Raw genomic sequence first — 57,671 nt, 5'->3', positions numbered from 1 at the left:
CCCTGCTCTTTAGTCTGAAGAAGAATAATCCCATCAATAAATATGGCGCAATCGCCGGCATCATCACCGGATTATTCATCGTAATCTGCATTACACTCAGTTCTTCAACTATAGGAACCTTGTTTCCGTCCTTGCCGCAAGCCGCGAAAGATTTGAATGTGGGAATCATCGCCTTGGCGGTCAATTTCATTGTGATGATCACGGTAAGTCTTGCTTTCAAAAAGCACGCGGTTCAGTTGGAACCTAAATCCGTTAACGATATTTGAAACACTTTCTGATTTTTGGATAAAGAAACATTAAAAGAACATCGAAAGGGCTCAGTCAAAAGACTGAGCCTTTCTTATAATCGACATCCAAAGTCATAATGTCCTTTTTCTTAAGAGTAATTATACAAAGTTAATAGCGGACAAAAAACAATGTCTCATATGAAACTACTAATCTTTTTTGTTTATAATCAAAACCCCTATTTTAACTAATAAATACAACGAGAAAATACTCTTTTCAGGAGGTTCGGGCTTTTACTTGGGATTTGGAGTAAATACTCGTGAATTCTACGCTTTTACTAGTGAATTTGGAGTAAATACTCGTGAATTCCACGCTTTTACTCGTGAATTCCACGCTTTTACTCGTGGATTTGGAGTAAATACTCGTGAATTTCATGCCCGTTAAAATTCATTTCCTTTTTTCACGCACCTTCAGTAATCCACTAAAACCTTCCTGTCATCATTCATTGCTTTAACGATTCCCTTATATTCGTGCAACTGTTGCTCCAGTTTTTGTTTTCTATTTACGATCATCCTCGTAACCTCTTTCGGGCTGGGCCCGCCTTGAATGCTTCTAATTTCCACAAAGTATTCGGGAGAGATGATCTTTTTCCATTCGTCTTCAGTTAAATTCACTGCAACGAATTCATTGATGATCTTGTTGATGTCTTGCGTGTCCCAATCATAAAGCTCCTTCCCTTCACCAATCGACCGTTTTGCAATATGACTCGCTATGGAATGAGCTTTTCTAAATGATATCTCGTAATCTCTTGATAGGGTATCCGCTAATTCAGTAACCGTTATACTGGATTTTGCGGCCATTTTCTTTGTATGTTCTTCATTTACTTTCAAAGTCGATATGACGGCATACATTAGTTTCATGACACGTCCTGCATTCGAAAAAGCCCGATATAAATGCGGCTGTAAATCATCTTCCGTATCGACGATATCACCAAATGGCGTATTGTGGATCATATTCATTGCAGCGAGTGCATCACCATACGCACTGCTTGCAATCGAACGGGAATGTTCAATGGAAACTGGATTTCTTTTTTGCGGCATGATGCTGCTCACTTGAACATAAGGATCGGCCACATGAAATGTACCAAACTCCCTTGTCACATGCTGCAGGAAATCTTGAATCCATCTTCCTGCATTGACCATGCACGTCATGATGGCAGTTGCGGTTTCCAATAAATAATCCGCCCCGCCTATCGAGTCATAGGAATTCTCGATCACCGAATCAAACCCAAGCAGTTCAGCAGTACGGTTCCGGCTGATCGGAAAACCGGTGGTCGTTAACGCGGCAGCGCCCAAAGGCGATTGGTTAACCGTTTCATAGGCTGCCCATAACCGGCCAATATCCCTTTGAAGCACATCATAAATGGCTAAAAAGTAATGTCCTATCGTAGTCGGCTGAGCCGGTTGGGTATGCGTGTAACCAGTTATATAGGTTTCTGTATGTTTTTCAGCCTGCACCAGAAATGCCTCACTCAAATGGTTTGCGTAGCCAATCAATTGGAGCAGATGGCCTCTCAAAACAAGGCGGTACATCGCGACTCCCATATCATTACGACTGCGGCCGATATGAATCTTTCCTGCAAGTTCATGACCGATTTCCTCACCTATCTTTGCCTCCATCATGAAAAATAAGTCTTCGAATTGGGGCTGATAGGTCAACTGCTTGAGATCTGTTTGGGCCACTTTCCGAATCCCATCAAGCATGGTTTTCGCCTCTTCTTCTTTAATGATCTTTTGTTCCGAAAGCATGATGACATGCGCCCGATGAATATCGAACATTGCATGAAATAAGTAATCTCTTTGATCATTAAAAACAGGCATCAGAAGCTCTTCTGCATATGTTTTTCCGGGAAAGACACTACCTTCATTTTTGATAAATTCTTCAAGCCTGCTCATCTTTAAACCTCCAAATTCATAAAGCTTTTTCCGCTTTGATTCCAAAAAACTTGTTCGAAATAAAGAGAACGATTACAATCAGTGTGATTTGAATCATCCCATAGGCAGCTGCCTGCCCCATATTGAACATTCGAAGCTGATTCATGATTTCAATGGATATGGGTCTGTTTGAAATCGTGTACAACAGGACCGAGGTCGGGAATTCCCCCACAGATTCGATAAATGCCAATAATGTCCCTGATAAAACGCCAGGCATAATAATCGGAAATATGACCTTTCTGAAGGTATAAAACCACTTTGCCCCCAAGTTTCTGGCTGCTTCTTCAATCGAATCATCGAGCTGCTCCAGAACGGCGTTAGTCGAGCGGACAACGAGTGGGATATGTCTGATGAAATAGGCAAGAGGCAAAATCCAAAATGTTCCTACCAATATTTGACCAAAGGAAAAAACGCTAGGTTCATTGAATGCGAATATCAAGTTCATCCCTATGACCGTTGCAGGCAACGCCCAAGGAATCATGACTAGAATATCGACAAAGCTTTTCCCGACGAATTTCCGTTTGACAAGCACATAGGACGCTATGACCCCAAACACCAGATTTGCCAACGTTGCAATAACCGCCATCAGTAAACTATTTCGTAACGGTTTGAAGATATTAGGATCTTCAAACAAAAGCATGTAATTTTCCACATTAAATACTGTTGGATACGTTTGAAATGTCCAGGTTCCATCTGGCACAAGTGAAAGCAAAAGAATCGTAAAGTGCGGTAAAAGCAAAATAATTACGCCAATGATGCCCGTTACGACCATCACCCATTTCATAATCGGGTTCTTCACTTCACTCCTGTGTGCCCCAATCCCTTTCGAAGCCATTCGATAATCTTTCCTATTCTGATACCAACGCATGAATAATAGAAATGAAATCGAAACGATGGATAGAATGACGGATTGAGTAGCGGCAATTTCCATATCACCATTTATTTTCGAAAAATAAATTTGCAGGCTCAACACCCTGTATCCGCCAGCCAATAAAAACGGGGCACTGAATGAAGCCATTGATATCATGAAAACAAGCAAAGAAGCGGCAACGATGGCAGGTGTCAATAATGGAAATGTCACCTTCCAAAAAACCTTGAATTTATTTGCCCCTAAGTTATAAGCAGCTTCTTCAAGGGACGGATCTATTTTATTGATTGCAGCGGATACGGTCATATAAAAATAGACATACATCGTATAGGCATGCACGATAAGGATTCCCGATACCCCGCCAATTTTAAATGGAACTTTATCAAGACCAAACAGATCCTTGATGGCATTCGGGATCAATCCCGATTCTCCATATAAAAACATAAAAGCCATGACCCCTACCAATGATGGAAGGACAATCGGCAAAATCGCTGCTGATGAAAAGAAGCTTCTGCCGGGAAAATCATAACGGTTAAAAATAAATGCGAGCGGAATGCCAATCAAGGCACTGACCAATACACTCAATAAGGATATATAAACGGAATTCCATAGCGCCTCTAGGTTCGTTTTCGATTCCTGCACGAAGAAGTCCTGATAATTTCCAAGGGATATCGTTCCGTCTTTTTGCAGACTTTCGATAAAGGTCCTCAACGATGGGTAGAGAACATACGCTACGAGCACTAATACAACTGGTATAAGGAGCCAAATCGTCAATCTCGTATCACGATTTTTAATCATGGAGCTTCACCGCTTATGATAGGGATAAGACGCAGCTGTTTCTCAGGAAGCTGGACATACACTTCCTTTCCTTGATGAAAGTATCCAAAATCCTGAGTGTTGAATACGTCGACCCTTAGTAACACGTCTTGAACATCCACCATGACATTCACAACAGATCCAAAGAATTGGACGGAATTTATTTTACCTTTAAAGATATTCATTCCTACTTCGGCTACATCCAGAATTCTGATTGCTTCAGGACGAATCGAAACAGCAAGGTCATCATCAGTCTGTAAGATTGAAATTCCTTCTCTAGCTTGATTTTCTACATTCAATTTAATCGGTTGTTCACTATTTTTAAGAGCAACCACTATATTCTCTTGTTGAACTTTTTCGACTTGAACGGGCAATAGATTAATCTCGCCTATAAAACTCGCCACAAAATCATTGGCCGGCTGATTATAAATTTCTGCCGGCGTCCCGACCTGGTGACATACACCATAATTGAACACAGCGATCCGATCACTCATCGATAATGCCTCAGCCTGATCATGTGTGACATAAATGGTGGTAATCTTATAATCACGCTGCAGCCTTAGGATTTCCACCCTCATTTCATCACGAAGCTTGGCATCCAGATTACTTAATGGCTCATCCAGCAGTAATATTTCCGGTTCGATGACCAGTGCTCTCGCAAGGGCCACCCGCTGCTGCTGTCCTCCGCTTAACTGGCTCACTTGACGATTCGAATAGCTCTCCAGCCTGACCTTTTGGAGGGCATCCAGCACTCTCCTCTTTAAGTCAGCAGAAGAAACTTTTCTCACACGCAAGCCAAACGCTACATTTTCAAAAACAGTCATGTGGGGAAAGAGGGCATAGTTTTGAAAAACCATGCCAGTATTTCTTTTCTCCGGAGGTACACGCGTCATATCTTTGTCGCCAAATCGGACGACACCTTTTGTCGGATAATAAAAACCGGCAATCATCCGAAGCGTTGTCGTTTTACCACAGCCACTTGGACCAAGAAAGGTAAAAAACTCCCCTTCTTTGATTTCCAGATTTAAATGGTCGACAGCTATCGTTTTCCCGAAGGCTTTTTGGACATTCTCTATTTTTATTGACGCCATCCCAACGACACTTCCTTATTCTTTAATTTCTTTATCTCCACTTTTAATATTTTCGTCCCAATATTTCATCCACTCGTCACCTTTTTCCTCGAATGCATTCCAATCAATTTCCATCGCTTTAATTTCTGTTTCCGTGATCCATTCAGGTAAATCCTTCACATCATTTCTGGTCGGAATCCTGTAAAATTCTTCTGCCAAAGTTTTTGCGGCTTCCGGTGAATTCACAAACTCATAAAAGGCTTCTGCCGCTTTTGGATGCTTGGCACCTTCAACGATGGCGATACCTTCTGTCAATACTGGTGTTCCGCTTTCTGGAATGACGAACTCAAATGGATAATTTTTATTTTCCTTAAGCATGACAACATCCGGCATTGCCCATACGGAAAGTGAACCCTCTCCTTTGGCCACCTTGTTATACATCATTTCCGGGTTTGCTGAATATTCCTTTGTGTTTTGGTCGAGCTTCTTTAACCAGTCATACCCTTCTTTTGGGTCATCTGTATCCTTATACGTACGATAAATCATCGCAGAAAAAATTGTCCTCATCGTTCCGGAGGCTAACGGATAGCGAATGATGATTTCGTCTTTCCACTTCGGATCAAGCAGCTCATCCCAATCTTTCGGTACCTCGTCTTTTGATAGTTTTTTGCTGTTATACATGATGACTTCCGGTGTCTGGCTCGTTCCCGTCCAATACCATTCCGGATCGTGGAATCCTTCATCTAGACTATCGGAATAGCTAGGCTTATAAGCAGCCAGCAGCCCATCACTCTTTGCTTGATTGAAGTTCGTGGAAGGTGCCCCCCACCAAACGTCTGCCTGTGGATTACTTTTCTCTGATCGAACGCGGTCAAGGATTTCCTGAGACCCCATATCAAGCCACTCAACATCAATACCATACTCATCTTCGAACTGTTTTTCGAATTTTGATAAAATATCTTTGCCATGCGGTGAATAAACAACGATCTTATCTTCCAGCTCACCCTTTTTTCCCTTGGCACCGCCAGCATCCGAATTCGTTTTCGTCTCGCCACCGTTACACCCCGAAATCAATAGTGCTGCCGATAAGGCCATTACTGAAACAAGCGACTTTTTCCTATTTTTCATTAATACTCCCCCTCATCACGAAAATTCAAAATGCCATCATGTTCCCTTAAGAAAAGGGAAACCGCTCCAAGTACTCCTGCGTTTTCTCCCAGTTGTGAAGTTTTCATTTCTACTAAACTAGGAAGATATCGATCAACGATCTCCCGAATTCTAGGTAAAATGTATTCAGATGAATTTAAAACACCACCTCCTAAAATAATCACCTCTGGATTTAGTAAACTGGCCGCATTGACAATGCCGCAGGCCAAATGCTCGATGGCTTCATTTATGACGGCCATAGCTGCCGCGTCTCCTTTTTTTGCTGACAAAAAAGCATCCTCCCCCGATAGTTCGGAAGATTTGGCCCGTTCGAATAAAGAATGCTGAGGATCCTTGAGAACCTCCCTTGTAAAATGACTGCCAATCGACTTTCCTCCTGCGACACTTTCCAAATAGCCGTATCTATGGAAAACCGGCTTGAATTCACGCTTCATATCCTCTTTGTCCGTTACCATATAACCCATTTCCCCAGCTGCACTGGAAGCCCCTCTGTATAACTGGTTATTCAAGATGATGCCGCTTCCTATCCCCGTGCCAACCGCAATGAACAGCAAATTCCGCTTATTTTGGGCATTGCCCAGCCACTGTTCACCTAGCGCAGCCGCGTTTACATCATTGTCTAGAAAAATGGGGAAATCAAAATACCGTTTCGCTTCGGCTATGAACGGATATTGTACCCAGCCTAAACTCGGTGCCTCTATTACCAATCCGCTTGCCGTTTGCGTTATACCAGGAATCCCGACTCCCATCCCCAATATCCTGCCTTTCGCAATCTGATTCTTTGCAATTAACCGTTCCGTTTCAATCGCCATTTGTTTAAGAAGCCCTGATTGTAAATAGATGTTAGTTGAAAAACTAGTGTCGGCAAGGATGTTGCCGCTTAAATCACTTAAAATGATTTTCACTTTCGTCCCGCCTATATCGACCCCGATGATATAGGCAGCCTTTTCATTAAAAAATAGCTGGATAGGCCTTCTCCCGCCTTGAGAGGAGGATTCTCCTATTCCTTTCTCAAATACCCATTTCTCCTGTATAAGTTCATCTACAGCCAGAGAAACAGTTGGTTTACTTAGCTGAAGCTTAACGGCGATTTCAGCTCTTGAAATGGGCGAACATTCCTGGATGCATTGAATGATTCTTTTTTTATTGACATATTTTTGATGACTGGGTGGTCTTTTAAAACTCATCACATCACGGCCTTACATCATTTAGTTAGTAAATTTTACTAATTAAGTAAAAATATAACTTAAAAAAATCCAGCATACAAGTTATTTTTCAGAACTTTTAAAATGTTCAATTTTTAATAGTTACTTCGCATCATTTACATTTATACCCATTAGTGCTATTTATTAGATAAGTTTTTCTTGGTTAGTTAGAAAATATTACTAACCTACATTTTTTTTAGGTCTTTTATAAAATGAAGGGGGTTAAAAGAATAATGAAAAAAGCTTTGTTATCGTTGCTTTCCCTTTTGTTGGTCCTTGCATTATTGCCGCTTGGAGGTAGCGCTGCAATTCCTGAGGAAGCTAACGTTGAGTTATGGAATGCGGTCAAGCCGCTCGAGACGACCGTGACATTCTTGAACAGCGGTGCCCATCCGGATGATGAACGCAGTGACTTTCTCGCTTATCTCTCGAGAGGGTTAGGGGTTAAGACATCCAGCCTGATTGCAAACCGTGGTGAAGGAGGACAAAATGAAATTGGGGATGAACTGGACAATGCCCTTGGAATCATCCGTTCGAGGGAAATGATAGAAGCTGCAAAAATCACCGGGGTTAAGGCCTATCATCTAAGTGAAACAACCAGTGATCCCATTTATGATTTCGGCTTCTCGAAAACACCAGAGGAAACATTGGAAAAATGGGGCGAGGAACTCACCTATGAACGCCTTATCCGCTTTATTCGAACGTATCAGCCGGATATATTGATGCCATCCTTTCAAAATGATGATACCCAGCATGGACATCATCGAACAATGACAATCTTAAGTGAACGTGCTTTTAAGGATGCCGCAGATCCAACTGTTTTCCCGAAACAATTGAAACAAGGTCTATCGGTATGGCAAGTGAAAAAATTATATTTACCTGTTTCCTCCTCAGATCAAGCAACCACTTCCATTGAAATCGGTAAATATGATCCAATATACGGCATGACTTACCCTCAGCTTGGAGAACAATCCCGCTATCTGCATAAAAGCCAAGGCATGGGTTCCGATATCCCTGCAGCACCTCGCCAGGTCCATCTGGATTTAAAGCAAAGTGACGTTGATACAAAAAACAAGTCGGATCTTTTTGCAGGTGTACCTTATAATTTCGCTGAATGGGCTGAAAAACTCCCTCACTCGTCTTCAAAATTAAAGGCAGAATTTAAATACCTGCAAAGGAATTTGGACGCCGTTATTGCGGCTTATCCCAATGAAAAACGTGTTTTTTCAACATCCCAAAATGCTCTTTCCAAAGTTCGTTCAATTACTGCGCAAGTCAAAAAGGCAAAGCTAAGCCCTGCCATTAAGAACGACTTGCTCCATAAACTCTCATTAAAAGAAGAGCAATTACAAAACGCCAGTTATGTCTCTTCAGGACTGGATGTTCAAGCTAAAGCAGCCTCAAACATTCTTACGAAAGGGCAAAGTACAAATGTAACCGTAACGGTTAAGAATAATGGGAAACAAACATTGAAAAAAGTCACTGCTACATTGAACGTGCCTAAAGGATGGCAGACTAAAACAAAATCTAAAGATGTCAATCTGGCACCTAATAAATCAGCAACGATCACCTACAAGGTTGAAGTCCCTAAAGATGCCGCCTATTACCATGCCTATGATGAATCAACCATTACAACGAGCATTTCTTATAAATACGGCAGCACAAAAACAGCAATCAAGGAAGAAGTGGGCGGAACGATCGCTGTCCTTCCCGACGTTGGCCTTACCCTATCACCTGAAGATATCGTCGTAAATACAGCTGAAGTAAAAGAAGAAGTCCCAGTGACCGTAACTTTGAAAAACTATACAGAAGGAAAAGCATCAGCAAAGGTCGCTTTAAAAGTCCCTGAAAACTGGGGGGTTCAACCAAAAAATACCACTGTATCATTTAATGAAAAATCAGAAGAAAAACAAGTGAAGTTCACCCTCAGACCGCCGAAGACAATTCAAAATGGTGAATATCATGTTAAGGCTGCTGCTACTGTCAATGGGAAAACTTTTGATTCGACCATTCAGGAAATTTCCTATGACCATATCGGAACATTCTATTACCAATACCCAGCAGCTATCAACACCGTTGCATTTGAGCTTTTGAAGCCAGCTTCATTAAAAGTGGGGTACATTGAAAGCGGATTCGATAAAGTGGCAGATTATTTGAGCAATGCAGGCCTGAACATTACGAAGTTAACTGCAGCCGATTTAGCTGAAGGTGATTTAAGTCAATATGACACGATCGTTACAGGCATCCGTGCTTATCTATCAAGGGAAGATTTAAAGGCAAATAACGCGCGCTTACTTGAATATGTGGAAAACGGCGGTCATCTTGTCGTTCAATACCATAAACCTGGTGATGGATGGGATGCCCTGAAGACAGCTCCATATCCCCTTACCCTCGGGAATCCTTCCATCCGCTGGCGGGTAACCGATGAAAACGCCACGGTAAACGTCTCGAAACCAGAATCGGCTCTCTTTAACTATCCAAATAAAATAACAAGTGATGACTGGAGCAATTGGGTCCAAGAAAGAGGATTGTATTTCCCAATGGAATGGGATGAACGGTTTGAAACATTCATTTCCATGGCCGATCCAAATGAAGAACCATTTGATGGTGGAATCCTTATGGCTAAATACGGTAATGGCACCTACCTCTACACAAACCTTGTCCTATACAGGCAAATTCAAGGCCAGGTTCCAGGCGGATATCGAATCATGACGAACTTGATTAGTTACGGTGCCAAGTAAATAAGAAAAAACCTATGCATGTGGCAAATGCATAGGTTTTTTTTGATGCTTGCCCGATGATTTCATAAACATGCCTGACTGATTCCTGCTCTAAAAAACAAAAAAGTTATGCACAAAGTTAAGGGAAAGGGTGATGCGTTTGGGTTTCCCCTCATTTCCCGCATTCCTTTGCCCACACTTTATGCACAACTTCATTCATGATGTACCATGGTCTCTTACAGTCATCCCGTTAAAGCACTTTGCTCAAGAATGCTTTCGTTCTTTCGTGCTGAGGGTTCCCGAATAATTTATTCGGCTCATTTTCCTCCACGATATACCCTCCATCCATGAATATGACCCGGTCCCCGACTTCCCGGGCAAAGCCCATTTCATGCGTAACGACGACCATTGTCATGCCTTCCTTGGCAAGTTGTTTCATTACCTCCAGAACATCGCCGACCATTTCAGGGTCAAGGGCAGAAGTCGGTTCATCAAATAGCATGATTTTCGGATTCATCGCTAATGCCCTTGCGATGGCGACCCGCTGTTTTTGTCCGCCGGAAAGTTCCCCTGGATAGCTATTTGCTTTTTCTTTAAGGCCAACCTTATCCAATAACTCAAGCGCCAACCTTCCTGCTTCCGCTTTATCGGTGGCACGAATTTTAATAGGACCCAAGGTTATGTTCTCAAGGACGGTTTTATGGGGAAATAGATTGAAATGTTGAAAAACCATTCCAACTTCTTGCCGGACTTTGTTTATATTGATTTTCCTTTTAGGATCGGTTATATCATGTCCGTTAATGACCACCTCACCGCCCGTAACTTCCTCAAGGAGATTCAGGCAACGCAGGAATGTACTCTTTCCAGATCCAGAAGGGCCTATTACGCAAATTACTTCCTTTTCCTGCACTTCTGCATTAATGTCTTTTAAAACCTCGACAGTTCCAAATGATTTTCTCAGGTTTTTTACAGTAATGATGCTCATCGAACTTGTACCCTCCTTTCTATGAAATTAGCAATTAGGGTTAACAAATAGATGATGATAAAGTAAATCACACCAACGGCCAGCCAAATCTTGAATGCTTCAAAGGTTGCCGAAGCTTGAATCTGACCTTGCTGGGTTAAATCGGCTATACCAATGACGGATAATAGCGAAGTATCTTTCAAGCTGATGATCGATTGATTCGTAATGGTAGGGAGCATCCTTCTAAAGGCTTGCGGCAGCACAACATACCTCATTGTTTGAGTACCCGTGAACCCGATGGATCTTGCCGCTTCCGTTTGTCCTTTATCGATGGATTGTATCCCCGCCCTTATTATTTCAGCAAAATATGCCCCTGCATTGATTGCAACGGTAATTATTCCAGCTGTTGTACTGTCCAAAGAAATCAAGTTCAGTGAATTCACACCAAAATAGATAAAGAACAACTGCACGATGAACGGTGTCCCTCGTATCGCATCCACATAAACCTTTGCAATCCAGTTCAAGATTTTGATGGGGGCAAGTCGCAGCAAAGCCACCACTAAACCAATCAAAAAACCTAGGATAATGGCAATCACAAAGATATAAAGTGTCACCTGAAGTCCTTTTAATAAAATAGGCAATGCCGCAACAATTATATCCATTTCTTTCACCCCTTTGAAAAAGAAAGCGCGCCATAAGCGCGCCTATCGAGATTTAATCTATTGTTTTATTCACCAAGATACGTTTTAATTATTTCATCATACGTGCCGTCTTTTTTCAGATTGGCAAGACCATCATTTATTTTCTTCAATAAATCCTCGTTTTGCCCTTTCAATACAGCAATTCCATATTGGTCACCATTCAAACGGTCACCTACGATTTTCAACCCAAGATCTTTTTGGGCAATCGCATAGGAGATTACCGGGTAATCTTCTATAAGAGCATCCGCATTACCGTTGGCCACTTCCTGGAACATCGCTGGACTATCATTGAATTGAACTACTTTAATTCCTAGCTTAGTAGCATTATCCTGTGCATACTTAGCACCTGTTGTCCCTTTTTTGACTGCAATGGTTTTTCCTTTAAGATCTTTAACAGTTTTAGTGCTTGTATTATCTTTTTTAACAACTATTGTTAATCCTGCATCAAAATATGGTGTTGAGAAATCTACTACCTTTTTTCTTTCCTCTGTAATGCTCATGCCCGCAATGGCCACATCAAGCTGATTGGCTTGCATAGCCGGAATGATGCCGCCAAAATCCATCGGAGACAATTTGATTTTAAAATCCTGGTCTTTCGCAATTGCATTGATCAATTCTATATCAATACCTTTATATTCGTTCCCCTCTTTAAATTCAAAAGGAGGATAAGTCGTATCCACACCAACCTTATACACCTTTTCAGGTTCCTTTTCCTCACCTGCATTTTTTTCTTCATTGGTTCCACAAGCCGAGATAAAGATAGTTAGAATCAAAAACATACTCAATAAACCAAGTTTCTTCATTCAAATCACTCCAATTCTTAGATTATACGTGATAATAAATAATTCTCCCTATAATATAGCATAAGAATAAAGTATTATAATATGAATTTTTAGAATATATATTATTTTCTTTAAATAATTTTTATGGATGTTTTTCCTAATATTGTTTCAGTGATGGAAAATCAAAAAAGGATATGGAAACCTTCACTATAAGAATAGCCGATCATGCCATCAATAATAGGAAATACCCCTTTATATCCAATAAGGTCATTGTAAGCATGCAGAATTGCAACAAGGTAAAAGAGGCGCAGAAAACATTTAAAGGGCTGTCCCAATTTCGGAGGAATTCGACTTTCCGGGCAGCCCTTTTTCTGATAAACATTAATGATTTTTGTACTTTCTCTTTTCAAAAAACCATTACAAAACACCGCCTTATAACCTAGAATGTTAGCCATTCTTATTGAACTCTTCCCCCTGTTAATTGAATAACTAAACCTTTGATCCTTCCAAAACAGAAGAACCTGAAGCACACTATTATATATTTCCTTTTTACCTTAAATTGTAATTGACTTATCAAAAGATAAATAGTATTTCCGAAAATCCACACTCACTTATTACTAATCCTTTTCTTATCTTGCTCTTTTACATATCTATTGGACAATACTAATCCTTTTAAAGATAAAAGAACAATTAAGAGGAGCCCTATATCTATGTTCAATTTAATTTTCTCCTGTATTTTAACGCCACCACTTATAAAAGCTAATAGGTCTGAAATAACGCCTTCTTTAACTAAAGTGCGCTATAAATCCATAAAAAAAGCTGCCTTAAAGACAGCTTCAATCTTAACCAATGCACCTGCTGGTCTTTAGCAACATGTCTCTTTGATACTTCGGAATACCTTTATGCTCTCCATATCGACGCAGCTGCCGACCTGTTCCCTGTTCATATATTTGTAGATTTTTCAGTAATACAGACTCCATACAAACGCTATAAGGATTAAGGAGGGGCATTCACAATTCTTGTTTAACATGAAAAATTTTCTTATTCAATCTAGGGATATACATAACTAGAAAACCAGATCTACCCACACTAAAGACGATGAAGGCAAGCCATAAGCCGTGATTGCCCCAGATGGGGGTTGTAGTGACTTGCACAATAATATACGCAATCAACGCGTAAATCATAGAGTTTCGAACCGGTGCAATTTCAGTCGCTCCCGTAAAGACACCGTAAATGACGAGTCCGAAACAGGCTGCAAATGGGAAAATAATTAGCCAAGCTCCATATATATTCGAAAGCTCAATTACTCTCGGTAAATTCGTGAAGAGTCCAATAATCTGTTCTTGAAATAGTCCATAGGCGCAAGCAATGAAGAAGGCGGATAGAATTGACCATTGCCAGGACAAGGTGAGCGTTTTTTTATATAATTTTTCGTTATTTGAACCAATCGCTTTACCTACGAAAATGCTGGAAGCATTTGCAAACCCATCAAAGAAATAAGCCATAATATAATGAATTTGAATCAATACAGCATTTGCAGCCAATTGTTCTGTACCAAAAGAAGCACCTTTTGCTGTAAACAAGTTAAAAACGGCTAATAAACAAATCGTTCGAATAAATAAATCCCGGTTAACGATAAACATCTTTTTCATAGAATGTGAATCTATAAGCGTTCCCACAGCTGGCATTTTCCATTGAATCGGTGATGCCTTCAATAATAGGAGTAAGCCAATTAAGAATGCTGTGATTTCTGCGATTAAAGTTGCCATAGCCACCCCTTTTACGGCCAAAGAAAAGACATGAACAAACAAAATGGCAAGAACAATATTTAGAACATTCATGAACACTTGTAAAAATAAAGATATTTTAATCTTCGACATGCCCATCAACCAACCAAGAATTACATAATTCATCAAAGTGAAGGGAGCTCCCCAAATTCGAATTCGAAAATATTCCGCTGCAAATTTGCTAACATCGGAATCAGGGGCGATCAGTTTCAAAGCCGCATATTCAATCGGCCATTGTAGGAGGATAAAACAAAGACCTACAATGACAGCTAATAAAAAAGGGCGAAACAAAGCAAGTGCTCCTTGAGCTTGATTGTTTGCCCCATTAGCTTGAGCGGTAAACGCAGACGTGCTAACTCGTAGAAAACCGAATAACCAATATAAAGTATTAAAAATAATACTGCCTACTGCAACTCCCCCAATATACGCCGGATCTGGAAGCTGACCAACAACTGCAGTATCCACAGCCCCTAATAAAGGGGTTGTCATCGTTGAAATCGTTAAGGGGATAGCTAAAGCAAGGTATGTTCGATGATTCATCCAATTTCCCTCCAATATGTTCTTCGGAAAAAATAAAAGAGCCTCGATTTTCAAGTTGAAATCGAGGCCTTCCAATCAATAAATATAAATTCTAGACTAGGTCTTGTTAATCCTCGTTGGAAGAGAACGAAAACGTGGATGCTCAGCAAGGATAGAACCTCTCATCTGTTTGACGACAGGATGTTCTGATGAAAAAAACTGATTTTTAGAATCGTAAAGCTCGATTAATTCTCCTTTTTCCAGTACACCCAAAGTATCCGCGATTGAATAAGCCGCTTTAATATCATGTGTAATAAAAAGATAAGATAAGCCGAAGTCTTTTTTTAACTCACTTAATAATTCTAAAATTAGTGTTTGATTAACCATATCCAGACTACTTACGGATTCGTCTAAGACGATTAGCAGTGGCTTAAGAGAGATTGCTCTAGCAATATTAATTCTTTGCAATTGTCCACCGCTAAATTGGTGTGGATATTTTTTTAAATCATTCTCACTTAGGCCTACTCTTTCCAATAACTCAATAACGGTTCTTTTTTGTTCGGCTACGGTTAGTTTTTCATAGTTTTCTAATGGTTCGCCTATAATATGCTCGGCTGTCATTCGTGGATTGACAGATGAATACGAATCTTGAAAGACGACTTGTAGATCTCGGCGTATCTTTTGTCGAATAAGCTTATCAGCAGTATAAATATCATGCCCTTGAAACAGAACTTGTCCTTGCTGTGGACGTTCTAAGCCAAGAATCACTTTTCCTAATGTGCTTTTTCCAGCTCCACTCGTCCCAAGTAGTCCTAAACATGTTCCTTCGTCAATAGAGAGGGAAATGTCAGTGAGTACTTTTTTTGAATGATCTTTCCATTTAAAAAACGTATGAGAATTATAGCTATGAGTTACTGCCTTTACTTGTAATAAACTCATTTGTTCCCCCCTCAAAAGAATGCAATCTATATATCACAACACATGGGTGATAGGTTCTTCATGATTTAAGATAAGGCGGGCATTTAGCAGTTTCTTTGTATACTCATGCTGCGGATTATCAAATAGTTCAAATACATTTGCAGTTTCTACAATTCTGCCATGTTGCATAACGACTACATCATCAGCCATTTCAGAAATGACTCCTAGATCATGAGAAATGAGTAAAATGGATGTTCCATATTCAGCACGAATTTTATCCAAGTGGCGAAGTACTTGTAATTGGTTATGAACATCGAGTGCAGTTGTCGGCTCATCAGCAATAATAACGGAAGGATGTAAACATGCGGCCATCGCAATCATCACGCGTTGAAGCATACCTCCACTCAATTGAAAAGGATAGCTTTTTAATAGTTTCGCGGGATCTGGCAGGTTTACATTTTGCATAGCATCGATGGCAAGCTCTTTTGCTTGTTTTTTATTCAATGAGGTATGAGACCTAATCGTTTCGATAAATTGATTGCCAATTGTAAAAACAGGCGTAAATGAATTCATCGGATTTTGCATAATAAAGGCAATATCCTTGCCACGAATTTCACGTATTTCTTTATCGTCTAAACCATTCAATTCTCGTCCTTGGAGGGTAATGCTACCTTCAATCGTCGTTGTTTTCCGATCAAGAAGCTGCAGAATGGACATACTCGTAACGGTTTTACCACTCCCACTTTCCCCAACAAGACCCAGTACCTTCCCTTTTTCCAGTTCAAAATTAATATCCTGAACGAGGGTGGAAGCACCATCTTTTGTTTGTACTTGTACATGTAGATCGCTCACTTTTAATACATTCGACCGTTCTGTTCTCAATCTTCTCATTCCTTTTTATTAACGACGTTTGACTCCAAAACGTTCTGATAGCGCTTCGCCTAATAAATTGAAGGTGACGACAACAAGCATAATCATCAAACCTGGATATAGCATTAATTCTGGATTCGTCCGAATATACGATTTCCCTTCATGAATCATCGCTCCCCATTCTGGTGTAGGGGGTTGCACACCTAAACCTAGAAACGACATGGCAGATATATCCATGATGGCCCAACCCATTTCTAATGTACCCATAACAGCGAGCGGAGGGAGAACATTTGGAACAATATGTTTCTTTATTATCTTCCATTGAGAAGAACCGCTTATTTTAGCTGCCTCTATATAGTTTTGTTCTTTCAGACTAAGTACCATTCCTCGGAAAATTCTCGCATAATACACCCATTGCACAAGCACCAATGCTAAGATGACCTGTTTAAGGCCAGGTCCCAATATACCAACAAGTCCAAGAATGAGCAAAAGATTCGGAAATGCCATAACACCATCACAAAGTCTCATTAGCACTTGGTCCACCCATCCGCCTTTATAACCAGCAATGGTTCCAACAATCAAACCGATGCCTAAAGATGAAATAAAGATTAATGTGGCAAATCCTAACGAAATGCGAGCTCCATATAAGAGGCGTGATAACGTGCATCTTCCTAAATGATCAGTTCCCAATGGATATTCAAAGGAAGAGGGCTGTAGTTTATTAGCTAAATTGACAGCAATAGGATCATTAGGTGCAATCCAAGGTGCCAAGATGGTGATGATAAATAGGAAGCTCAATATTATCGAACAAAGGACAATCACTTTCTGACTTCTCATCATAATGCGAAGACTTGTTATCATTGACGTTGCCCTCCTTTTCTGGAGATGCGTGGGTCGATACACATTTGAATCAGGTCAACAATCAAGTTGCTAATAATGAATAGTCCCGCTGCTAAAAGCACATAGCATTGAATGACAGGAATATCCCGATTAAAAATAGCTTCAATAAAATAACGACCAAATCCTGGCCAGGAAAAGACCGCTTCGACGATAATGGTTCCAGTCAGCAGCTTTCCTAAATTCATCCCTAGTCCAGTAATCATAGGAGATATGGCTATTCTCAATACATGTTTTCCCATAATCACTTTTTCATGAATCCCTCTTGTGCGAGCAAAAAGGATATAAGGTTCCTGTAAATTTTCAAGAACGCTAGCACGTAATAGTCGAGTATACAAGGCTATTAATGGCAAAGCTAAAGTAATGGAAGGGAGAACCAGATGTTGCCAAGTCCCGATTCCTTCAACAGGGAATAGATCGAGTTGAACAGAAAAGAAAAAAATCAATAAATAACCAAGCCAAAAAGAGGGGATCGATGCCCCGAAAAAAGAGAGAAGTCGACTAAAATGGTCGATTCCACTGTTTTTCTTAATGCCTGCCCAAAAACCAAGAGGGACACTGACCAGGACCGCTAATATGATGCTACCTAAAGCTAACTGAATGGTCGCTGGCATTCGATATGTAACCTCGTCCCAAACAGGTTTATTCGAAACATAAGATATGCCAAAATCAAATTGGCATATCTTAATGATAGAGTTTACATATTGAATATGGAGAGGTTGATCTAAGCCAAACTCATGTCTTTTCTGAGCCAACATCTCATCTGTGGGTTGGATATGTGCTGCCGATAAATATGCCTCAGCTGGGTCCACGGGTGAAAGGTGAATCATTCCAAACGTTAGAAGGATGGCCAAAAGAAAGATGGGAATAATGGCCATAATTCGTTTCAAGATATAAGTGCCCATGAAAACCCTCCTGTAACTTACTACTCGATGCTAATTCCTGTGAATGGATGTTCATCCCGGTTAGCAGGGAATGTAAAATTAGATACATCTTTTTGATAAACAGCTATTTTCTTGATATATGAAATAGGTGCAATCGCTCCTTGTTCTTGTAGTGATTCCAAAATAGTTGAGTAAAGTTCTTGACGTTCTTTTTCATCCGTTGTTCCAGGAACATCTGCAATTTGTTTTAACAACTTATCTCTGTTCGGATAAGATGAAATGGCTTCGTTAAATCCAAATCCTTCTGAACCAACAATGTTTACAAAAGTATGGGGATCATAGGGTGCGCCATAGTTACTAAAGAAATTCAATTCAAAATCATTAGCTTTAAATCTTTGAATTTGTACCGTAAGCTCAACTCCAACAATATTTAATTTAACACCTAGTGCCGCCCACTCAGATTGTAATGTTTCAGCCATTGCTTTTTGAATCGATTCTGCAGAGTCGTACATTAACTCGATTTCAAGTGGTTTTCCGTCTTTTTCACGAACACTTTTTCCTTTAGGCAGCTTCCAACCCGCTTCATCTAATAAAGCTTTTGCTTTTTCGACATTATAATCAATCGGTGTTACATCAATGTCTGAAGTATAAGGGAAGTTTGTCGGTAAAATAAAATCTGCCTTCTCTTCCAACCCAGAAGTCACTCCGTCAACCATTGCCTTTTTATTAAATCCATATTGTAACGCTTGACGAACACGTAAATCTGAAAGCTGTTCTTTCTTCGTATTCATAACTAGTTGTCTTGTCGCAACCGGATCAGAAATACTAGTCTCATAGGTACCTGTTGTTTCTAATTGTTTGAAAGCATCTAGACTGATAACGCCTTCACCATATATAAGGTCTATGTCACCTTTTTCAAAAGCAAGAACTCGGGTTTCAGCATCAGGAATGATCTTGATTTTGATTTTCTTTATTTTAGGGAGTTCACCCCAATAATTTTCATTGCGTTTGAAAATAGCATATTCATCTGCTTTATATTCTTCCAAAATCCATGGCCCTGTACCGACTGGTTTTGTAACTCCTTTTGAAGTGTCACCATCTTTAGGGAATCCAGCATCACCTAAGAAACGGACTGGACGAACGACGGCCAACTCTTGAATAGTAGGATAATATGGCTCCTTTAATGTTAGTTTAAACGTGTTTTGGTCAATTACTTCCGTTTGATCCACTTTCGGAATAAAGCCCAACCAACTATGTAAATCAACATTTTTCAATATAGCATCAAAGTTCTTTTTCACAATTTCAGCATTAAAGCTTGTACCGTCAGAAAATTTCACATCTTGACGTAGATTGAACGTATATTCCTTCCCATCCTTGGAAATTTCCCAAGATTCAGCTAAATGTGGTTTCAGCTTGCCTCCATCTTGGTAGCTAACCAAAGGTTCATATACCATCGATTGAGCGAATAATTGAGAAGGATTATAGACATGCGGATTCATTTCACCTATATCCCTAGGCCAAGCAAAAGTAAGCATGTCTTTACTGTCTTTATTTGAAGTTGAATTTTCTTTTGATTCATTTGTACATCCAAGTAAAAGCGTTGATAAAATTAAAACGATTGCTGATATAAATAACACTTGTTTGCTGTTTCTTCTTTTTGACATAATATTGGTGCCTCCAGTACCATATTGAGAATCATTTTCAATTCTAATGAGTAACTATATTATTGTCAATATAATGTCGAAACTCTAGAAAGATATAAATATGTTTTATTAGAAACATATAACCTCAATATCGTTTTCATATAAGAATGATGGTGCTGCTCCAAATAATTTATATATGAATTCAATCTGGCTTTTGAGAGATTTTTGTTGAAGTTGTCTTTTTTTTGCATATGGATTCACCCCCACTCCGCAGATGATCTCTTTGCTGTTCGAAATTTTTATAATCCTAGCATAGATGGACTCTCTTCTTTATAAACCGATGATATTGCTCCACTATGTTAATCAGATACTTCTGTTGTCTAAGTAGCATACCATCAGTTATGCTTTTTCTTTTTTCAACTCTTTAATGGCTATAGGTTAACCAGATTCTTATCCACTGTACTGACACGAGATTAGCAACATATTTTGACCGCTAAGCTTTCTTGAAGAAGTACTTTACAGCCTTTTTGTTCCCACCAATTGTATCTTCTTATTAAGGCCCGCAGAAATAAAAATGCCTGAACTTGACTCTCCCCTTTTGCCACATCCAGACCATTCATTGTTTCCCTCCCTCTACTCACTAACCAGTACCCCTAGTCCTCCATGTAGTGTCATAGCTTCGCTTGTTATACGAAATCTATGTCCCAACAAGCCTTCAAACATGTTGCTACGCTGACAGTTTAGTAACGGGATCCATATCCCGCGCACCCGTACGTCCTCCCCTGGCTACTGATATAAATGATTCTATTTAAAAAGGTCAACCAGTAATTTTTTTTACTGGTCGACCTTATAATAAGAACGCACCTGTTCGATTTGTGAATCGAATTAAGATTCGTTGATTTGTACTAAAGCAGCAATATTGCGATAGGTGCAGTAATAATTAACGTGATGAGCGTCCGTTCAAACCAGATTACAACCAACTTCGTAATGCTGATTGAGATTTCAGTTGATAGGATACAAGGCTGATGAGCCCAACGGATAAAATGGACGGCAGAATGCTCATTGTCATAAGAAAACCGTCCTTTAGGTTTTCCCATAAATTTCTGCCAAGACTAACGGAATTGTTTGCTCCCACCATCGCACTGTTCCAGGCATATCGGAAAAGTCCTTCTTTGATAACTTCTTCTGAATCCGCATTATCCGAATAATAAACGTCGCTCATTTTATTTAATGGCCAAATACGTACGGTAATGGCAGTGACAAGATACGTTATCCCTAAAGAAACCCAAAAGAAAAGGGACCATAAGTCCATAAGCCCAGGAGTTTTTGCTACAACGTTCATGAACGTTGCTGAAACGGTTGAAAAACCCGTTGCAATAATAGCGGCCTCTTTAAGCGTGTATTTTCCTTCTTTTATATGCTTCTTGCTCCCTGCTTGGGTAAAAAATAGTTTTTTTACACTTACGTTTAATTAATTGTTAAATTGGGGAAATATAAATTTAATCAATGATGACTTGAAAACTAGGATGGGTATGATGAGGATTACGGTAAAAAAAATAATATATTACCTGATTAAATTAAGAGGTAGAATCTTTATACCATTTGCCATTTTATATATATTACTTGCTGCGTATGTTGCTTATTCTATAGAGCCACAGACGTTCGAATCATATTTAACCTCAGTTTACTGGGTTCTTACAACGCTTGCTACGGTTGGTTTTGGAGACTATGCACCGGTCACCGATCTTGGAAAAGCATTTACCATTGGTCTTTACATCACGGGTATTGGGCTTGTTAGTCTTTTTATTGGAAAAATCATTAAATCTGTATATCTTATCGAAAAACGTAAAGTTGGTGGAAAAATGAAATATACAGGTAAAAATCATATCATTTTGATTGGATGGAGTGATAAATCAAAATCAGCACTCCAAGAAATTTTTAAATCTGATGAAACCATTGACATTGTAATCATCGATAACTTGGAAAAAGCTCCTATGTTGGAGGAGCGTCTGTTTTATGTTCGCGGGGATGCTACCGATGAAGAAACATTACTCCGTGCAAATCTGCCTAGAGCAAAAGGCGTTATCATTTTTGCTGACCAAATAACACAAGATAATTATGCTACAAAAGACCCGTTACTCGTCGATGGAAAGACATTATTAGTTGCCACTGCCATAACGGCCATTGAGGAAAAAACGAGTACGTCCATTCATGTCACCGCCGAAGTGATCAATCAAAAGCATATTCGTTTATTCGAGCGTGTAAAGGTGGATGAGTTTATTCCTACACAAGAAATGATCTCCCACGCAGCAGTACGATCATTATTTTCTCATGGAGTCATCCATATGTATTCTGAACTTATGAGCACAAAGTATGAAGAAACCATGTATGAGATTTCTAAAAAAGATGAATGGAAAACCTATCGTGATGCGTTCATAGATCTACTTAATAAAGGAGCCACACTGGTAGCAGATCGTGGTGATCTTAACATAAACCAAAAATTAGATGAACGAATTCCTGACGATGCACAGCTTTTCGTCATTTGCGATAAAGAGACCATTTCCCAAATAAATTCAAATACACATTAGAATCTTTGGGGATGCTATAATAGCATCCCTTATTGGTTTTTCTTATTAAACTATACTGCGCCTTTAGTCAAACCTTCCCTTTCGAAGTAAGCATCCTTATTTGAATAAGCTTCAAGACAAAAAAAGAACCTTCAATCAAAGATAGATTAAAGGTTCTGTTGTTTTTAATTTCAATGCCACTTCCAAAAATTAACTATAAACTAGCTCTTTTTTTTTGCTTAAACCAAGCGTCTCTGAAGTTGAATTTTGAATTTCGTTCAGAAGCTCTGGATTTTCCAATAGTGACTCTCCATAAGAAGGAATCATTTCTTTAATTTTTGGTTCCCACTCTTTCATACGTTGCGGGAAGCATTTATTAATTACCTCAAGCATAACATGAACAGCAGTAGAAGCACCTGGAGATGCACCTAGCAATGCTGCAATCGAGCCATCGGATGCACTGACAACTTCCGTACCAAATTGAAGTGTACCTTTGCCGCCTTCTGCAGTATCTTTGATAACTTGTACACGTTGGCCAGCTACTACTAAATCCCAATCCTCGCTCTTAGCGTTCGGGATGAACTCTCGTAACTCTTCCATGCGCTGTTCTTTCGATAACATAACCTGCTGGATCAGGTACTTTGTCAATGGCATCTCTTTTGCGCCTGCCGCCAACATAGTTAAAACATTATTCGGTTTTACGGAAGTTATTAAATCGAACATTGAACCTGTTTTTAGGAACTTCGGTGAGAAGCCCGCAAATGGTCCAAATAGCAACGATTTTTTATTGTCGATAAAACGTGTATCAAGATGCGGAACAGACATTGGCGGTGCACCAACTTTAGCTTTTCCGTATACTTTTCCATGATGCTGCTCAACAACTTCAGGATTATTACATACCATGAAGTATCCGCTTACTGGGAATCCGCCGATATGTTTCCCTTCAGGAATACCGGATTTTTGCAGCAAATGCAAGCTTCCGCCCCCGCCTCCGATAAAGACGAATTTAGCATTATGGCGTTCTACGCTACCAGTATCGACATTACGCACTTTTAATTCCCATGAGCCATCGCTGGCACGTTTAACATTATCAACACTATGTTTATATTTGATATCGACGTTTTTAGTCTTTAGATGGTCAAACAACATGCGTGTTAAAGCACCAAAGTTAACGTCTGTACCGTAATCAATTTTTGTTGCCGCTATAGAATCATTCGATGGACGGTCTTGCATAATAAGTGGAATCCATTCCATCAGTTTTGCTGGGTCATCGGAATACTCCATACCTTGGAACAGAGGATTTTTTGACAGCGCTTCAAAACGTTTCTTTAAGAACGCTACATTTTTATCCCCTTGTACCATACTCATATGAGGCAATGGCATGATAAAGTCTTGCGGATTATCAATCAGCTTACAGTTTACAAGATACGACCAAAACTGCAATGAAACTTGGAACTGTTCATTAATTTTAATTGCTTTGCTAATATCTATAGATCCGTCAGATTTTTCGGATGTATAGTTAAGCTCGCACAGTGCAGAATGTCCCGTACCCGCATTATTCCATTCGTTAGAGCTTTCTTCTCCTGCGTTTGCAAGCTTCTCAAATACTTTGATTTCCCATTCCGGTGCTAACTCTTTCAGTAATGATCCCAAAGTCGCGCTCATGACTCCGCCGCCAATTAAGATAACGTCTGTTTGTTTCTGTATGTTGCTCATTATAACCTTCCTTATCCCCTATATTTGCAAAAAAGATGTAGGCGCTCCTGTTTAGGTGTCACCAAAAGCCAGGCATGAACTAGGAACACACCTTTTCTGTCTCCTTATAACTATATCATAATCTATTATTATTATTTCATAGATTAAAATATTCTACTATTACTTTTTTTGCTAAAAAATTGATTTTGTGAAGAAATTAGCTTAAACTTATCCGCCATGATAGTCGAAGAAAAAGATTTCTTCAGCAGATTGCCCTTATTGAAGGAAGAAACTGTTAGTGAAATAATATTGACACATCAGAAAAAGTAACGAAAATACACATTTATTGACAAAATCGGAAGTGAAATTAGAAGTTTCTGTAACCATTTCCCGAAAAAACAAGGACCTTCCTGAAATTGCTAAACTACTACCTTTTTAACTTGGATCATAAATTTCACCCAATAATTAGATATTATAACAATACCAATAATTACTGATAATTAAACCAATATTAGGTACGGTCATTGAAAACATTCCTAATTTTAAGACTTATTGCATAGTCCCTTAAAAATGAAATTTTATCCTTTATTGTTATTACAAAAAAACATTATTTAAGTTTTCATTTTCGCAAATAGATATTTTCAGCTTTGTGATCTGATCCTTTTTTTAAAACGAGTTTTGCCCGTCCTTTTGTCGGCAGTATATTTTCATGTAAATTTTTCAAATTAATTTCTTCCCAAATTTGGGTCGCTTGTTTAATGGCTTGTTCTTTAGACAAGTCAATATAACGATGAAAATAGGATTCGGGACTTTGAAATGCGGTCTTTTGAAGTAAAAGGAACCTTTCAACATACCACCGCTCTATGTCATTTGCGTCTGCATCTACATAAAGTGAGAAATCAAAAAAGTCACTGACGAATACTTGATTCTCCTTATCAACTTGAAGAACATTAATACCTTCCACTATTAAAATATCCGGATTACAGATAGTCTGCACTTCATTTGGCAAAATGTCATACTTCAAATGTGAGTAAATTGGAACTTCCACTTTATTTTTTCCCGCTTTTACATCCCCGATAAGATTAATTAATTTTTGAGTGTCATAACTTTCAGGAAACCCTTTTCTTTTCATCAGTCCTTTTTCTTCTAAAAGATCATTTGGGTACAAAAAACCGTCGGTAGTGACAAGACCTACGTTTCTATGATTATCCCATCTAGATAATAAGGTCTGAAGTAACCTTGCTGTCGTACTCTTTCCTACAGCAACACTCCCTGCAATTCCAATGATATAAGGTACTTTTTTATCATTAGTTTTTAGAAATGAAGAAGTGGATGTATTAAGCTGCTGAGATGCTTCAACATATAAATTGATTAAACGAGTCAAGGGCAAGTAAACCTCTTCTACTTCCTGAATGGATATTTCTTCATTTATGCCTTTTAAGTTATCCAATTCTTCTTCAGTTAAAGGAAGAGGGGTATGGTTTCGCAAAGATGCCCACTTTTTTCGATTGAATTCATAATAGGGAGTATAGGAACTCATGTTTTTCGCTACCTCACTTTTTAGAGTTACTATCAGTTTAACAAGGATGATGTCCATAAAAAAAGAGTTCCTGACCCCTTATTTACATAAAGACCCTATGACTTGATAAAGAAAATGAATGTATGGAACCAGCTGGCATAAAAGGCGTTCCTGCAAGATTAAACATTATAGGTGGTTAATCTTTGAATGATAACCCACCTGCCTCCAGAGCATCCCTAAGTTTAGGTAAAGAAGCTGGTCCCATACCGTGAAACTTCAAAATCTCTTTTTCACTATATGTTGATAGCCGATGCAAAGAGGTTATCCCGTTATTTTCCAATGCTCGTCTGGCTGGTGCCGAAAGCAATGAAAGAAATCCGGTGTCAGGTTTGCGTTCTTGCTCACATACAGGGCAGGTCGGACAGTCGCTGGATTTATAGTATTTGTGACCCTTTTCGCAAGTCCTCAAATTCTTCTTTGAAGTTGTCATTGTCAATGTCTCCTTTTCTTATGATTTTTAACATTCTATCTTAAGAAGTAATAACATCGCAGTTATCTTACGCTAAACTTTTGCGGAAACGTATCCTGATGTCACTAACTAGATTGCCCTGACCTTTCTCCATTCATCATAGCCCAGAAAGCTTTTAATTAACTAAGGGAGCCCAACAAGAACCATTACTTACTGTTTTCAATTGCTTCTCGGGATATATCCAAGGTCACTATACACCTCATATATCCAACAAGCAATATCTATAGCACAACTTTCATCTTCAACTATCATTTTATCATCTCTTATCAAAACTAAACTGCCCTTTTAGTTTCATTGGAAAAGGGCTGCCGAAGCAACCCTTTGCAAAACCAAGTGAATTATAGATTAACCCACTTTATCTTCCTTCTGAGCCATTGTCTGAGCATCGGCTTGTACACGCTTGCCTATTCCAAAAGCGAAATAACTAATTACAACGATAGCGAGAAAACCTATTCCAACCATTAGTGATATACGTGTGTCATCATTAAACCACATACCGATTAATACCATAAACAAGAAAGCGATGGTCAGGTAGTTTGTAACAGGTGCAAATGGCATTTTGAATGGATGATTGTGCATTTCAGCTTTTTTAATTTTCCTGAATTGAATTTGGCTGATCAGAATGACAAACCACGGAATCATACCAGGAAGCACACTCGCACTATATACATGCACAAATAAATTTTCTGGTGCAATATAACTTAAAACAACCCCAATCGCTAACCCGACTATCACTCCGAACGTACCGAATAAAGGTACACCGCTATTAGATACTTTCGCAAAGAATTTTGGCGCTTGGCCATTCATCCCTAATGTGTAAAGCATACGTCCTGCACTGTAAATACCACTATTGCAGCCAGACATAGCAGCCGTGATTACGACAAAATTAATGATTCCAGCTGCTGCCGTGATACCAACTTTCGCAAAAGTAGCAACAAATGGACTGCCAATCGCACTTAATTGATCCCAAGGGTAAACGGTTACAATAATGAAAATCGCACCGATATAGAAAATTAAAATACGCCAAATGGTACTTTGAATCGCTTTGGTTATCGTTTTTTGCGGATCTTTTGCTTCACCAGCCGTAATTCCGATTAATTCTACACCTTGATAAGCGGCAACCACCAGTGAGAGAGCAAAGAAGAAGCCCTTCCAACCACCTGTAAATAAACCACCATGTTCCCAAAGATTCGATAATCCTAAGGCTTCCCCTCCGTTACCGATTCCAAAGAAAATAAGTCCAAATCCTGCAACGATCATTAATATAATCGTTACGATTTTAATCAGTGCAAACCAAAATTCAATTTCCCCAAAGGATTTAACGGAAATTAAGTTCGCTGCTCCAAGAATCACCATTGCGATTAAACCTGGAATCCAAGCCGGGAGATCAGGGAACCAATACTGCATGTACGTCCCCACTGCAATTATTTCTGCCATCCCGACAATAACCCACTGGAACCAGTTACTCCATGCAGTCATATACCCTGCCAATGGATGAATGTACTTATAACCAAATGTTGCAAATGAACCTGTACTTGGCTCTAAATACAACATTTCCCCCATTGCACGCATGATTAAGAATATAAAAATCCCAGAGATCGCATAAGCTAACATTACTGACGGACCTGTCCATTGAATCGTGCTGGCTGAACCCATAAATAAACCGACACCAATAGTTCCGCCCAAAGCGATCATCTGAATATGACGACCTTTTAAGTCCCTATTCAAATCTTTGTTTGCCATTCCATTTCCCCCTACACTACTAATAGTCGAAATTTAATGCAAGATGCTTAATACACTCCCTATTTAGTATAGAAATGATATAGCAGGCTCCATTTTTTAATCTTTCTTAAAGCTGCCTCATAAAATCATTCTTCACTCTTAAGCATTCCTGACAGTTAGAAAGATTACTATCAAATTTCATGTTATATCTTAATTCTGTTCAAGGTGTAATAGAAAGCGCTTACTTTTTATCGTTTATAACAGCCCACCCCTTATACGTTAAAATTCCTCTGTATAAAGTAACTCGAATAAAAGAGTATTGCAACTCTTTTATTCGGCTGGTGTGTTAATTCATGCTGTTACTAAAAGGGACTTCAATCTCAGCTTCAACAACATATCATTCGTCATTTTCTCTAAATCATATTCCGCCTTGAATCCCCACTCTTCCTTTGCACAAGTTGAATCTATTGTATTTGGCCAACTATCGGCAATGGATTGTCTTACAGGATCGACCTCATAATTCATGACAAATTCCGGAATATGCCTTTTGATCTCGGCTGCAATTTGCTCCGGATCAAAGCTCATGGCTGACACATTGAAAGAATTGCGATGTTTTAATTTTGAGGCATCTGCCTCCATTAGATTAATGATGGCAGCTAAAGCATCAGGCATATACATCATATCCATATACGTTCCCTTATCAATGTAAGAAGTATATCGCTTGTTTTTAATCGCTTCATAGTAAATTTCAACTGCATAGTCGGTAGTTCCACCGCCAGGAGGTGTGACATACGAAATCAGTCCCGGGAATCGAAGCCCCCTCGTATCAACCCCAAATTTATGATGATAATAATCACATAATAACTCTCCGGATACTTTATTCACTCCGTACATCGTATTCGGTCGTTGAATGATGTCTTGCGGTGTCCAATCTTTAGGAGTGGTTGGACCAAACGCACCAATCGAACTAGGTGTGAATAATTGGCAATCGAGTTCCCGTGCCGATTCCAAAGCATTGACCAATCCGCCCATGTTTAAATGCCAAGCTAAAAGAGGTTTCTTTTCAGCTGTTGCTGACAATAAAGCGGCTAAATGTATAATTGTATCCACTTCATGTTTTTTTGCCATGTTAAACATCGCTTTTTCATCTGTAACATCTAAAATCTCAAATGGACCTGATTGGGCAACATCGCTGTCCGTTTTTCGAATATCTGTTGCAATGATATTGTCAGCTCCATAAATCTCTCTCATTTTCAGCGTCAGTTCTGAACCAATTTGACCTAAAGCCCCCGTTACTAAGACCTTTTTCATCAAAAATCCCTCCCTATGTTTTAAACTCTGAAACAAGCAATCTCTTATATGATCGACATCTCTTTTCCTACTTTTTCATAAATGGCTATTGCACGGTCCAGCATCTCTTTTGTATGAGCTGCAGTAGGCATATTCCTCACTCTTCCTGTACCCTTTGGAACGGTAGGGAATACGATGGATTTAGCATACACACCTTCTTCATTCAGCCTCTTGCTGAATTGCTGCGTTTTTGCTTCATCCCCTATGATGCAAGGCGTAATCGGTGTTTCGCTCTCCCCGATATCAAACCCTAATTCCTTTAGGCCTTTTTTCAAGTAATCACTGTTTTCCCACAGCTTATTTTGAAGTTCTGAGCTATTCATCAAAATATCGATGGCTTCTATACTAGCTGCAACTGCTCCCGGTGTGGCAGCCGTTGAAAATAAAAATGGACGGCTTCTCACTTTTAACCAATCAATCAAATCTTTCTTTCCTGCTACATAGCCTCCAACAACACCAATTGCTTTGGATAATGTTCCAATTTGGAAATCCACTTTATCCGATAACCCAAAATGTTTTACCGTTCCTGCACCATTACCTAATACACCCGATCCATGTGCATCATCAACATAAGTAATTAAGTCAAACTCCTCTGCAATCTCCACAATTTCAGGAAGCTTGGCAATATCCCCGTCCATCGAGAAAACTCCATCGGTAATGATCATGACTTTGTTATACAATCCGGACTCCTTTGCTTGGCGTGCTTTTGTCCGTAAATCGTCCATGTCGGAATGGATAAAGGGAATAATTTTCGCCTTGGATAATCGACATCCATCAATGATTGAAGCATGGTTCAGTTCATCTGAAAGAATGGCGTCATGTTTATCCATCACTCCTGAAATCGCTGCCATATTACAGTTAAATCCAGATTGATAAGCAATGGCTGCTTCTGTATGTTTAAACTCGGCAAGCTTTTCTTCTAATTTGACGTGAATATCCAATGTTCCGTTGATCGTACGAACGGCACCGGCACCGACACCATATGTTTTCGTCGCTTCTATGCAAGCCTCTATTAATCGTCTATCTGTTGCTAAACCTAAATAATTATTGGATGATAAATTAATTAACTCCCTGCCTGCAATGGTGATTACCGGACCATTTGGACCTTCCACCGGATCAATAACGTTGTATAGTCCCTTTTCTTTTAAATCTTCCAAATTTTCTTTCAAAAATTGATTTAATACTTCACTTGACATTTAATATACCCCCTCATTGATGGCTGGAATAAATGCAGGATTTTTATATGTTTTACCCCTATTTAAAAAAATATTGTATTTATTTCCTTTTTTCTAAAAATACAGGTGTCTTCTCCAAAAACACACAAAGGATTAACCTAAATCCCTTTATACTAAGTGTTATAACAATCATAATAATAGATAATTTTAATGTTGTCCATATTGCACGGACAAAAAAATCGGAATTTTTGTAGTTTTACAATAAACATTCGCCTAAAATGCGCTTATATCAACGGAAATACGAAGAGAAAATAATCATCAATTTTCAATGTGAACGATGTTTTATCTTCTGTTTTTTGGAGACATTAACAAATAACTACAACTAAGGAGGGGTATTGTGAAAACAGAAGATGAAAAAACCTCGGAAGGCCTAAATGAGATTTTTGAGATTATTAATGCAAAAGGTGACATTGGGGAACTAAAAGAAATCGTCCAAAAATCTGATGAACAAACAAATGAAGACAAGTAAACTAAGGGGTATAATTATCCTCTTTTTTGTCTGTTTTACATTGTACTAATGGACGCTTAAGTCCATTACAACAATAAAAAAAGAGCTGCTGATCAACTTAGGATATTGAAGTTACGTTCAAGTACAAAGAAATCAAAAAAAACAAAAAAGTTATGCACATTATCAGGAGGAAAGTTTGAAAAATTAGGATTTTTTCTATTTCCTTCTTCCTTTATCCACACCTTGTGATTTTCTACAATGTAACAGCCAAGCGGTCTTTCCTCTGAATAACCCATTAACAGCTCAATGGCCATCCATTGGTCCACCCCTGGAATTCTTTTCGATTGAAATGCAATAGGCAACTTTCCTTTCATGATGTAATGAGCAAAACATACAAGCTATGCAAAGAGATAGGCAAAAGTTATGAAGAATGTCCTACATCTGAGAAGGTTTGTTACGTTCTTAACATACGTTTATCAGGTTTCATTAAGGGAAAATAACGTATATCAAGCTAATTCCTGCATCTATTTTCAAGATAAGTGAAATAATTAACAAGAAGTGATATTCAAAGAAATAAAGGAGAATGGCTGTGAAATATAAAAATATCACGATTGCCGGCAGCGGTGTTTTAGGAAGTCAGATCGCATTTCAAACCGCCTTCAAAGGATTCAACGTATCTGTATATGACATCAATGATGAAGCATTGGAACGTGCAAAAGATAGGATCACTAATTTGAAGCCATACTATAAAGAAGACATAGGCGCAACGGAGGAAGATCTCAATACTGCTTATGCCCGCATTTCTTTCCACAGTGATTTATTTGCTGCAGTATCCGAAGCTGACCTTGTGATTGAAGCGATTCCAGAAGTGGTTCAAATCAAAACGGATTTTTACACGGAGTTAGGAAAAGTGGCTCCTAATAAAACAATTTTCGCGACGAACTCTTCAACATTATTGCCAAGCCAATTTGCCGAAGCAACAGGCCGTCCAAAAAAATTCCTGGCGTTACATTTCGCTAATGAGATCTGGAAAAACAATACGGCAGAAATCATGAAACATCCTGGAACGGATAGTGAAGTGTTCGATGAAGTGATTGATTTTGCAAAAGCGATTGGAATGGTTCCTCTGCCTTTACATAAAGAGCAGCCAGGCTATATTTTGAATTCCTTACTGGTCCCCCTTTTGGATGCTGCCCAAATGCTCTTATTAAAAGGAGTGGCAGATACGGAAACCATCGATAAAACGTGGATGGTCGCAACAGGAGCGCCTCTTGGCCCTTTCGCCATTTTAGACGTGGTAGGAATCAATACCGCTTATAATATTTCACTTGCAAAAGCGAAAGCGACAGGTGATCCAGAGGTTGAAAAGCTGGCTAACCTATTGAAAACAGAGTATATCGATAAAGGGAAAATCGGTAGAGAAGCAGGAGAAGGCTTCTATAAATATCCCAACCCCAATTTCGTAAAACCAGACTTTTTAAGAGGTTAATGAACGTGCGAAGGTGCCTTAAGGCTGCCTTCTGTTTTTTAACTGTTTCGAACTTTCCAATGACTTCAATAACGTTCATACTAAAAGAAAAAGACCCTGAAATCGGAAAAGTACTTTTCACGAAATCAAAGTCTAATTGTAATGATGTGCATGATAAAAACAGTTACTGAACCCTTATCCCCTATATCTCAAAGTTAATCCTTTTAAGAAATTCCTGGCGTATCGATCCCCGCACTCTTTATAATTCCTATGACCCACTTTTCTTAATATAGCGCTTAATTCCCCTTTTGTTATCATGACACCTGCTTCATCCAAGATATCAATCATATCCTCGCTGGTTAATGTCAATGCTATTTTCAGTTTCTTCAGAAGGATATTATTCACACTTTCCTTAATCTTTACATCCGGTGCCTGACTTTGAGGCTGACCAGGTTTTGGCTCTTGTCTCCCTCTTTTAAAAATGATCAAACCATTTAAAAAGGACTCTAACATCATGTTATTGCAGTTTACCCCATCTTCATCTTCATCCATACCATCATCATATTCATCATAATAATCATCTTTTGGTTTTGTGAGCATCTGCATGACTTCTTCTCTTGTCACTTCAATATCCCCGAGCTTAAATATCTCAACCATATCTTTATTTTTAATATCCAGCGCATATCTTAATCGAATTAATATATCATGATTATGCATCCAAAACCCTCCTATGTATTTCTCGATTTCACAGTACTTTCATTATTTCACAAATGGATGGAAATAAACGCAGATTAAAATCCGAGAATCTTTTACAGATTCCCGGATCACTCTGCTTATTCTTTAATCAGCTTCAATGAGGTTACTACTTCAACATGGCTCGTCTGCGGGAACATGTCCACCGGCTGCATGGCCTCCACGCGATAAGAAGAGCCCAGTTCTTGTAAGTCCTTCGCCAATGTGGACGGGTTGCATGATACGTACACAATGGTTTTCGGTTTAACTTTCAAGATTGTCTGCAGTAATGATTGATCACAGCCGGATCTTGGCGGGTCGACGACCAGTACGTCCGGTTTCCAGCCTTCTTTGGTCCAGCTTGGAAGGATATTCTCGGCTTTGCCTGTTTCATAGAAAACATTGTTGCGTTTATGTTTTTTTGCATTTTTCTTGGCGTCCTCAATGGATTCTTTAATGACGTCCATTCCTCTGACTTCTTTGGCATTTTCGGACAACCATAGGCCAATGGTCCCAACACCACAATAAGCGTCAACCACTTTTTCCGTGCCGGTTAAGGCTGCTGCTTTTTTCACTTCATCATATAAGCGAACAGTTTGGACCGGGTTAAGTTGGAAGAAAGTACGGGCTGATAGTTCGTATGATAGGTCACCCAATGTTTCGTTGATGACTTTTTCACCTGCCAGGTGAATCGTTTTTTCGCCAAAGATAAGTGATGTGTTCTGGTTGTTGATGTTTTGAACGACCGATTTCACTTCTGGCAGTTGGTCACGAATTTGTTTAAGCAACTGATCTTTTTGTGGAATTTCTTCCGCACCAGTAACGAGGACAACCTGTACTTCACCTGTTTCAAAGCCTACCCGTGTAATGACCGTACGGATAACACCTTTTCTTTTTCTTTCGTTATAAATCGAGATGTTCAGGTTCTTTAGTATCTTTTTCACTGTACGCGTTACCTTATTTGTTGCCTTATGCTGTACAAGGCAATTCGGGATATCGATCAGTGTGTGGGAATTCAAGCCGTAAAGGCCAGCAATCAATTTGCCATCTTTTTGGCCGACTTGGTACTGACTCTTATTGCGATAATTCCAAGGATCTTCCATGCCGATCGTTTCTTTTACATTTAATGAAGAAACTGGGAATTTCGAATGACGTTCCATCGCTTGAATGACGATATCTCGTTTTTCAATAAGCTGCTGGGCATAACTTAAATGCTGTAACTGACATCCGCCGCATTCAGCGTAAACCGGACATGGTGCTGCAATGCGATGCGGTGATTCTTTACGGATGGTTTTTATTTTCGCCTCGGTGAAGTTTGGCTGAACCTTTGTGACCATAGCTACAATTTCTTCACCAGGCAATGCACCTGGGACGAAGACGACTTTCTTTTTGAAATAACCGACTCCCTCCCCGTTAATGCCAAGCCGTTTAATCGTAAGGGGAAGGGTTTGATTTACTTCCAGTTTTGTATCTTGAATGTTTGTCATTTCTTTTCACTCCGTTTTTCAATGCTTCTCCACAAATAGAGGGAAGCGTAGCTTAGATATGGGGCCCATTTCACACTATAGGACTCCATTTCTTCTTGGGTCGGCTTTTGCGGTAAGCCATATAATATTTTCAAGGCATTTTGAATGCCAATATCGGCTTTAGGAAATAAGTTCGGCCGGCCAAGTCCAAAAAGCAGGAAGTTTTCAGCCGTCCATCTACCGATACCGCGTATTTTTATTAGTGTATCCATAACCTCTTGATCGGATAGCTTTTCCATTATATCAAGGTTGAGATGGCCTTGAATGATCTGCTCGGAAAGTCCGATGACGTATTCGGCTTTCCGGCCACTGAATTGAATGGCTCTTAATTGTTCGATTTGAAGTTGGGCTGTTGTTTCCGGTGTCGGATAAAACCATGCACCTTCCATCTGGTAGCCGAAGGTTTTAACGAATCGTTCCGTGAGCGTATGGGCAAAGGATAAGTTCAATTGCTGATGTATGATGCATTTGACGAGGCAACTGTAGTAATCGAAGTCCAAGACTATGGCAGTACCGCGGTGTTCTTCGAAAATTCCCCTTAAATCTGATTCCCGGAAATGCCGGGAAACGCCTTCTAATGGCTGATGCCAATGAAAAACCTTTTTTAACCGTTCGATTGCTTTTGACTTGTAAACCTCTGAATGACCTTTGATGATAAAAGATGGTTCATCGATATTTCCTATTGCCTGAACCTGCAAAACGATTGGTTCTTTTTCTATATATAGCGGAACTTTTACCGTCCTGTTAGTAAAATCAACTACCTGAAGTGGGTCTAACGATAATCGTTCGAGAACTAGATCAAAATTATAGGGTCCTTGAACCTGTAATTTTTCTGTCCACACAAGCGATCCATCCTTTAGCAGTTTTCCACGTATTATAGCATGTTTCCAGAAATATTACTTGAAATTGAAGAGAATGGATAAAAGCGGGACCTGAATTATCACTACAGGACCCGCTTCTCATCTTAATAAAGCATTCGGTTCGGCAACCGTTTCTCAATCATTAAATCATCAAGGCTACTGAATGTGTACCCCTGTTTTTCAAGCTCCGTCAGAATTGAGTCCAATGCTTCCGCATTATCCTTCGATACGGTATGCAGTAATAAAATCGCGCCAGGATGAATCTGCTTAAGCACTTCATCGTGTGCGAACGCGGCACCCTTTTGTTGATCAACAATCCAGTCTTTATATGCCAGTGACCAGAAAATGTGGTAATACCCTTCTTTTTTTGCAACCCTCATTGTTCTCTCATTAAATACCCCACGAGGCGGCCTTAAGTAATTCATTCCCTTTTGCCCCGTTAATTTTTCCGTTGCTTTTTTTACCCGCTCAAGCTCCATGCGTATCACATCGTCCGTCACGCTGGTCATATCCGGATGGTTCCATGAATGGTTTCCTACGATATGCCCCTCATTAGCCATACGGACAACAAGCTCAGGTGCGGTCTTTAAATAATGACCCGTTACAAAAAAAGCTCCAGGAGCACCATGTTTTTTCAGAACATCTAAAATCTGGGCCGTATAGCCATTTTCATAACCGTTATCAAACGTTAAATAAACGGCTTTTTTCTTTGTATCCCCTTTATAAATCGCTTCATATTCAGGCAGCATTTCATTGAATTTTTTACCGGCATCGGCAGGTGTCCCATTTTTTCCTTTATTGAAACCCCAGTTATAGGATTCTGCAAAAGCTGGGCTTGCCAAAGAGCATATCAAGCATATAAAAGCGGATAAAATCACCATTTTTTTCATTGGAATATCCCCCATGTCCTTTTTTCTTATTGTTTGGAACATGAAGATTTATATGCATGATATTGTGAATGTCGAATTATTGGCCCAGGGTCTAATTTACTACGCTCAGGGACAAATTTTAGTACCGCGGGCCGAATTATTAAAGGTATTTCCCCGCAAAACCTTAATCCACATAAAAAAGGCCTATCCTCGAAAAAGGATTGGCCCCCCATGCTTTGTTTATCCTTTAAATAACGCTTGTGCCGCCTTCCAAATAATGGCGATAGCGAAAATGAGAACGATTACAATTCCGACTACGTCAAGGAATGTTTCAAGACCGGAGAAAATCGTATTTGCCACAGGAAGCTTGATGAAAGCAAAACCGGTTAACATGGCGATAAAGTATAAGATGTAGCTATTCTGCATGAAAATCCCCCCTTTCTCTTTTAATGTATGTGCGAGCGTTCCAAAAGATTGTACTTTTTTGAGTTAATTATCGCCTTTTTTTTCATATACATTTAGCAAGGGGGGAATGAAATGCTGGAATGGGTTATCACTATAGGCTTTGTTGGTTGTCTTGGTTTAGGTGGCGGAGTGTTTGTTCATTTTGTGAAAAGTGGATTGAATTTAGAGGATGCTTCAAGGATCGATCCACTGCCGGAAATCGAAAAGTAAGATATGCAAAAGACGCTCAACCGTTTGGTGAGCGTCTTTTGCCATACAATTATTTAAATACTGGTTCTTTGAATTGTGCCAATTTTTCCAACGAAGATTGCTGAACGTCTTTATGCAGGCTGTTTCCATGTGAATCCATGGTAACTACGGCAGTAAATCCTTCAACATTCAGATGCCACATCGCTTCTGGAATACCAAATTCGGTGAAGTTCACACCTTCGACGGACTTGATGCAGTCTGCATAATATTGAGCAGCCCCGCCGATTGCATTTAGATAAACGCCGCCGTGTTCACTTAGTGCCTCTAGTGTTTTCGGTCCCATTCCGCCTTTACCGATAACTGCACGGATGCCGAATCGTTTCATGATATCTCCTTGGTATGGTTCTTCACGAATACTTGTTGTTGGTCCGGCAGCCTTCACATGCCATTTACCTTCTTCGTCCTTCAGCATAACTGGGCCACAATGATAGATGATTTGTCCATCTAAGTCTATTGGTGCAGGATTTTCAGATAAATGCTTGTGGATGGCGTCACGGCCTGTATACATTCTGCCGTTAATATGAACTACGTCACCAACTTTTAATTCACGGATTTGTTCTTCCGTGATTGGTGCTTGCAGGGTGATTTCACGGGAAGCTTTAACGTCCGATTCAGCAGCGGCTGCCACTTCATCCTTCGCTGCTTTTTCTGCTTCTAAAGCAAAGTCGATTTTCTCGCCTTCTTGATACAACCACTCATTGATTTCACCTGTTTCAGGATTGACTTTCACTCCTAAACGGCGGAACGCCCAGCAGTTGTAAGCAACGGATACGAAAAAGCTTGCCGGAATACGGTGCATGACACCGATTTTACATCCAAGCAGTGTAGTTTCGCCGCCAAAGCCCATCGTGCCGATTCCCAATTCATTAGCTGTCTTCATGATGTAATCTTCAAGTTTACGAAGGTCTTCATTCGGATTCACATCTTCATTACTGCGGAAAAGTTGAGCTTTAGCCAGATCATATCCGGATGAACGGTCCCCTCCGATACCAACGCCGATGAAGCCGGCACTGCAGCCTTGTCCTTGTGCTTGGTAGACAGAATGAAGTACACATTTACGGATTCCGTCCAAATCACGGCCCGCTTTCCCCAATCCTTCAAGCTCCATAGGCAGACTGTATTGGATGTTTTTATTTTCACAGCCGCCGCCTTTTAAGATAAGACGAACATCAATATAGTCATTTTCCCATTGATCAAATTTGATGACAGGAAGACCTTCCCCAAGGTTATCCCCACTATTTTCACCCGATAAAGAGTCAACTGCGTTTGGACGAAGTTTTCCGCCTTTAGTCGCTAAAATAATCGCATTTCGGATTGCTTTTTTTATTTCAAGTTGGTTCACGCCAACTGGAGTTTTTATTTTGAAAGTCGGCAGACCAGTATCCTGACAAATCGGTGATACATTGTCGTCAGCCATAGTAATATTATTCGTGATGGTGTCCAAGCTTAATGCAGAACGAGTACCTGCATTTTCACGTTGTTTTGCACTTTTGACCGCACGACGAACATCCTTTGGAAGATTCGTTGAAGTTTCAACGATAAGACTGTACATACTTTCTTGGAATTTTTGAATATCCAAATTTCTCTTCCCCCTCTTATTTCCCCTAGATTAGATTTAATCATTTCCCTGCTTCTCTATAAATAGCGAATGATTCAACACCCGTTTTATTATACATCTAACATAATCTTTCGAAAACAAGTAATTATTTTTCTTAATGAACAGCAATTTGGAGAGAAATGATCAAAGCGCCTTAAATAGCCCATAAGTCAAAATGTCATCACCAATCATTTCCAAGAAGATTTGATATTAAAAAGGGATGACGCAGGTTTCTCGTCATCCCTTCATGAATATTAACATTGAAAAAGTCATACTATCGAAACAGATATTAGTCTTCCCGGGTTTTGAATTGTTCCACTTTGCCTTCCAAATCATCTATCATGCCGATTAAACGGTCTATATCTTCCAACTCCGTATTTTCCGGTTCGATATGATCAAGAACTTCCATGAACATCGTGAGGCGTTCTTTTAAGTATGTTAATTGTTCATTTTTACCTGTAATGGATTTTCCCATGAGGCACTCTCCTTCCGTTCTTCTTTCATCGTAACGAAATCTGCTTGAAAGTGCAATGGCAAGCTATAAATGCAGCTCTCCGCCATTTGACAATTTTTGTTCCCATTGTTCATAATGGGTTAGTGCATTATTACGTAAGGAGTTTTAAATATGTCAATAATCAAGCAAGATCTTTTAACACCAATTACACCCAAGTATGATCCTTGGGAAGCATATATGGACGTTGAACAATATGGAAAACTCAGCCTCACCAACGTGGAGTTCACCACCACCACCCTTTGCAATATGCGTTGTGAGCATTGTGCCGTCGGTTACACACTTCAGCCCAAGGACCCGGATGCCCTGCCTCTGGAATTACTGATTCGGCGCCTTGATGAGATCCCTTTGCTTCGCTCGCTCAGCATTACTGGCGGGGAACCGATGCTTTCAAGAAAACAAGTGAAGAATTATGTTTTGCCTCTATTGAAATATGCCCGTAGCCGCGGGGTACGGACACAAATCAATTCCAATTTGACCCTTGACTTGGAACGGTATGAGGAAATCATTCCTTATTTGGATGTTCTGCACATTTCCCATAACTGGGGAACGATCGATGAATTCATTGATATCGGCTTTGCCATGATGGACCGAAAACCATCTCGGGAACAGCGAAAGATATTATTTGATAAAATGATTGAAAATTCCCGTGCCCTGACAAAAGCTGGTGTGCTGGTATCTGCAGAAACGATGCTTAATAAACGGACATTGCCTCATCTTGAGCATATTCACAGACAGATCGTCGATGAAATGGGATGTCAAAGGCACGAAATTCATCCGATGTATCCAAGCGATTTCGCTTCGGCACTTGAAACTTTATCATTGGATAATATGCGTGAAGCGATTCATCATTTGCTTGATATCCGTGATGAAAATGTTTGGATGCTTTTCGGTACCCTGCCATTTTATCCTTGCAATAACAGTAAGGAGGATATAAAGCTGCTTCAACGACTTTATGGTTCACATAAAGTGACCGTACGGAATGACCCTGATGGACGTTCCAGGTTGAACATCAATATTTTCACCGGGGAAGTGATCGTGACCGATTTCGGGGACGCGCCTACATTAGGGAATATCAAAGACCAGTCCTTGACCGATTCCTATGACACATGGATGAATTCGAAACTGGCCAATGAATTGAACTGCCACTGCCCGGCAGTCAAATGTCTGGGCCCGAATGTTCTCGTCAAAAATGCCTACTACCCGAAGGATGACTTCAGGATGAGGAAGTCAACCATATGAAGAAAAACTCGCCAATCCGGCGAGTTTTTCAATTTACCTAGGTTGCTGCGAGACTGTAAAGCTGAAGGAAACATGGTCCTGAACCGGTATCCATGCACCGATGCCTTGTGAAGTGATATTCTTTATCGTAATGGTTCTTTTATTTCCTTTTAGGTTCAAATATACTTCCCCATATGTGACCTTGCCTTTTTCATTGACGGCGGAAGCAAAACTGGATAAGTAACCAATCCTATTTGAAGCAACATTGTACACTTGATCTTTTTTCGTACCAGCTCCGATGATCGTTTCAAAAGCCAATGGCAAATTCGTTTTTTCAGTGGCTTTTAGCAGCATCATCTTTTGAACATCCTCAGCCTTAGGAATTTTCGCTGTCAGACCGCCACTTACTGCCTTCTGACTTTCCTGGACATAACGAATCTTATAGGGAACTTCACCGCCGCGATTATCATAGTAATTCGTATTGATCTTTTGGTATTCCCAGTTTGGTGCCGTTTCCGAGGACTCATAATTCAATGCCCAATGGCCAAGGTAAATGGTCGCCCTGTATCCAAAAGCAAGCGGGGCTTTTGCAATTGCGGATTCATTCAACATTTGGATGAGTTCTGGGTTTTCAATCTTGATATCCGACGAATCGATCAATTGTTCGGCAAGATTACTTGGCTGCAGCATCGGAAGATCCTGGGTCGGGTTCGGATACGTATTCTCCTTTGCAATATTCAATACTGAAGGTGGGATATTCACCTTATTCGGATCTGCTTTGACTTCTGGTATATCAGCTGCAAAACTTACATTCGCCTGAATGAAGGCAATTAGGGCAATCATCGTAATAAAAATAGTTCTTCTCATGCTGTCGCACTCCTTTTGAGGGGTTCAATCATATTGATTATAGATTTTGTTTTTAGCCAACATTCTATACATTTCATTACGATTTCAACTTTGTAATAAATTTGTAAAATTTAGAATATTTACTTTTCTCTTCAAATCAGTTATACTTATTTTACATTATAAAAAGGAGGCGAAATCGTTCATACCTATTAAACCTTCAGGAGGTATGCTTATCGAACATTCCATGACACCCTTTTAAAGGATGACAGAAAACGAATTCGCCTATACTTAAATCTGATGTAAAAGGATGGTGTGACACTCTAGAATATTTTCTCAACTTTTTCAAAAGCATGATGAAAAATTTTGGAATAACTTATGAATGGTAATTTACTGATATAGAAATGACTCTGCTAAATCTAACCTGAGCAGAGTCATTTTTATTTTTTAACTTTATAAAAAGAAAGACCTCCCACATCGGAAGGCCTGCATTCTTATAATAAATAAAATCCAATTCCCATAATGAAGTAAGCGGCCAATAAGGTAAGGCCTTCAAACCAGTTCGTTTCCCCGTCATTAGAAATCATGATCACCAGAAAGACTGCTGAAACCATTGATATCAGTTCTGGCATTGTGAAAACAAGCGGCATACGGGTTGGATACATTAACGAAATCAATACGAGTACAGGAGCGACGAACATCGCTACTTGAAGCGTGGAACCAACGGCAATCTCCACAGCGACATCCATTTTGTTTTTATAGGCCATTATGACGGCGGAAGCATGTTCTGCCGCGTTACCGACGATCGCAACGATAATGACACCGATGAATAACTCCGACCATCCGAAGGCTTCCCCTACCTCGCTAAACGTATGGACAAGTTTTTCCGATACGTAAGCAACAGCCAATGTAGCGGCAGCAAGTATTATCATTGCCTTTTTCCTGCTCCACTCCGGTACTTCCTCTTCATGTTCCTCGAGTTTCTCTGTATGCTGATATACCCCGCGGTGAGTAACCAATTTAAAGAATAATGCAGCAAGATATAATAAGATCAATATAATGGAAATTCCGACACTTAACGACATCGTGCTTGATTCACCCATGTTTTGTGTGAATATTTCCGGTATGACGAAGGCTACAATTACTGCAAAAATCAATAGTCCGGCATTATGCCTCGCATCGAATACATTAAACTTCTGCCGTTTGTATTTAGTCCCTCCGACAAAGAATGAAAGTCCTGCCACCAACAATAAATTCCCTAAAACGGAACCAGTCAAAGACGCCAGCACGACACCCACTAGCCCCGCCTTTAATGAAAAGATGGATATGATCAATTCTACTGCATTACCAAAGGTTGCATTCAAGAGACCGCCAATCCTTGGTCCCATAACGATTGCTAAGCTTTCAGTGGCCCGGCCCATGAAGCCTGCCAGCGCCACGATTGTTAAGCAATATACTATGAACATGATTACACTCGGCCAATGCAATAATGACCCAATGACAGATAAAGGGACGCCTAACAGGACAAGCCCCAAAAATATTTTATTCACGATACTTCTCCTCACAATCCTATAGTTCTTTTTATGTAACAAAAACTATCATACATAATCTTCGGGTGAAGACAAAGGGAAATTTTATCAACACCTCTCTTCTTGACAATATTTACCCAAATTTCTATTGCTTAATCCTCTTCCTAAGATGTAACATCAAGAAGGTATACATTTCTTAGGAGACATGATTTTATGAATAATAAATTGCTTTTAAGCGTTTTAATCTTAATTGTCGGCATATCGGGGTTTTCTCAAGGGATGCTTCTGCCGATCATTGCCATCATTTTTGAAAATGAAGGAATTAGCTCATCCCTAAACGGGTTTCATGCAGCCTCCCTGTATATTGGAATTCTATTGATTTCTCCTTTTATGGAAGCTCCACTCCGTAAATACGGCTATAAGCCATTGATATTATTTGGCGGGATAACGGTCATTGTATCGCTTGCCTTATTTCCTGTCTGGAAATCATTCTGGTTTTGGTTCGTTCTGCGTTTCTTCATTGGTATCGGCGATCATACACTTCACTTTGCTACACAGACATGGATCACTGCCATTTCACCAATAGCGAAGCGCGGAAGGAATCTTGCCATTTATGGACTTTTCTTCAGTCTTGGCTTCATGGTTGGACCGCTGATGACGAAGCTTCTCGAGATCAATCAGTCGTTGCCTTTCATCATAACATCCATACTTAGCCTTCTGGCTTGGTCCACTGTTTTCCTTATTAGAAATGAGCTTCCTGAACAGGATGATTCTGAAAGCACATCATTCCTTGGCACACTCAAAAGGTTTACGAAAGTAAGCCGCATAGCCTGGGTCGCTTTTTTACTTCCGTTTACATTTGGTGTGCTTGAAGCCTCATTGAATAGCAATTTCCCTGTACTTGCCCTGCGCTCCGGAATCGATTTAACAGCAGTATCCATCATCATTCCGGCATTTTCTGCTGGGACTCTGCTTACCCAGATTCCCTTGGGGATGGTCAGTGACCGTTTTGGACGGCGAAAGACCTTGTTGACGATTCTTATTTCAGGGTTTGCCATATTCACGCTTGCAGGGATTTATTCCTATTCAGTTCTTGGCCTATTCATCTGCTTTATGTTTGGCGGAATGATGGTTGGTTCGACTTTCTCGCTGGGAATCAGTTATATGGCAGATCTTTTGCCAAGAAACCTATTACCTGCCGGGAATTTATTATGCAGTATATTCTTTAGTCTCGGCAGCATCGGCGGTCCATTCTTTGGCGGCCTGGTTATAGAACACATCGATGGAGGGAACTTTTTCTATATGATCAGTATCATGCTTTTCCTTGTCTTCATATCATTGGCCTTGTTTAAGGAAAAAATGCCTGCTTCAGTTATGTAGTATAGTTTTTTATCTGGACTACTTCTTTTATTATTCAATTTGAACGGTATTTATCAATAGACTTTATATTAGTTAGGAAATACTTTATATTTTTTACTAGATTAGAATCATTCTTCTTTATTTCTGAATAGGATATGTGGTACTATAATAATAACAAAAAGGACATCACGTTTATAAACCATTGAAAACATTGCTGTCATCGCAATTACGGTGGCAGCTTTCATATTTTATCCAGAGAAATGACGTTGATTATCTTTCTCAATTAGATATAACACAAATGATAATCTATATCATTTACACAAAATAGAGAAGAATGTGGGAGGGAGTCTTATGACTACAGATACTAAACATTTAACCCAACCGGCTGCATGCAAAACCACTTGGTTGGAAAAAGCAAAACCTCATCTAGAACTTATTGCTGCATTATTCAGCGGTTTACTTATAGTATTGGGCTGGGCCCTTTCAAAGAACGGAATGGAAACTGTTTCCATAGTCATATACTTGGCCTCTTTCTTAATTGGCGGATATGCCAAGGCGAAAGAAGGCATAGAAGATACGATTGCCGACCGGGAATTGAATGTTGAGATGCTGATGATTTTTGCGGCAATCGGTTCTGCGGTCATCGGATATTGGACGGAAGGCGCCATATTGATTTTCATCTTCGCTTTAAGCGGTGCCCTTGAGACATACACGATGAATAAAAGCCATAAAGAAATTTCGGCACTAATGGACTTACAGCCCGAAGAAGCACTGCGCATCACTAATGGATATGAAGAAACCGTATCCGTTTCACAGCTGCATGTCGGGGATTTGATTTTAGTGAAACCAGGTGAGAGAGTTCCTTCAGATGGAAAAATCACGGACGGCCGTACCAATATCGATGAAGCCGCCATCACTGGCGAATCCATACCAGTCAGTAAATCATTGGATGATGAAGTATTTGCGGGAACGGTTAATCTCCGTGGAACGATTACCGTGGAAATCACCAAACCGGCAAGTGAAACATTATTTCAAAAAATAATCACTCTCGTTCAATCCGCACAAAGTGAAAAGTCCCCTTCCCAGCTGTTCATTGAACGGTTTGAAGGGACTTATGTAAAAGTAGTATTGACTGTTGTCGCTTTGATGATGTTCGTACCCCATTTCCTATTGGGGTGGAGCTGGACCGAGACATTCTACAGAGCGATGATCCTGCTCGTTGTCGCTTCTCCTTGTGCCCTTGTGGCCTCTATCATGCCTGCTACACTTTCTGCCATTTCAAATGGAGCCCGTCATGGCATTTTATTTAAAGGAGGCATCCATCTTGAGAATCTAGGTAATCTGCAGGCAATTGCTTTAGATAAAACCGGTACATTGACAAAAGGAAAACCAGAGGTAACGGATGTCATTATCCGCGAAGATTTAAACGAAGATGATTTCTTATTTCATATTGCATCTGTTGAAAATTATTCGAATCACCCTTTGGCAACATCGATCGTACGTTATGCCAAATCAAAATTGCAAAAGGATATCATTAAACCAAATAACATGGAAGATATCTCAGGTAATGGGGTTCAAGCCTATATCAATGGCGTGCTTTGGCAAGTCGGAAAAGCTGATTTCGTCGGTCGCAGTGAAGCAGAACGATTCCAAAATGGCATTGCACTGACATTGGCTGAACAAGGTAAGACAATCGTTTATGCAAAAGATGATCAAGGAATTGCAGGCATACTCACTTTGAAAGATGTCGTGCGTGAAGAAACCGTAACAGCCATCGAAGCCTTAAAAAATGAGGGCATCCATACCGTCATGCTTACAGGGGATGGGGAAAAAACGGCTAAAGCGATTGCTTCGGAGAGCCATATTGATGCATATATTGCCGAATGCCTACCTGAAACCAAAGTGACTGAAGTGAAAAAGCTGAAAGAACATTTTGGCACTGTAGCAATGGTTGGGGATGGCATAAATGATGCACCTGCACTAGCAACAGCATCTGTTGGAATTGCAATGGGTGAAGGCACGGATGTTGCCTTGGAGACAGCAGATGTCGTTCTGATGAAGAATGATCTGCCGCGCATTGCGGAAGCAGTCAAATTATCCAAGAAAATGAATCGGATCATCAAACAAAACGTCATCTTTTCAATTTCGGTCATCATGATCCTGATCGCATCCAATTTCCTTCAATTTCTAGACCTCCCATATGGCGTGATTGGCCATGAAGGAAGCACAATTCTCGTTATACTGAACAGCTTAAGACTTTTGAGAAACTAAGCATGAAAAAGGAGCCCTCGAGGGCTCCCTTTTTTATGCTTTTTTCATTTAGTGATATCCGTTCTTACCGTTTGCAGAACCTGATGTTTTATGGTTCGAACCTTTATTTTTTCCTTTTTGCTTTGTGCTGCCATCCTTTTTACTCATGAAAGAACTCCTCCTCTTCAAAAGTTATTATTTCTTGAATAGTATTCGCAGCATGATAGTCCGCTATTACGGAAACTACAGGAAGCTCATCTACATTTTGGTTTTTCCTTTTCACTTATGAGCGCATTTATTTCCCCGCCCAGTATGATGATGAGTCCCGATAAATAAAACCAGACCATTAATACGATTATCCCTCCAAGACTTCCATATGTTGCGGAATAATTTGCGAAGTTATCCACATAAAAAGAAAACAAAAAGGAAGCGAGACTCCATCCTGCCGTTGCAAAGATAGCACCAGGCATTACGGTTATGCATTTCAGCTTTATGTTGGGCGCAATCCAATAAAGGATGGTGAACACAATTAAAAATACAAGCGTACTGATCAACCAGCGAAGTTGGTTCCAAATCGTAAGAAACTCATCGGATTGTCCAATTTCGGCAAATAAAAACACTCCGATCTGTTTTCCGAATACCGGCAGCAATAAAACGACAATAAAAACAAAAATCATCGCTAAAGTAAGAAGAATCGACATTCCCCGGGAAATAAAGAAAGTTCGACTTTCTTTTACACCATATGCATGGTTAAATGCTTTAATGATTGCATTCATCCCATTCGAGGCCGACCATATCGTTCCAATGACACCAAACGACAATAAAGTCCCGTTCGCTTCCATCACTTCAGATAGGTTAGCCTCAATGATTTTCATCGAATCGTCAGGCGCATATGTACGGATGGTATTCAATATATCTTCTTGGGAAAATGGCAGATAGGCCAATAAAGTGAATAAAAAAATAAGTAACGGGAACAGGGAAAGTAAAAAGAAATAAGACAGCTGTGCGGCAAGCCCCGACACATCATCCACATGTAACCGTTTTATGAATGTCTTAAAGAATGAGCCTTTCAGCCATTCTTTTTTATTGGCCATACCTCCACCCCATTTTCTAATTTAAGGAAATCCGTTCATGGTGACTTGAAGTTGGCTCTTCTTCCTCTGCAGCAAAAACTTCCTTCGTCTCCATCACCACTTGGGCAACTTGCGAAGGAATATCCTTCATTTCCTCCACCTTTTGGGAAATGAAGGAGACATCATCGGAAATTTTTTCAACAGTGGAACGGACCTTTGATGATGTTTCACGTACTTGTGTAAGCACCCCATTGGGATTCTTCATGAATCCCTTCATATTACCCATGCAGCTTTTACTGTTTTCCAATACAGAATTACGCGTATCCTTATCAAAAAGGCTTATCGCTGCCCCAGCCAATGCCCCAATAAAGACCGCTTGCATAAATTTGCTTTTCTTGGCACACTTATATTCTTCTCGAATGTTGCTCATATATTCTCCTCCTCTTCATATATTAGTGATGGATAATGGTAGCTACCTCCATTATACAATGTTTAATAAAGTTTTTTCCTATCTTTTCCCAAACTCTCTCACTTTAAAACGCGGGAGATGACCAAGTGAATCGGGAATCAAGCTTCGTTTTCCACCCGAATATTCATTGACTTCTAGAGGTAATCATGCAAAGATGAAAATAATTTAGGAACGTATGAAAGGATGAGGGAAATGGATTTAACGCAAAACACAGCCGAAAGTGTCGAGTTTATGATCGAAGCAATCAAGGATAAATTAAAAGTAATGAACTTCGGTGCAATCAAATCGACCCATTTTGATATCGAGATGTACGAAGAACTGCACGATATTTATATAATGGTGATGAAAAAAACGAATTTCAGTGTCCGTGAAATGGAAGCTATCGCTGAAGAACTTGGAAGACTGCGTAATAAGTAACATTCAAATCCTCCCATACCGGTGAGGATTTTTTTCATTTTTTAAAAAATTCTGCTACATTGGATATAGAAATTGAAAACCGACAGGAGTTGTAAGCATGGTAGAAAGAAGAACGCCCATCAGTATTGCAGAAGCAGTGGAAAAAGTGATGAAGCATAAATTAACAGGACATATGGAACTGATCCCCCTCGAGGAAAGCCATGACCGTTTTTTGGCTCAAGATATTGTAGCTACAAATGATGTTCCGCATTTTAACCGCTCGCCATATGATGGATTCGCCCTTAGGTCCAAGGATACGGCCGAAGGTTCCATAAATAACCCTCTCGAGTTCGAAGTGATTGAAGAGTTGGCTGCGGGTATGGTATCGAATATTCCTGTTCAAAAAAATCAAGTGGCAAGGATCATGACTGGAGCTCAGATGCCAGCTGAGTGTGATGCCGTAATCATGCTCGAGCTTACGAAGGAATTCGAGAAGGACGGAAAGAAGTACATATCATTTAAACGCTCGCTTAAGGAAGGCGAAAACGTTTCTTTTCAAGGTGAGGATGCAAAGAAAGGCGATGTTCTTGTGAAAAAAGGAACAGCGATCAATCCAGGGATCATCGGCTTGCTCGCAACATTCGGTTATGCCGAAGTGCCAGTTGCCACTAAGCCTGTCGTCGGATTATTCGCTACCGGGTCTGAACTTCTTGATGTTAATGAACCGTTGCAGCCCGGCAAAATTCGCAACAGCAATTCACATGCCATCTCCGCCCAAATTCGGAGGGCCGGAGGAGAAGTCCGTTTCTACGGAAAGCTTAAGGACGAATTCGAATTAAGCTACGAGGCCATTTCAACTGCCTTGGAGGAAGTGGATCTGCTCATTACAACAGGAGGAGTTTCTGTCGGTGATTTTGATCTTCTCCCGGATATTTATCAAAAAATTGGCGCTGATGTCTTATTCAACAAAGTGGCCATGCGCCCCGGCAGCGTGACGACCGTAGCCGTATATAATAACAAATTTTTATTCGGTTTATCCGGCAATCCATCCGCCAGTTATGTCGGCTTTGAACTATTTGCAAGACCGATCATCCGCACCTTGCTGTTTTCGGAACATCCGCATTTACGAAAAGAGACGGCACAATTGGCAGAAGACTTCTTAAAACCCAATCCATTCTCACGTCTGCTTCGGACCCGATTATTTTACGAATCCGGCCAGTTGAAGGTAATTCCTAGTGGTGTGGATAAATCCAATATTACAACAAGCTTGGCAGGTGCCAATTCACTGACCGTCTTACCTGGGGGGACCCGTGGTTTCCAAACTGGAGATTTTGTGGACATCCTGCTGCTCGATGACCAAGAAGGATGCAAATGGCCTTGGTGAAGCCCTTTATTTTCCAGGTTGTTGGCTACCAAAATAGAGGAAAAACGACCTTCATAACGAATATAATCAAACAGCTTCGCGAAGCAAAATTAGAGACAGCCGTTTTAAAACATCATGGACATGGCGGAAAACCAGATGTCACAGGCACGAAGGATTCCAATAAACACTTTCATGCCGGGGCGGCCGCCTCACTTGTTGAAGGAGATGGCACAATCGAGCTGCTCGGCAATTTCAAGGGGAAAGCCCCTATCACTGAACTAATTCAATTACTGTATCTATTTCTCCCTGATGTGATTTTAATTGAAGGTTATAAGCAAGTGGACTTTCCTAAGGTCATTTTAATCAAAGAAGAAAGTGACCTCCTGTTATTGGAACGGCTTACTAATGTCAAAGCAGCTGTGGCTTGGCCCGAATGTCTGGAACGAACAAGGAATCATGCTTCAGTACCCGTCTTCCCATTGGATTCGGATCAATTCATTACATGGTTTTTAGAACAAATATGAAGGAGGGCACAATGTTCATACAATTTCCCATTGAAAAGCGCCGCAAGATGATCGAAAGTATCCAAGAATATGTGTATCAGGAACAAGGCAAGGAAATCGGTGAAATCGCTGCTGAAAATCATTTGCAGTTCATTTTCGAAAATATTGCTCCCTTTATTTATAATGAAGGTATCAAAGATGCTAAAAAAGTCATTGAGGACAGATTAGGAAATATTGAAGAAGATTTGTATTCATTGGAACGTCCAATTGATTAACATGAAAAAACAGCATCATAATCGATGCTGTTTTTTTATGTTCATTGTTCGGTCAGAATAAGCGGACCGTTTTTCGTAATGGCAATCGTATGCTCATATTGTGCCGAGTATTTCCCATCTGCAGTGGATGCCGTCCATCCATTCGGATCCCGGCTTGCTTTATATGTACCTACGTTTACCATTGGCTCGATGGTGAATACCATGCCTTCCTTAAGACGCGGACCTTTATTCGGCAGTCCATAATGCGGAACCTGCGGCTCTTCATGAATGACATTTCCTATCCCGTGTCCGATAAAATCACGAACGACAGAGAAGCCTTCCGCTTCGACATATGTTTGTATGGCATGACCTATATCTCCAATCCGATTGCCTTCCACACATACTTCAATCGCCTTATATAAAGATTCCTTCGTCACATTCACTAAATGTTCGGTTTCCTTTGAAACCTTACCGACCGTATACGTCCAAGCAGAGTCAGCAAGGGCCCCGTTATAATTAACGACCATATCAATCGTTACGATATCTCCGTTTTTCAAAGGGGTCTTACGAGGGAAACCATGACAAATTTCTTCATTTATGCTGGCACATGTCGCATACTCATACCCTTTGTAACCCTTTTGTTCCGGCTTCGCACCATGTTTTTTTAAGAATCCTTCAACAAATTCTTCTATTTCCCATGTTGTCACCCCAGGAACAATCAATTTTGCAATCTCCCTATGACAAGCTGCCAAAATTTTACCCGATTCATGCATCGCTTGAATTTCACGCGCAGATTTTAATACGATCAATCGTGACACTTCCTTTTTAATTCGTCTCTCCTTTTATTTTACTGCAAAGATTGAAGTATATGAATCCTTTTAAAATGAAAAATCCCGGCAGCTGCCGGGATTTTTCATTATTTCAATAGATTGAGCGATTCCCGGTTAAATGCCGGAAGGTCTTCAGGTGTCCTGCTGGTTACAAGCTGGTTGCCGCAAACCACAACCTCTTTGTCCAAATAGGTGGCACCAGCATACTCCATATCGACTTTAATGGATGTATATCCTGTTGCGTGGCGTCCTTCAAGTGTTTTGGCCGTAATCAACAACTGCGGTCCATGACAGATCGCAAATACTGGTTTTTTATCATCCATGAACGATTTGGCGAAAGATACGAAGCGTTCGTCAGCACGCAGTTGATCAGGGGAAAACCCACCGGGGATGAATAATGCATCGAAATTTTCTGGTTTCACTGAGTCGATGCTTTCATCAATCTCGACTTCTACCTCCCCTTGTTTCCCTTTAACAGTTTTCCCTTTTACCATTTCAATCGTCGTTACCGTATGGCCGGCTTCTTCGAATGCTTTTGCCGGTTCACTATACTCCGAGTCCTCAAACATATTCGTTACAACACATGCAATATTTTTACCCATAATCATTCATCTCCTCAATTTTTGATCGAATGAACCAACTTTGTACTTTATTTATGTTCCCTTTGCCACCATAAATAAACACATAATTAATGGTTGTCCCTTTTGTTTATGAGTAATGTACCGCTATATTTCCTAAATCCCTTCGGAGGTCGCTGTCCGCCTTTTTTAATATCGGAAAAAAGATAATGGCAGCCTTTTGATCAATGTTTAGGATACTGGCCAACAACGTGTATCGCATTGATGATTCTTTTATTGATCCATTCCCTATTTTCTTCTGTATTCAAATTTCCAAATATCCTTTTCCGCCCTTCTTCCGTGGTTACATAGTAATTAGGCAGGTTATTCAATGATAATGTGATGATGTCATTCTTACATTTTCTGCACGAACAAAATGTTTGATATTCCATACCTGACATTAATACCTGCACCCATGTCACAACGATTTCTTCCATCACATTTGTATATTCTCTTTCCATATATTCTCCTTCAAAAAGAAAAACCCGTCCATTCCTGACAGGTTTTCACTCATTTATCGCTGTCCGTGGAACAATTAGGATTTCAACTCTCCGGTTTTTCGCTCTTCCTTTTTTCGTTTCATTAGAAGCAACCGGCTTGAATTCCCCATGCCCTTTAGCACTGAACATTTCGGGATCCAACTCTTTATTTTCTAGGAGAAGTTTCATAAAATTCACGGATCGCATCACGCTCAGATCCCAGTTGGATTCATATTGGTAATTTTTAATGGGAATATTATCGGTATGTCCGCTTACGATAATGTTTCTGGGTAAGTCCATGACCAGTAAATCCGAGATTTCCTTAGCGATCTTTCGATTTTCACGCCTCACCTCAGCCACCCCCGATTCGAACAGCACGTTTTCCCTAATTGAAATCAACATCCCTTCATCCGTAAGGTTCGTTCCCAATTTATCCGTTAAATCATTTTTTTGGATGTAGGCATTTACACGCTCCTGAACTTCCATAAGATCTTCTTGTTCGTTTTTCCCTAGCTTCTCAAGATCTTCTGCACCTGTTCTTTGTTCTGGTGACGTCGGCTCATTGCTGGGGGAATCACTTGGGAAATCCATAAAACCCGTTCCGCTTGTAAAAACCTGGTTAAATACATTGGACAACTGCTGGAACCTTACTGAATCAACCGAACTTGAAGCGAACAAGACGATAAAAAGCGCAAGAAGCAATGTTAAGATATCGGCGTAGGGAACCAGCCATGATTCATCGATATGCTCTTCATGCCTTTGTTTCTTTTTGCGCCTAGCCATCTTCTCTCACATCGCCTTCTAACCACTTCTTACGATCTCCAGCAGGCAAATAGGATGTTAATTTCTGTTCAATCGTTCTTGGAGCTTCCCCTTCGATGATCGATAAAATACCTTCTATCATCATTTCTTTGATTCGGACTTCCTGCTGCGATTTCCGTTTGAGCTTATTGGCGAATGGATGCCATAATACATACCCCGTGTAAATCCCCATCAAGGTTGCGACGAATGCGGCAGATATGGCATGTCCCAATGCCTCCGTGTCAGCCATATTCCCCAATGCAGCAATCAGCCCGATTACCGCACCCAATACGCCTAGCGTCGGTGCGTATGTACCGGCTTGACTGAAAATCGCTGCCGCGCTTAAATGACGTTCTTCCATCGCGTCTATTTCCTCCGCTAAAATATCACGAATATAATCGGCACTCTGGCCTTCTACTGCAAGATTCAAGCCATTTTTCAAAAAGGTATTATCCACTTGATCCGAAATGCTTTCCAATGCCAATAGGCCTTCTTTCCTGGCAATGACCGCCCATTCCGAAAAGGTTTTTATTAAATCTTCAGGCTTTGTCAATTTTTGTTCATAGAATAAAACCTTGAATATTTTTGGTAGTCTTTTTAATTCCGACAAAGGGAAAGCCGTTACGACAGCAGCTATCGTCCCTACAATAATGATCAAAATAGCCGCCGGGTTAATCAACGCCGTTACACTTACGCCTTTCAACACCATTCCGACCAAGATGGCCACAATACCGAGAACTACGCCCAAAACTGATGTTATATCCATAATACTCACCCATTCATTTAAAGTCTCGTCTCCTCCTTATATCGGATGAAGTTCAAAAAAAGTGAGGATTATTTTACTATTCGATTTCATTTTTCATTAAATTCTCACAAAACCTACCAACTTCGGCGCCTACATGAGCTTATTCAACAGCACATTTCAATGGTTCGGGTACAATATTCTTTCGAGAATTGAATTTCAAGCCTGTTCCGTTCGTACTTTTCTCATAACGTCTGGAATATGCGCTTTTACTCGTGAGTTTTGACGGTTTACTCGTAAGTTTTCTGCTTTTACTCGTGAGTTTCAGCAGTTTACTCGTGAATTTTCTGCCTTTACTCGTGAGTTTCAGCGGTTTACTCGTGAGTTCCGCATAACGCCTGACATTTGTTCTTTTCACTCTTCAGTTTTTCCGAAAAGAAAAAGGACAAAGCCTGTCAGCTTTGTCCCTGTTCTTGTTTTCCCTTGCTTCTTCCAACCAGCCATTTTATGATGGGTGACAGGAAAAATAAAATGAATAGGATCCTGAATAAATGAAAACTTGTGACAACGGATAAATCCACATGCACAGACATGGCTGTTACGGCCATTTCGGCGACGCCGCCTGGCGCCATGCTCAAAAATAATTCGTTCGGCTGCAAAGATAGGATCGGGGCAAACTGAACGGAAAGATAATAGCAAAATCCAATCAATAGGACATTACTGACGAATACAGCCCCAAACATCTTTCTGAAAAGTCGGGGATTATCAACCTTCAGTGTGTAGCCTAAATGTGCGCCGATCAACAATTGCGACAAGTTCAACCAAAAATCAGGAATCTGCGGGGCACCTGGTCCTGCTAAATTGAATAGTGCTGCAGCCATGAGAGGTCCTAGCAAAAAAGGCAGCGGAAAATTCACTTTCCTTGTGATGAAGATGAATAATAGCAAGGTTAACAACATCATGATGGCTAATTTCCCATCATAATCAAATAAGAAAAACGGCCGCTCCGATATGGTCATTACCGTACCTGATCCAACTGACATTACATGGGTCACGATCCAAGGAACAATGGATATCACCAGGATGACCCGCAGTGTTTGCATGAAACCTACAACCGTTTCATCACTATCCTTCATTTCCTCACTTAAGACCACCATCTGGGAAAGCCCTCCCGGAAAACTGCCAAGCATGGATGTGCCCAAGGATAAGTTCATTCGTTTCCCGACAAACCAGCCAGTCAAAACTGTAAATAAAATGATTGCGATTGTCGTAAAAAGCATAACAGGCAAATATTCAATCATCTCATTTAACGATTGTTTCGTGAATGAACTGCCCAGTTGTAATCCTAGAATGACCAATCCAGTACTTCTAAAGGTTTTAGACCAAAACAAGTACTTCCTTAACTTCACTTTCGCGATCATCACGACGAATAATGGTCCAAGCATCCATGGCAGGTATATTCCAAGGCTATCAAACGCATAACCACCCAGGAAGGCTAGAAAAGCTGTAAAGATGACTCTAAAACTCTTACTCTCGATTAAATTTGCACTCACAAAATTACCTTCTTTATCTAAGCTGATTTTCTTCTATATCTTAACATAAAATAAGCTAAGTTGATTCAAAGCAGCCACCCACGCTTGTTTTCGACTGAAGTGAGGAGCGCTGTGTGAAATATACTAAAAATGGTACATATGAGAGGTCAATATTTTACAATAGGCAGAATGTTGGCGACAATTGCCGTTATCCGCGGTCTTGCCATCGCCAGTGCACTTTTATATTTCATCATGTTTTCGCTCTATGAAAAGAAACGGCATGGCAATTCCACCATTTACTAGATTTCCCACCCCCACAAACTCGCAATAAAAGGTAGAATGAGTATATAGGGGTCAAACTCTTATGGAGGGGTGACTAAATGTTATCAAATACAGAAATAGGCATTGACTTAGGAACTGCAAATACGCTAGTTTACAGTAAAAATAAAGGAATCGTATTTAATGAGCCATCTGTGGTGGCCATTGATATAGAGACTAATAAAGTATTGGCAGTCGGTGTGGATGCAAAAAACATGATCGGGAAAACACCCGGAAATATCGTGGCAATCCGTCCGCTTAAGGATGGTGTCATTGCGGATTTTAATGTAACAGCGCAAATGCTTCGGGAAATCATGAAAAAAGCAAGTAAGGCCCTAGGTTTATCGATTCGCAAACCTAGTGTAGTGGTCTGTACACCATCAGGTTCCACATCAGTTGAGAGAAGGGCCATTCAGGATGCAGTCAAAAGCTGCGGAGCGAAACAGGTCCACCTTATCGAGGAACCAGTAGCAGCAGCAATAGGTGCGGGCCTGCCTGTCGAAGAGCCCGTTGCCAATGTCATCGTTGATATCGGCGGCGGAACGACTGAGGTCGCAATCATCTCTTATGGCGGCGTCGTTTCTTGCAATTCAATCAGAATTGGCGGAGATCAATTGGATGAAGATATCAGCCAATATGTTAGAAAAAAACATAATGTGCTGATTGGGGAAAGAACAGCCGAGGAAATAAAAAAAGAAATCGGCTACGCACTCGTTAAACATTCCGTGATCAGCATGGAAGTCAGGGGCCGCGATCTTGTAACGGGTCTCCCAAAGCCGATTACAATATCATCCACTGACGTCCAGGAAGCCATTCAAGAATCGCTTCTTCATATACTGGAAGCAATCAGGGCCACTTTGGAAGATTGTCCTCCTGAATTGAGCGGGGATATCGTCGATCAAGGTGTCATCTTATCCGGCGGGGGTGCACTTCTCAACGGGATACAAGAATGGCTGACGAATGAAATTGTCGTCCCAGTCCAACTTGCAGATAACCCGCTTGAATCAGTTGCCATCGGAACCGGGCTTTCACTTGAGGTCATTCACAAACTACAAAAAGCCGTATACTAGAAATAAATGGCTGTCTTTGAACTGCACCCCAATTGTTAGACAACATCTAACAATTGGAGGTGCAGTTTTTTTTCCTAAATATACGATAGACCAAAAATCAAATGCAGTTTTAGAGTACTTAGAAGGAAAAAAACCAAGAAAGACATGAGGTTTATCCCCTCTGAAAAGATGGGTCGCTATCTAAAACATGGAATGGAAGGATTTGTTTCATCCTATACAAAATTACACTTGATGCGAGCACCTTGGTTACGTAATTCTAAGGTGATACGCCTTTCTTCTTATCCCTCCCTTCGTCATCAATTACTTTTACACCGTTTACTTCTACTAAAGGATTAATTCCTTGCACCGTTTCTTCATTTTCCTTTGCGGCAATTATGCTTGCAATTGGAGTTCCATGACCATATAAATCTTTTGTATAATTTTTTTACTAATTACGTCATATTTAGCAACAATTTGTCCATTTAATGCAGGTTGCTGATCATTAATAACGCTGTCTAAAATTGCGACTTTTTTAGGCTTATCATAAATACTGATATTAGACACATAGCCCAGATTTCTAACACTCAACATCATTAAATTTCACCTTAATTTCTTTACTACTAAAATTGTATGCTGATAAATAACATAGTGATTATGTAAAAGATTGTTTT

The 57,671-nt window shown here is 40.1% G+C and carries 58 protein-coding genes and 1 pseudogene (1 of these 59 only partly in view); 16 read left to right on the top strand and 43 right to left on the bottom strand.

The features are described from left to right. A protein-coding gene (locus AC3ISB_RS03090) for a sodium:solute symporter family protein (protein ID WP_489275528.1) crosses the window boundary here: on the top strand, positions 1-266 show its end. It extends 1,213 nt beyond the left edge of the window; 266 of the gene's 1,479 nt are visible here — the last part of the coding sequence; its start codon lies beyond the left edge, outside the window; the stop codon is at positions 264-266. 256 nt (positions 267-522) lie between these two features. Further along, positions 523-669, top strand: a complete 147-nt coding sequence (locus tag AC3ISB_RS03085) for a hypothetical protein (protein ID WP_489275527.1) — start codon at positions 523-525, stop codon at positions 667-669. Positions 670-695: 26 nt separating this feature from the next. Here AC3ISB_RS03085 and argH read toward each other — a convergent pair whose 3' ends face one another. From argH to AC3ISB_RS03060, 5 genes are read right to left on the bottom strand one after another with little or no spacing between them, the layout of a single operon-like run. Then, the gene (gene argH / locus AC3ISB_RS03080) at positions 696-2,180 is read right to left on the bottom strand and encodes an argininosuccinate lyase (protein ID WP_489275526.1); all 1,485 of its coding nucleotides are present in this window, start codon (positions 2,178-2,180) and stop codon (positions 696-698) included. A 16-nt stretch (positions 2,181-2,196) separates the two neighbouring features. Further along, positions 2,197-3,885, bottom strand: a complete 1,689-nt coding sequence (locus AC3ISB_RS03075; protein WP_480339846.1) for an ABC transporter permease — start codon at positions 3,883-3,885, stop codon at positions 2,197-2,199. Beyond that, positions 3,882-4,994 (bottom strand): ABC transporter ATP-binding protein, encoded by a 1,113-nt coding sequence (locus AC3ISB_RS03070; RefSeq protein WP_098370522.1) that lies wholly within the window; start codon positions 4,992-4,994, stop codon positions 3,882-3,884. The genes AC3ISB_RS03075 and AC3ISB_RS03070 overlap by 4 nt, the downstream gene beginning before the upstream one ends. A gap of 15 nt (positions 4,995-5,009) precedes the next feature. Further along, positions 5,010-6,101, bottom strand: a complete 1,092-nt coding sequence (locus tag AC3ISB_RS03065) for an extracellular solute-binding protein (RefSeq protein ID WP_098370521.1) — start codon at positions 6,099-6,101, stop codon at positions 5,010-5,012. Beyond that, positions 6,101-7,327, bottom strand: a complete 1,227-nt coding sequence (locus AC3ISB_RS03060; protein WP_098370520.1) for an ROK family transcriptional regulator — start codon at positions 7,325-7,327, stop codon at positions 6,101-6,103. The genes AC3ISB_RS03065 and AC3ISB_RS03060 overlap by 1 nt, the downstream gene beginning before the upstream one ends. Positions 7,328-7,578: 251 nt before the next feature. Between AC3ISB_RS03060 and AC3ISB_RS03055 the strand changes: the two genes are divergently transcribed. Beyond that, positions 7,579-10,086: an NEW3 domain-containing protein gene (locus AC3ISB_RS03055; RefSeq protein ID WP_489275523.1), complete on the top strand. Its 2,508-nt coding sequence runs from the start codon at positions 7,579-7,581 to the stop codon at positions 10,084-10,086. Positions 10,087-10,315: 229 nt separating this feature from the next. Here the strand turns inward: AC3ISB_RS03055 and AC3ISB_RS03050 are convergent, their stop codons facing one another. From AC3ISB_RS03050 to AC3ISB_RS02995, 12 genes and pseudogenes are all read right to left on the bottom strand, one after another. Next, positions 10,316-11,050, bottom strand: a complete 735-nt coding sequence (locus AC3ISB_RS03050) for an amino acid ABC transporter ATP-binding protein (RefSeq protein WP_489275521.1) — start codon at positions 11,048-11,050, stop codon at positions 10,316-10,318. Then, the gene (locus AC3ISB_RS03045) at positions 11,047-11,691 is read right to left on the bottom strand and encodes an amino acid ABC transporter permease (RefSeq protein WP_098370516.1); all 645 of its coding nucleotides are present in this window, start codon (positions 11,689-11,691) and stop codon (positions 11,047-11,049) included. Before AC3ISB_RS03045 ends, AC3ISB_RS03050 begins: the two co-directional genes overlap by 4 nt. A gap of 65 nt (positions 11,692-11,756) precedes the next feature. After that, positions 11,757-12,533, bottom strand: a complete 777-nt coding sequence (locus AC3ISB_RS03040) for a transporter substrate-binding domain-containing protein (RefSeq protein WP_098370515.1) — start codon at positions 12,531-12,533, stop codon at positions 11,757-11,759. Positions 12,534-12,694: 161 nt separating this feature from the next. Beyond that, positions 12,695-12,967: a hypothetical protein gene (locus AC3ISB_RS03035; protein WP_480339842.1), complete on the bottom strand. Its 273-nt coding sequence runs from the start codon at positions 12,965-12,967 to the stop codon at positions 12,695-12,697. A gap of 555 nt (positions 12,968-13,522) precedes the next feature. Beyond that, on the bottom strand, positions 13,523-14,839 hold the full coding sequence (locus AC3ISB_RS03030) for an MATE family efflux transporter (RefSeq protein WP_489275518.1): 1,317 nt from the start codon (positions 14,837-14,839) through the stop codon (positions 13,523-13,525). Between the two features lie 96 nt (positions 14,840-14,935). Continuing rightward, positions 14,936-15,757, bottom strand: coding sequence for a nickel import ATP-binding protein NikE (gene nikE, locus AC3ISB_RS03025; protein WP_141992648.1), 822 nt, complete (start codon positions 15,755-15,757; stop codon positions 14,936-14,938). A 33-nt stretch (positions 15,758-15,790) separates the two neighbouring features. Continuing rightward, positions 15,791-16,618, bottom strand: coding sequence for a nickel import ATP-binding protein NikD (gene nikD / locus AC3ISB_RS03020; protein ID WP_141992649.1), 828 nt, complete (start codon positions 16,616-16,618; stop codon positions 15,791-15,793). 18 nt (positions 16,619-16,636) lie between these two features. Then, positions 16,637-17,467 carry a nickel ABC transporter permease subunit NikC gene (gene nikC / locus AC3ISB_RS03015; RefSeq protein ID WP_141992650.1) on the bottom strand — a complete coding sequence of 277 codons (831 nt, stop codon included), beginning with the start codon at positions 17,465-17,467 and terminating at the stop codon, positions 16,637-16,639. Further along, positions 17,464-18,408, bottom strand: coding sequence for a nickel ABC transporter permease subunit NikB (gene nikB, locus AC3ISB_RS03010; RefSeq protein WP_489275516.1), 945 nt, complete (start codon positions 18,406-18,408; stop codon positions 17,464-17,466). Before nikB ends, nikC begins: the two co-directional genes overlap by 4 nt. Positions 18,409-18,428: 20 nt before the next feature. Beyond that, positions 18,429-20,051 carry a nickel ABC transporter substrate-binding protein gene (gene nikA / locus AC3ISB_RS03005; protein WP_489275515.1) on the bottom strand — a complete coding sequence of 541 codons (1,623 nt, stop codon included), beginning with the start codon at positions 20,049-20,051 and terminating at the stop codon, positions 18,429-18,431. A 452-nt stretch (positions 20,052-20,503) separates the two neighbouring features. Then, entirely contained in the window at positions 20,504-20,650 is a 147-nt protein-coding gene (locus AC3ISB_RS03000; protein WP_181762188.1) for a hypothetical protein, read from the bottom strand. 285 nt (positions 20,651-20,935) lie between these two features. Next, a pseudogene (locus AC3ISB_RS02995) lies at positions 20,936-21,459 on the bottom strand (hypothetical protein); the annotation flags it as partial. A gap of 103 nt (positions 21,460-21,562) precedes the next feature. On the opposite strand from AC3ISB_RS02995, the gene AC3ISB_RS02990 reads away from it, so the two are divergent. Then, entirely contained in the window at positions 21,563-22,618 is a 1,056-nt protein-coding gene (locus AC3ISB_RS02990; RefSeq protein ID WP_489275513.1) for a potassium channel family protein, read from the top strand. Between the two features lie 189 nt (positions 22,619-22,807). Here AC3ISB_RS02990 and AC3ISB_RS02985 read toward each other — a convergent pair whose 3' ends face one another. The 6 genes from AC3ISB_RS02985 to AC3ISB_RS02960 all read right to left on the bottom strand — a co-directional run bounded on the left by AC3ISB_RS02985 (position 22,808) and on the right by AC3ISB_RS02960 (position 30,608). Beyond that, on the bottom strand, positions 22,808-24,313 hold the full coding sequence (locus AC3ISB_RS02985; protein WP_098370513.1) for a malate:quinone oxidoreductase: 1,506 nt from the start codon (positions 24,311-24,313) through the stop codon (positions 22,808-22,810). Positions 24,314-24,911: 598 nt separating this feature from the next. Next, positions 24,912-25,832: a type I pantothenate kinase gene (coaA, locus tag AC3ISB_RS02980; RefSeq protein WP_141992656.1), complete on the bottom strand. Its 921-nt coding sequence runs from the start codon at positions 25,830-25,832 to the stop codon at positions 24,912-24,914. 175 nt (positions 25,833-26,007) lie between these two features. Further along, complete coding sequence (locus tag AC3ISB_RS02975; RefSeq protein ID WP_141992657.1) at positions 26,008-26,301, bottom strand: RNA polymerase alpha subunit C-terminal domain-containing protein; 294 nt, start codon at positions 26,299-26,301, stop codon at positions 26,008-26,010. Between the two features lie 384 nt (positions 26,302-26,685). Further along, positions 26,686-28,083 carry an amino acid permease gene (locus AC3ISB_RS02970; protein WP_098370511.1) on the bottom strand — a complete coding sequence of 466 codons (1,398 nt, stop codon included), beginning with the start codon at positions 28,081-28,083 and terminating at the stop codon, positions 26,686-26,688. A gap of 330 nt (positions 28,084-28,413) precedes the next feature. Beyond that, positions 28,414-29,373 carry an L-threonine 3-dehydrogenase gene (locus AC3ISB_RS02965; RefSeq protein ID WP_098370510.1) on the bottom strand — a complete coding sequence of 320 codons (960 nt, stop codon included), beginning with the start codon at positions 29,371-29,373 and terminating at the stop codon, positions 28,414-28,416. A 44-nt stretch (positions 29,374-29,417) separates the two neighbouring features. Next, positions 29,418-30,608, bottom strand: a complete 1,191-nt coding sequence (locus AC3ISB_RS02960) for a glycine C-acetyltransferase (RefSeq protein ID WP_098370509.1) — start codon at positions 30,606-30,608, stop codon at positions 29,418-29,420. A gap of 376 nt (positions 30,609-30,984) precedes the next feature. Here AC3ISB_RS02960 and AC3ISB_RS02955 point away from each other — a divergent pair, with 376 nt between their 5' ends. Beyond that, entirely contained in the window at positions 30,985-31,116 is a 132-nt protein-coding gene (locus AC3ISB_RS02955) for a hypothetical protein (RefSeq protein ID WP_257790335.1), read from the top strand. A gap of 92 nt (positions 31,117-31,208) precedes the next feature. Here AC3ISB_RS02955 and AC3ISB_RS02950 read toward each other — a convergent pair whose 3' ends face one another. Beyond that, on the bottom strand, positions 31,209-31,409 hold the full coding sequence (locus AC3ISB_RS02950; RefSeq protein ID WP_098370508.1) for a hypothetical protein: 201 nt from the start codon (positions 31,407-31,409) through the stop codon (positions 31,209-31,211). 275 nt (positions 31,410-31,684) lie between these two features. Here AC3ISB_RS02950 and AC3ISB_RS02945 point away from each other — a divergent pair, with 275 nt between their 5' ends. Beyond that, a complete protein-coding gene (locus AC3ISB_RS02945; protein WP_489275509.1) occupies positions 31,685-32,584 on the top strand; it encodes a 3-hydroxyacyl-CoA dehydrogenase in 900 nt (299 codons plus the stop codon). Positions 32,585-32,758: 174 nt separating this feature from the next. Here the strand turns inward: AC3ISB_RS02945 and AC3ISB_RS02940 are convergent, their stop codons facing one another. From AC3ISB_RS02940 to AC3ISB_RS02920, 5 genes are all read right to left on the bottom strand, one after another. Further along, a complete protein-coding gene (locus tag AC3ISB_RS02940) occupies positions 32,759-33,280 on the bottom strand; it encodes a YehS family protein (protein WP_141992659.1) in 522 nt (173 codons plus the stop codon). A 116-nt stretch (positions 33,281-33,396) separates the two neighbouring features. Further along, entirely contained in the window at positions 33,397-34,782 is a 1,386-nt protein-coding gene (rlmD, locus tag AC3ISB_RS02935; RefSeq protein ID WP_141992660.1) for a 23S rRNA (uracil(1939)-C(5))-methyltransferase RlmD, read from the bottom strand. Then, positions 34,779-35,663: a DNA-3-methyladenine glycosylase family protein gene (locus tag AC3ISB_RS02930; protein ID WP_098370504.1), complete on the bottom strand. Its 885-nt coding sequence runs from the start codon at positions 35,661-35,663 to the stop codon at positions 34,779-34,781. The genes rlmD and AC3ISB_RS02930 overlap by 4 nt, the downstream gene beginning before the upstream one ends. A gap of 122 nt (positions 35,664-35,785) precedes the next feature. Continuing rightward, positions 35,786-36,571: a delta-lactam-biosynthetic de-N-acetylase gene (gene pdaA, locus AC3ISB_RS02925; RefSeq protein WP_489275506.1), complete on the bottom strand. Its 786-nt coding sequence runs from the start codon at positions 36,569-36,571 to the stop codon at positions 35,786-35,788. 219 nt (positions 36,572-36,790) lie between these two features. Then, a complete protein-coding gene (locus AC3ISB_RS02920) occupies positions 36,791-36,976 on the bottom strand; it encodes a hypothetical protein (RefSeq protein ID WP_098370503.1) in 186 nt (61 codons plus the stop codon). A 111-nt stretch (positions 36,977-37,087) separates the two neighbouring features. On the opposite strand from AC3ISB_RS02920, the gene AC3ISB_RS02915 reads away from it, so the two are divergent. Further along, on the top strand, positions 37,088-37,225 hold the full coding sequence (locus tag AC3ISB_RS02915) for a hypothetical protein (RefSeq protein ID WP_181762190.1): 138 nt from the start codon (positions 37,088-37,090) through the stop codon (positions 37,223-37,225). A gap of 49 nt (positions 37,226-37,274) precedes the next feature. On the opposite strand, the gene AC3ISB_RS02910 is transcribed toward AC3ISB_RS02915, so the two are convergent. Together AC3ISB_RS02910 and AC3ISB_RS02905 are read right to left on the bottom strand one after the other, a co-directional pair. Continuing rightward, positions 37,275-38,843, bottom strand: coding sequence for a fumarate hydratase (locus AC3ISB_RS02910; RefSeq protein WP_098370502.1), 1,569 nt, complete (start codon positions 38,841-38,843; stop codon positions 37,275-37,277). A gap of 307 nt (positions 38,844-39,150) precedes the next feature. Next, positions 39,151-39,336, bottom strand: coding sequence for an SE1561 family protein (locus tag AC3ISB_RS02905; protein ID WP_034305661.1), 186 nt, complete (start codon positions 39,334-39,336; stop codon positions 39,151-39,153). A 150-nt stretch (positions 39,337-39,486) separates the two neighbouring features. On the opposite strand from AC3ISB_RS02905, the gene yfkAB reads away from it, so the two are divergent. Continuing rightward, a complete protein-coding gene (gene yfkAB / locus AC3ISB_RS02900) occupies positions 39,487-40,614 on the top strand; it encodes a radical SAM/CxCxxxxC motif protein YfkAB (protein WP_098370501.1) in 1,128 nt (375 codons plus the stop codon). A 33-nt stretch (positions 40,615-40,647) separates the two neighbouring features. On the opposite strand, the gene AC3ISB_RS02895 is transcribed toward yfkAB, so the two are convergent. After that, the gene (locus AC3ISB_RS02895) at positions 40,648-41,460 is read right to left on the bottom strand and encodes a YfkD famly protein (RefSeq protein WP_141992661.1); all 813 of its coding nucleotides are present in this window, start codon (positions 41,458-41,460) and stop codon (positions 40,648-40,650) included. Positions 41,461-41,930: 470 nt separating this feature from the next. Continuing rightward, positions 41,931-42,989: a calcium/proton exchanger gene (gene cax, locus AC3ISB_RS02890; protein ID WP_141992763.1), complete on the bottom strand. Its 1,059-nt coding sequence runs from the start codon at positions 42,987-42,989 to the stop codon at positions 41,931-41,933. A 189-nt stretch (positions 42,990-43,178) separates the two neighbouring features. On the opposite strand from cax, the gene AC3ISB_RS02885 reads away from it, so the two are divergent. Beyond that, complete coding sequence (locus AC3ISB_RS02885; protein WP_489275503.1) at positions 43,179-44,345, top strand: MFS transporter; 1,167 nt, start codon at positions 43,179-43,181, stop codon at positions 44,343-44,345. A 330-nt stretch (positions 44,346-44,675) separates the two neighbouring features. Continuing rightward, positions 44,676-46,595, top strand: a complete 1,920-nt coding sequence (locus AC3ISB_RS02880) for a heavy metal translocating P-type ATPase (protein ID WP_480339835.1) — start codon at positions 44,676-44,678, stop codon at positions 46,593-46,595. A gap of 233 nt (positions 46,596-46,828) precedes the next feature. Here AC3ISB_RS02880 and AC3ISB_RS02875 read toward each other — a convergent pair whose 3' ends face one another. Beyond that, positions 46,829-47,668: a YihY/virulence factor BrkB family protein gene (locus tag AC3ISB_RS02875; RefSeq protein WP_480339834.1), complete on the bottom strand. Its 840-nt coding sequence runs from the start codon at positions 47,666-47,668 to the stop codon at positions 46,829-46,831. Between the two features lie 16 nt (positions 47,669-47,684). Further along, a complete protein-coding gene (locus tag AC3ISB_RS02870; protein ID WP_480339833.1) occupies positions 47,685-48,077 on the bottom strand; it encodes a YtxH domain-containing protein in 393 nt (130 codons plus the stop codon). Positions 48,078-48,308: 231 nt separating this feature from the next. Between AC3ISB_RS02870 and AC3ISB_RS02865 the strand changes: the two genes are divergently transcribed. The 4 genes from AC3ISB_RS02865 to AC3ISB_RS02850 all read left to right on the top strand — a co-directional run bounded on the left by AC3ISB_RS02865 (position 48,309) and on the right by AC3ISB_RS02850 (position 50,653). Then, positions 48,309-48,533 (top strand): DUF1128 domain-containing protein, encoded by a 225-nt coding sequence (locus AC3ISB_RS02865; RefSeq protein ID WP_098370495.1) that lies wholly within the window; start codon positions 48,309-48,311, stop codon positions 48,531-48,533. A 97-nt stretch (positions 48,534-48,630) separates the two neighbouring features. Beyond that, positions 48,631-49,896, top strand: a complete 1,266-nt coding sequence (locus tag AC3ISB_RS02860; protein WP_489275500.1) for a molybdopterin molybdotransferase MoeA — start codon at positions 48,631-48,633, stop codon at positions 49,894-49,896. After that, positions 49,884-50,399 carry a molybdopterin-guanine dinucleotide biosynthesis protein B gene (mobB, locus tag AC3ISB_RS02855; RefSeq protein WP_480339831.1) on the top strand — a complete coding sequence of 172 codons (516 nt, stop codon included), beginning with the start codon at positions 49,884-49,886 and terminating at the stop codon, positions 50,397-50,399. The genes AC3ISB_RS02860 and mobB overlap by 13 nt, the downstream gene beginning before the upstream one ends. A gap of 11 nt (positions 50,400-50,410) precedes the next feature. Continuing rightward, the gene (locus AC3ISB_RS02850) at positions 50,411-50,653 is read left to right on the top strand and encodes a DUF2164 domain-containing protein (RefSeq protein ID WP_179891011.1); all 243 of its coding nucleotides are present in this window, start codon (positions 50,411-50,413) and stop codon (positions 50,651-50,653) included. Between the two features lie 41 nt (positions 50,654-50,694). Here the strand turns inward: AC3ISB_RS02850 and map are convergent, their stop codons facing one another. The 6 genes from map to AC3ISB_RS02820 form a co-directional block, all read right to left on the bottom strand. Next, positions 50,695-51,441: a type I methionyl aminopeptidase gene (gene map / locus AC3ISB_RS02845; protein WP_098370491.1), complete on the bottom strand. Its 747-nt coding sequence runs from the start codon at positions 51,439-51,441 to the stop codon at positions 50,695-50,697. A gap of 107 nt (positions 51,442-51,548) precedes the next feature. Then, complete coding sequence (locus tag AC3ISB_RS02840) at positions 51,549-52,064, bottom strand: type 1 glutamine amidotransferase domain-containing protein (RefSeq protein ID WP_141992668.1); 516 nt, start codon at positions 52,062-52,064, stop codon at positions 51,549-51,551. Positions 52,065-52,264: 200 nt separating this feature from the next. Further along, complete coding sequence (locus tag AC3ISB_RS02835) at positions 52,265-52,540, bottom strand: late competence development ComFB family protein (protein ID WP_260398005.1); 276 nt, start codon at positions 52,538-52,540, stop codon at positions 52,265-52,267. Positions 52,541-52,585: 45 nt separating this feature from the next. Continuing rightward, a complete protein-coding gene (gene motB / locus AC3ISB_RS02830; protein WP_347941243.1) occupies positions 52,586-53,341 on the bottom strand; it encodes a flagellar motor protein MotB in 756 nt (251 codons plus the stop codon). Further along, complete coding sequence (gene motA / locus AC3ISB_RS02825) at positions 53,334-54,125, bottom strand: flagellar motor stator protein MotA (protein ID WP_098370488.1); 792 nt, start codon at positions 54,123-54,125, stop codon at positions 53,334-53,336. The genes motB and motA overlap by 8 nt, the downstream gene beginning before the upstream one ends. A 431-nt stretch (positions 54,126-54,556) precedes the next feature. Then, entirely contained in the window at positions 54,557-55,654 is a 1,098-nt protein-coding gene (locus AC3ISB_RS02820; RefSeq protein WP_480339827.1) for an AbrB family transcriptional regulator, read from the bottom strand. A gap of 138 nt (positions 55,655-55,792) precedes the next feature. Here AC3ISB_RS02820 and AC3ISB_RS02815 point away from each other — a divergent pair, with 138 nt between their 5' ends. Continuing rightward, the gene (locus AC3ISB_RS02815) at positions 55,793-55,936 is read left to right on the top strand and encodes a hypothetical protein (RefSeq protein ID WP_480339826.1); all 144 of its coding nucleotides are present in this window, start codon (positions 55,793-55,795) and stop codon (positions 55,934-55,936) included. A 77-nt stretch (positions 55,937-56,013) separates the two neighbouring features. Beyond that, a complete protein-coding gene (gene mreBH, locus AC3ISB_RS02810) occupies positions 56,014-57,021 on the top strand; it encodes a rod-share determining protein MreBH (protein ID WP_098370486.1) in 1,008 nt (335 codons plus the stop codon). A gap of 256 nt (positions 57,022-57,277) precedes the next feature. Here mreBH and AC3ISB_RS02805 read toward each other — a convergent pair whose 3' ends face one another. Then, on the bottom strand, positions 57,278-57,394 hold the full coding sequence (locus tag AC3ISB_RS02805) for a hypothetical protein (RefSeq protein WP_480339892.1): 117 nt from the start codon (positions 57,392-57,394) through the stop codon (positions 57,278-57,280). Beyond that, positions 57,394-57,594, bottom strand: coding sequence for a hypothetical protein (locus tag AC3ISB_RS02800; protein WP_480339825.1), 201 nt, complete (start codon positions 57,592-57,594; stop codon positions 57,394-57,396). The genes AC3ISB_RS02805 and AC3ISB_RS02800 overlap by 1 nt, the downstream gene beginning before the upstream one ends. Between the last annotated feature and the right edge of the window lie 77 nt (positions 57,595-57,671).

This window comes from Peribacillus sp. GL_122, from assembly GCF_057835005.1.
Note: the sequence above shows the minus strand (reverse complement) of the source record. Positions and strands in the feature narration are given on the sequence as shown.

Excerpts from the sequence above, each read along its gene's own strand:
- argH (WP_489275526.1), bottom strand. The coding sequence starts at position 2,180 with ATGAGCAGGCTTGAAGAATTTATCAAAAATGAAGGTAGTGTCTTTCCC.
- AC3ISB_RS03075 (WP_480339846.1), bottom strand. The coding sequence starts at position 3,885 with ATGATTAAAAATCGTGATACGAGATTGACGATTTGGCTCCTTATACCA.
- AC3ISB_RS03070 (WP_098370522.1), bottom strand. The coding sequence starts at position 4,994 with ATGGCGTCAATAAAAATAGAGAATGTCCAAAAAGCCTTCGGGAAAACG.
- AC3ISB_RS03065 (WP_098370521.1), bottom strand. The coding sequence starts at position 6,101 with ATGAAAAATAGGAAAAAGTCGCTTGTTTCAGTAATGGCCTTATCGGCA.
- AC3ISB_RS03060 (WP_098370520.1), bottom strand. The coding sequence starts at position 7,327 with ATGAGTTTTAAAAGACCACCCAGTCATCAAAAATATGTCAATAAAAAA.
- AC3ISB_RS03055 (WP_489275523.1), top strand. The coding sequence starts at position 7,579 with ATGAAAAAAGCTTTGTTATCGTTGCTTTCCCTTTTGTTGGTCCTTGCA.
- AC3ISB_RS03050 (WP_489275521.1), bottom strand. The coding sequence starts at position 11,050 with ATGAGCATCATTACTGTAAAAAACCTGAGAAAATCATTTGGAACTGTC.
- AC3ISB_RS03045 (WP_098370516.1), bottom strand. The coding sequence starts at position 11,691 with ATGGATATAATTGTTGCGGCATTGCCTATTTTATTAAAAGGACTTCAG.
- AC3ISB_RS03040 (WP_098370515.1), bottom strand. The coding sequence starts at position 12,533 with ATGAAGAAACTTGGTTTATTGAGTATGTTTTTGATTCTAACTATCTTT.
- AC3ISB_RS03035 (WP_480339842.1), bottom strand. The coding sequence starts at position 12,967 with ATGGCTAACATTCTAGGTTATAAGGCGGTGTTTTGTAATGGTTTTTTG.
- AC3ISB_RS03030 (WP_489275518.1), bottom strand. The coding sequence starts at position 14,839 with ATGAATCATCGAACATACCTTGCTTTAGCTATCCCCTTAACGATTTCA.
- nikE (WP_141992648.1), bottom strand. The coding sequence starts at position 15,757 with ATGAGTTTATTACAAGTAAAGGCAGTAACTCATAGCTATAATTCTCAT.
- nikC (WP_141992650.1), bottom strand. The coding sequence starts at position 17,467 with ATGATAACAAGTCTTCGCATTATGATGAGAAGTCAGAAAGTGATTGTC.
- nikB (WP_489275516.1), bottom strand. The coding sequence starts at position 18,408 with ATGGGCACTTATATCTTGAAACGAATTATGGCCATTATTCCCATCTTT.
- nikA (WP_489275515.1), bottom strand. The coding sequence starts at position 20,051 with ATGTCAAAAAGAAGAAACAGCAAACAAGTGTTATTTATATCAGCAATC.
- AC3ISB_RS03000 (WP_181762188.1), bottom strand. The coding sequence starts at position 20,650 with ATGAATGGTCTGGATGTGGCAAAAGGGGAGAGTCAAGTTCAGGCATTT.
- AC3ISB_RS02990 (WP_489275513.1), top strand. The coding sequence starts at position 21,563 with ATGATGAGGATTACGGTAAAAAAAATAATATATTACCTGATTAAATTA.
- AC3ISB_RS02985 (WP_098370513.1), bottom strand. The coding sequence starts at position 24,313 with ATGAGCAACATACAGAAACAAACAGACGTTATCTTAATTGGCGGCGGA.
- coaA (WP_141992656.1), bottom strand. The coding sequence starts at position 25,832 with ATGAGTTCCTATACTCCCTATTATGAATTCAATCGAAAAAAGTGGGCA.
- AC3ISB_RS02975 (WP_141992657.1), bottom strand. The coding sequence starts at position 26,301 with ATGACAACTTCAAAGAAGAATTTGAGGACTTGCGAAAAGGGTCACAAA.
- AC3ISB_RS02970 (WP_098370511.1), bottom strand. The coding sequence starts at position 28,083 with ATGGCAAACAAAGATTTGAATAGGGACTTAAAAGGTCGTCATATTCAG.
- AC3ISB_RS02965 (WP_098370510.1), bottom strand. The coding sequence starts at position 29,373 with ATGAAAAAGGTCTTAGTAACGGGGGCTTTAGGTCAAATTGGTTCAGAA.
- AC3ISB_RS02960 (WP_098370509.1), bottom strand. The coding sequence starts at position 30,608 with ATGTCAAGTGAAGTATTAAATCAATTTTTGAAAGAAAATTTGGAAGAT.
- AC3ISB_RS02950 (WP_098370508.1), bottom strand. The coding sequence starts at position 31,409 with ATGGCCATTGAGCTGTTAATGGGTTATTCAGAGGAAAGACCGCTTGGC.
- AC3ISB_RS02940 (WP_141992659.1), bottom strand. The coding sequence starts at position 33,280 with ATGCATAATCATGATATATTAATTCGATTAAGATATGCGCTGGATATT.
- rlmD (WP_141992660.1), bottom strand. The coding sequence starts at position 34,782 with ATGACAAACATTCAAGATACAAAACTGGAAGTAAATCAAACCCTTCCC.
- pdaA (WP_489275506.1), bottom strand. The coding sequence starts at position 36,571 with ATGAAAAAAATGGTGATTTTATCCGCTTTTATATGCTTGATATGCTCT.
- AC3ISB_RS02920 (WP_098370503.1), bottom strand. The coding sequence starts at position 36,976 with ATGCAGAATAGCTACATCTTATACTTTATCGCCATGTTAACCGGTTTT.
- AC3ISB_RS02915 (WP_181762190.1), top strand. The coding sequence starts at position 37,088 with ATGCTGGAATGGGTTATCACTATAGGCTTTGTTGGTTGTCTTGGTTTA.
- AC3ISB_RS02905 (WP_034305661.1), bottom strand. The coding sequence starts at position 39,336 with ATGGGAAAATCCATTACAGGTAAAAATGAACAATTAACATACTTAAAA.
- yfkAB (WP_098370501.1), top strand. The coding sequence starts at position 39,487 with ATGTCAATAATCAAGCAAGATCTTTTAACACCAATTACACCCAAGTAT.
- AC3ISB_RS02895 (WP_141992661.1), bottom strand. The coding sequence starts at position 41,460 with ATGAGAAGAACTATTTTTATTACGATGATTGCCCTAATTGCCTTCATT.
- AC3ISB_RS02885 (WP_489275503.1), top strand. The coding sequence starts at position 43,179 with ATGAATAATAAATTGCTTTTAAGCGTTTTAATCTTAATTGTCGGCATA.
- AC3ISB_RS02880 (WP_480339835.1), top strand. The coding sequence starts at position 44,676 with ATGACTACAGATACTAAACATTTAACCCAACCGGCTGCATGCAAAACC.
- AC3ISB_RS02875 (WP_480339834.1), bottom strand. The coding sequence starts at position 47,668 with ATGGCCAATAAAAAAGAATGGCTGAAAGGCTCATTCTTTAAGACATTC.
- AC3ISB_RS02870 (WP_480339833.1), bottom strand. The coding sequence starts at position 48,077 with ATGAGCAACATTCGAGAAGAATATAAGTGTGCCAAGAAAAGCAAATTT.
- AC3ISB_RS02865 (WP_098370495.1), top strand. The coding sequence starts at position 48,309 with ATGGATTTAACGCAAAACACAGCCGAAAGTGTCGAGTTTATGATCGAA.
- AC3ISB_RS02860 (WP_489275500.1), top strand. The coding sequence starts at position 48,631 with ATGGTAGAAAGAAGAACGCCCATCAGTATTGCAGAAGCAGTGGAAAAA.
- mobB (WP_480339831.1), top strand. The coding sequence starts at position 49,884 with ATGGCCTTGGTGAAGCCCTTTATTTTCCAGGTTGTTGGCTACCAAAAT.
- AC3ISB_RS02850 (WP_179891011.1), top strand. The coding sequence starts at position 50,411 with ATGTTCATACAATTTCCCATTGAAAAGCGCCGCAAGATGATCGAAAGT.
- AC3ISB_RS02840 (WP_141992668.1), bottom strand. The coding sequence starts at position 52,064 with ATGGGTAAAAATATTGCATGTGTTGTAACGAATATGTTTGAGGACTCG.
- AC3ISB_RS02835 (WP_260398005.1), bottom strand. The coding sequence starts at position 52,540 with ATGGAAAGAGAATATACAAATGTGATGGAAGAAATCGTTGTGACATGG.
- motB (WP_347941243.1), bottom strand. The coding sequence starts at position 53,341 with ATGGCTAGGCGCAAAAAGAAACAAAGGCATGAAGAGCATATCGATGAA.
- motA (WP_098370488.1), bottom strand. The coding sequence starts at position 54,125 with ATGGATATAACATCAGTTTTGGGCGTAGTTCTCGGTATTGTGGCCATC.
- AC3ISB_RS02815 (WP_480339826.1), top strand. The coding sequence starts at position 55,793 with ATGAGAGGTCAATATTTTACAATAGGCAGAATGTTGGCGACAATTGCC.
- mreBH (WP_098370486.1), top strand. The coding sequence starts at position 56,014 with ATGTTATCAAATACAGAAATAGGCATTGACTTAGGAACTGCAAATACG.
- AC3ISB_RS02800 (WP_480339825.1), bottom strand. The coding sequence starts at position 57,594 with ATGATGTTGAGTGTTAGAAATCTGGGCTATGTGTCTAATATCAGTATT.